The sequence below is a fragment of the Kitasatospora sp. NPDC036934 genome (assembly GCF_055608425.1).
Map to the genome: position 1 here is coordinate 1 of NZ_JBVJQR010000034.1, position 54183 is coordinate 54183.

Annotated in this window: 56 protein-coding genes and 1 pseudogene (1 of these 57 only partly in view); 21 read left to right on the top strand and 36 right to left on the bottom strand. The window is 73.6% G+C overall.

Features of this window, described 5'->3' with window-relative positions:
- Positions 1–86: 86 nt before the first annotated feature.
- From ACZ7BZ_RS33405 to ACZ7BZ_RS33415, 3 genes are all read right to left on the bottom strand, one after another.
- Positions 87–1064 (bottom strand): isopenicillin N synthase family dioxygenase, encoded by a 978-nt coding sequence (locus ACZ7BZ_RS33405; RefSeq protein WP_470361621.1) that lies wholly within the window; start codon positions 1062–1064, stop codon positions 87–89.
- A gap of 546 nt (positions 1065–1610) precedes the next feature.
- A complete protein-coding gene (locus ACZ7BZ_RS33410; RefSeq protein ID WP_465746913.1) occupies positions 1611–2258 on the bottom strand; it encodes a response regulator in 648 nt (215 codons plus the stop codon).
- On the bottom strand, positions 2210–3661 hold the full coding sequence (locus ACZ7BZ_RS33415; RefSeq protein ID WP_470361622.1) for a sensor histidine kinase: 1452 nt from the start codon (positions 3659–3661) through the stop codon (positions 2210–2212). The genes ACZ7BZ_RS33410 and ACZ7BZ_RS33415 overlap by 49 nt, the downstream gene beginning before the upstream one ends.
- Positions 3662–3932: 271 nt before the next feature.
- Here ACZ7BZ_RS33415 and ACZ7BZ_RS33420 point away from each other — a divergent pair, with 271 nt between their 5' ends.
- The gene (locus ACZ7BZ_RS33420; RefSeq protein WP_470361623.1) at positions 3933–4658 is read left to right on the top strand and encodes an ABC transporter ATP-binding protein; all 726 of its coding nucleotides are present in this window, start codon (positions 3933–3935) and stop codon (positions 4656–4658) included.
- Positions 4655–7045: an FtsX-like permease family protein gene (locus tag ACZ7BZ_RS33425; protein WP_470361624.1), complete on the top strand. Its 2391-nt coding sequence runs from the start codon at positions 4655–4657 to the stop codon at positions 7043–7045. The genes ACZ7BZ_RS33420 and ACZ7BZ_RS33425 overlap by 4 nt, the downstream gene beginning before the upstream one ends.
- Before the next feature lie 110 nt (positions 7046–7155).
- Here ACZ7BZ_RS33425 and ACZ7BZ_RS33430 read toward each other — a convergent pair whose 3' ends face one another.
- The 10 genes from ACZ7BZ_RS33430 to ACZ7BZ_RS33475 all read right to left on the bottom strand — a co-directional run bounded on the left by ACZ7BZ_RS33430 (position 7156) and on the right by ACZ7BZ_RS33475 (position 15405).
- Complete coding sequence (locus ACZ7BZ_RS33430) at positions 7156–7917, bottom strand: MerR family transcriptional regulator (RefSeq protein WP_470361677.1); 762 nt, start codon at positions 7915–7917, stop codon at positions 7156–7158.
- Positions 7918–8063: 146 nt separating this feature from the next.
- Positions 8064–9146: a DUF2332 domain-containing protein gene (locus ACZ7BZ_RS33435; protein WP_470361625.1), complete on the bottom strand. Its 1083-nt coding sequence runs from the start codon at positions 9144–9146 to the stop codon at positions 8064–8066.
- Positions 9147–9505: 359 nt separating this feature from the next.
- Positions 9506–9886 carry a hypothetical protein gene (locus ACZ7BZ_RS33440; protein WP_470361626.1) on the bottom strand — a complete coding sequence of 127 codons (381 nt, stop codon included), beginning with the start codon at positions 9884–9886 and terminating at the stop codon, positions 9506–9508.
- A gap of 87 nt (positions 9887–9973) precedes the next feature.
- Entirely contained in the window at positions 9974–11206 is a 1233-nt protein-coding gene (locus tag ACZ7BZ_RS33445; RefSeq protein WP_470361627.1) for an SUKH-4 family immunity protein, read from the bottom strand.
- 188 nt (positions 11207–11394) lie between these two features.
- On the bottom strand, positions 11395–12021 hold the full coding sequence (locus ACZ7BZ_RS33450) for a hypothetical protein (protein WP_470361628.1): 627 nt from the start codon (positions 12019–12021) through the stop codon (positions 11395–11397).
- Positions 12018–12233: a hypothetical protein gene (locus ACZ7BZ_RS33455; RefSeq protein WP_470361629.1), complete on the bottom strand. Its 216-nt coding sequence runs from the start codon at positions 12231–12233 to the stop codon at positions 12018–12020. The genes ACZ7BZ_RS33450 and ACZ7BZ_RS33455 overlap by 4 nt, the downstream gene beginning before the upstream one ends.
- A gap of 200 nt (positions 12234–12433) precedes the next feature.
- Positions 12434–13069: a DinB family protein gene (locus tag ACZ7BZ_RS33460; protein WP_470361630.1), complete on the bottom strand. Its 636-nt coding sequence runs from the start codon at positions 13067–13069 to the stop codon at positions 12434–12436.
- A 173-nt stretch (positions 13070–13242) separates the two neighbouring features.
- Positions 13243–13815, bottom strand: coding sequence for a dihydrofolate reductase family protein (locus ACZ7BZ_RS33465; protein WP_470361631.1), 573 nt, complete (start codon positions 13813–13815; stop codon positions 13243–13245).
- 127 nt (positions 13816–13942) lie between these two features.
- Positions 13943–14719 carry an SRPBCC family protein gene (locus ACZ7BZ_RS33470; protein WP_470361632.1) on the bottom strand — a complete coding sequence of 259 codons (777 nt, stop codon included), beginning with the start codon at positions 14717–14719 and terminating at the stop codon, positions 13943–13945.
- Positions 14716–15405: an ArsR/SmtB family transcription factor gene (locus tag ACZ7BZ_RS33475; protein WP_470361678.1), complete on the bottom strand. Its 690-nt coding sequence runs from the start codon at positions 15403–15405 to the stop codon at positions 14716–14718. Before ACZ7BZ_RS33475 ends, ACZ7BZ_RS33470 begins: the two co-directional genes overlap by 4 nt.
- A gap of 252 nt (positions 15406–15657) precedes the next feature.
- Here ACZ7BZ_RS33475 and ACZ7BZ_RS33480 point away from each other — a divergent pair, with 252 nt between their 5' ends.
- The 3 genes from ACZ7BZ_RS33480 to ACZ7BZ_RS33490 all read left to right on the top strand — a co-directional run bounded on the left by ACZ7BZ_RS33480 (position 15658) and on the right by ACZ7BZ_RS33490 (position 21514).
- The gene (locus ACZ7BZ_RS33480; RefSeq protein WP_470361633.1) at positions 15658–16314 is read left to right on the top strand and encodes a hypothetical protein; all 657 of its coding nucleotides are present in this window, start codon (positions 15658–15660) and stop codon (positions 16312–16314) included.
- 1 nt (position 16315) lies between these two features.
- Entirely contained in the window at positions 16316–18133 is a 1818-nt protein-coding gene (locus ACZ7BZ_RS33485; protein ID WP_470361634.1) for a DNA polymerase Y family protein, read from the top strand.
- Positions 18134–18298: 165 nt separating this feature from the next.
- Positions 18299–21514 carry an error-prone DNA polymerase gene (locus ACZ7BZ_RS33490; RefSeq protein ID WP_470361635.1) on the top strand — a complete coding sequence of 1072 codons (3216 nt, stop codon included), beginning with the start codon at positions 18299–18301 and terminating at the stop codon, positions 21512–21514.
- A 190-nt stretch (positions 21515–21704) separates the two neighbouring features.
- Here the strand turns inward: ACZ7BZ_RS33490 and ACZ7BZ_RS33495 are convergent, their stop codons facing one another.
- Positions 21705–22529, bottom strand: coding sequence for a TIGR03084 family metal-binding protein (locus tag ACZ7BZ_RS33495; RefSeq protein WP_470361636.1), 825 nt, complete (start codon positions 22527–22529; stop codon positions 21705–21707).
- A gap of 150 nt (positions 22530–22679) precedes the next feature.
- Here ACZ7BZ_RS33495 and ACZ7BZ_RS33500 point away from each other — a divergent pair, with 150 nt between their 5' ends.
- Positions 22680–23447, top strand: coding sequence for a helix-turn-helix transcriptional regulator (locus ACZ7BZ_RS33500; protein ID WP_470361637.1), 768 nt, complete (start codon positions 22680–22682; stop codon positions 23445–23447).
- Here the strand turns inward: ACZ7BZ_RS33500 and ACZ7BZ_RS33505 are convergent.
- From ACZ7BZ_RS33505 to ACZ7BZ_RS33515, 3 genes are read right to left on the bottom strand one after another with little or no spacing between them, the layout of a single operon-like run.
- On the bottom strand, positions 23440–24975 hold the full coding sequence (locus ACZ7BZ_RS33505; protein WP_470361638.1) for an AMP-binding protein: 1536 nt from the start codon (positions 24973–24975) through the stop codon (positions 23440–23442). The genes ACZ7BZ_RS33500 and ACZ7BZ_RS33505 overlap by 8 nt on opposite strands.
- A 51-nt stretch (positions 24976–25026) precedes the next feature.
- Positions 25027–25392 (bottom strand): MerR family transcriptional regulator, encoded by a 366-nt coding sequence (locus tag ACZ7BZ_RS33510; protein WP_470361639.1) that lies wholly within the window; start codon positions 25390–25392, stop codon positions 25027–25029.
- Positions 25393–25416: 24 nt separating this feature from the next.
- The gene (locus tag ACZ7BZ_RS33515) at positions 25417–26184 is read right to left on the bottom strand and encodes an SDR family NAD(P)-dependent oxidoreductase (protein ID WP_470361640.1); all 768 of its coding nucleotides are present in this window, start codon (positions 26182–26184) and stop codon (positions 25417–25419) included.
- 107 nt (positions 26185–26291) lie between these two features.
- Between ACZ7BZ_RS33515 and ACZ7BZ_RS33520 the strand changes: the two genes are divergently transcribed.
- From ACZ7BZ_RS33520 to ACZ7BZ_RS33530, 3 genes are all read left to right on the top strand, one after another.
- A complete protein-coding gene (locus ACZ7BZ_RS33520) occupies positions 26292–26840 on the top strand; it encodes a GNAT family N-acetyltransferase (protein ID WP_470361641.1) in 549 nt (182 codons plus the stop codon).
- 10 nt (positions 26841–26850) lie between these two features.
- A complete protein-coding gene (locus tag ACZ7BZ_RS33525; protein ID WP_470361642.1) occupies positions 26851–27237 on the top strand; it encodes a VOC family protein in 387 nt (128 codons plus the stop codon).
- 121 nt (positions 27238–27358) lie between these two features.
- Positions 27359–28006 (top strand): NAD(P)-dependent oxidoreductase, encoded by a 648-nt coding sequence (locus ACZ7BZ_RS33530; RefSeq protein WP_470361643.1) that lies wholly within the window; start codon positions 27359–27361, stop codon positions 28004–28006.
- A 36-nt stretch (positions 28007–28042) separates the two neighbouring features.
- Here the strand turns inward: ACZ7BZ_RS33530 and ACZ7BZ_RS33535 are convergent, their stop codons facing one another.
- Complete coding sequence (locus ACZ7BZ_RS33535) at positions 28043–28825, bottom strand: dioxygenase family protein (protein ID WP_470361644.1); 783 nt, start codon at positions 28823–28825, stop codon at positions 28043–28045.
- A 112-nt stretch (positions 28826–28937) separates the two neighbouring features.
- Between ACZ7BZ_RS33535 and ACZ7BZ_RS33540 the strand changes: the two genes are divergently transcribed.
- Together ACZ7BZ_RS33540 and ACZ7BZ_RS33545 are read left to right on the top strand one after the other, a co-directional pair.
- Positions 28938–29405 (top strand): MarR family winged helix-turn-helix transcriptional regulator, encoded by a 468-nt coding sequence (locus ACZ7BZ_RS33540; protein WP_465747044.1) that lies wholly within the window; start codon positions 28938–28940, stop codon positions 29403–29405.
- Between the two features lie 181 nt (positions 29406–29586).
- Positions 29587–30000 carry a hypothetical protein gene (locus tag ACZ7BZ_RS33545; RefSeq protein ID WP_470361645.1) on the top strand — a complete coding sequence of 138 codons (414 nt, stop codon included), beginning with the start codon at positions 29587–29589 and terminating at the stop codon, positions 29998–30000.
- Here ACZ7BZ_RS33545 and ACZ7BZ_RS33550 read toward each other — a convergent pair.
- From ACZ7BZ_RS33550 to ACZ7BZ_RS33560, 3 genes and pseudogenes are all read right to left on the bottom strand, one after another.
- A pseudogene (locus tag ACZ7BZ_RS33550) lies at positions 29990–30127 on the bottom strand (helix-turn-helix domain-containing protein); the annotation flags it as partial. The gene ACZ7BZ_RS33545 and the pseudogene ACZ7BZ_RS33550 sit on opposite strands and share 11 nt — an antisense overlap.
- 241 nt (positions 30128–30368) lie before the next feature.
- Positions 30369–31250: an AraC family transcriptional regulator gene (locus tag ACZ7BZ_RS33555; RefSeq protein WP_470361646.1), complete on the bottom strand. Its 882-nt coding sequence runs from the start codon at positions 31248–31250 to the stop codon at positions 30369–30371.
- A 284-nt stretch (positions 31251–31534) separates the two neighbouring features.
- On the bottom strand, positions 31535–32785 hold the full coding sequence (locus tag ACZ7BZ_RS33560) for a PucR family transcriptional regulator ligand-binding domain-containing protein (RefSeq protein WP_470361679.1): 1251 nt from the start codon (positions 32783–32785) through the stop codon (positions 31535–31537).
- 397 nt (positions 32786–33182) lie between these two features.
- Between ACZ7BZ_RS33560 and ACZ7BZ_RS33565 the strand changes: the two genes are divergently transcribed.
- From ACZ7BZ_RS33565 to ACZ7BZ_RS33575, 3 genes are all read left to right on the top strand, one after another.
- Positions 33183–33665 carry a molybdopterin-dependent oxidoreductase gene (locus ACZ7BZ_RS33565; RefSeq protein WP_470361647.1) on the top strand — a complete coding sequence of 161 codons (483 nt, stop codon included), beginning with the start codon at positions 33183–33185 and terminating at the stop codon, positions 33663–33665.
- 129 nt (positions 33666–33794) lie between these two features.
- The gene (locus tag ACZ7BZ_RS33570) at positions 33795–34313 is read left to right on the top strand and encodes a GNAT family N-acetyltransferase (RefSeq protein WP_380456370.1); all 519 of its coding nucleotides are present in this window, start codon (positions 33795–33797) and stop codon (positions 34311–34313) included.
- A gap of 232 nt (positions 34314–34545) precedes the next feature.
- Positions 34546–35583 carry a sphingomyelin phosphodiesterase gene (locus tag ACZ7BZ_RS33575; RefSeq protein ID WP_470361648.1) on the top strand — a complete coding sequence of 346 codons (1038 nt, stop codon included), beginning with the start codon at positions 34546–34548 and terminating at the stop codon, positions 35581–35583.
- Positions 35584–35615: 32 nt separating this feature from the next.
- Here the strand turns inward: ACZ7BZ_RS33575 and ACZ7BZ_RS33580 are convergent, their stop codons facing one another.
- From ACZ7BZ_RS33580 to ACZ7BZ_RS33605, 6 genes are all read right to left on the bottom strand, one after another.
- Positions 35616–36650 carry a LacI family DNA-binding transcriptional regulator gene (locus ACZ7BZ_RS33580; protein ID WP_470361649.1) on the bottom strand — a complete coding sequence of 345 codons (1035 nt, stop codon included), beginning with the start codon at positions 36648–36650 and terminating at the stop codon, positions 35616–35618.
- Positions 36651–36748: 98 nt separating this feature from the next.
- Positions 36749–37513 (bottom strand): GNAT family N-acetyltransferase, encoded by a 765-nt coding sequence (locus tag ACZ7BZ_RS33585; protein ID WP_470361650.1) that lies wholly within the window; start codon positions 37511–37513, stop codon positions 36749–36751.
- 138 nt (positions 37514–37651) lie between these two features.
- On the bottom strand, positions 37652–38746 hold the full coding sequence (locus ACZ7BZ_RS33590; RefSeq protein ID WP_470361651.1) for a WD40/YVTN/BNR-like repeat-containing protein: 1095 nt from the start codon (positions 38744–38746) through the stop codon (positions 37652–37654).
- A gap of 133 nt (positions 38747–38879) precedes the next feature.
- Positions 38880–40325 carry a dihydrolipoyl dehydrogenase family protein gene (locus tag ACZ7BZ_RS33595; protein ID WP_470361652.1) on the bottom strand — a complete coding sequence of 482 codons (1446 nt, stop codon included), beginning with the start codon at positions 40323–40325 and terminating at the stop codon, positions 38880–38882.
- Positions 40326–40447: 122 nt separating this feature from the next.
- Positions 40448–41182 carry an alpha/beta fold hydrolase gene (locus ACZ7BZ_RS33600; RefSeq protein ID WP_470361653.1) on the bottom strand — a complete coding sequence of 245 codons (735 nt, stop codon included), beginning with the start codon at positions 41180–41182 and terminating at the stop codon, positions 40448–40450.
- 185 nt (positions 41183–41367) lie between these two features.
- Positions 41368–41757 carry a thioredoxin family protein gene (locus ACZ7BZ_RS33605; protein WP_380457090.1) on the bottom strand — a complete coding sequence of 130 codons (390 nt, stop codon included), beginning with the start codon at positions 41755–41757 and terminating at the stop codon, positions 41368–41370.
- Positions 41758–41921: 164 nt separating this feature from the next.
- Here ACZ7BZ_RS33605 and ACZ7BZ_RS33610 point away from each other — a divergent pair, with 164 nt between their 5' ends.
- From ACZ7BZ_RS33610 to ACZ7BZ_RS33620, 3 genes are read left to right on the top strand one after another with little or no spacing between them, the layout of a single operon-like run.
- Positions 41922–42485 carry a COG4315 family predicted lipoprotein gene (locus ACZ7BZ_RS33610; RefSeq protein WP_470361654.1) on the top strand — a complete coding sequence of 188 codons (564 nt, stop codon included), beginning with the start codon at positions 41922–41924 and terminating at the stop codon, positions 42483–42485.
- Between the two features lie 39 nt (positions 42486–42524).
- Complete coding sequence (locus ACZ7BZ_RS33615) at positions 42525–43097, top strand: sigma-70 family RNA polymerase sigma factor (RefSeq protein WP_470361655.1); 573 nt, start codon at positions 42525–42527, stop codon at positions 43095–43097.
- Positions 43094–43849, top strand: a complete 756-nt coding sequence (locus ACZ7BZ_RS33620; RefSeq protein ID WP_470361656.1) for a zf-HC2 domain-containing protein — start codon at positions 43094–43096, stop codon at positions 43847–43849. Before ACZ7BZ_RS33615 ends, ACZ7BZ_RS33620 begins: the two co-directional genes overlap by 4 nt.
- A gap of 229 nt (positions 43850–44078) precedes the next feature.
- Here the strand turns inward: ACZ7BZ_RS33620 and ACZ7BZ_RS33625 are convergent, their stop codons facing one another.
- Together ACZ7BZ_RS33625 and ACZ7BZ_RS33630 are read right to left on the bottom strand one after the other, a co-directional pair.
- Complete coding sequence (locus tag ACZ7BZ_RS33625; RefSeq protein ID WP_470361657.1) at positions 44079–44591, bottom strand: DUF1990 family protein; 513 nt, start codon at positions 44589–44591, stop codon at positions 44079–44081.
- The gene (locus ACZ7BZ_RS33630; RefSeq protein ID WP_470361658.1) at positions 44588–45430 is read right to left on the bottom strand and encodes a YndJ family protein; all 843 of its coding nucleotides are present in this window, start codon (positions 45428–45430) and stop codon (positions 44588–44590) included. Before ACZ7BZ_RS33630 ends, ACZ7BZ_RS33625 begins: the two co-directional genes overlap by 4 nt.
- 156 nt (positions 45431–45586) lie before the next feature.
- Here ACZ7BZ_RS33630 and ACZ7BZ_RS33635 point away from each other — a divergent pair, with 156 nt between their 5' ends.
- Together ACZ7BZ_RS33635 and ACZ7BZ_RS33640 are read left to right on the top strand one after the other, a co-directional pair.
- A complete protein-coding gene (locus ACZ7BZ_RS33635; protein WP_470361659.1) occupies positions 45587–45856 on the top strand; it encodes a DUF1876 domain-containing protein in 270 nt (89 codons plus the stop codon).
- Positions 45853–46056, top strand: coding sequence for a hypothetical protein (locus ACZ7BZ_RS33640; RefSeq protein WP_470361660.1), 204 nt, complete (start codon positions 45853–45855; stop codon positions 46054–46056). Before ACZ7BZ_RS33635 ends, ACZ7BZ_RS33640 begins: the two co-directional genes overlap by 4 nt.
- A 42-nt stretch (positions 46057–46098) precedes the next feature.
- Here the strand turns inward: ACZ7BZ_RS33640 and ACZ7BZ_RS33645 are convergent, their stop codons facing one another.
- The 4 genes from ACZ7BZ_RS33645 to ACZ7BZ_RS33660 all read right to left on the bottom strand — a co-directional run bounded on the left by ACZ7BZ_RS33645 (position 46099) and on the right by ACZ7BZ_RS33660 (position 50819).
- On the bottom strand, positions 46099–46539 hold the full coding sequence (locus ACZ7BZ_RS33645) for a PPOX class F420-dependent oxidoreductase (protein ID WP_188305211.1): 441 nt from the start codon (positions 46537–46539) through the stop codon (positions 46099–46101).
- Positions 46540–46566: 27 nt separating this feature from the next.
- Entirely contained in the window at positions 46567–48195 is a 1629-nt protein-coding gene (qcrB, locus tag ACZ7BZ_RS33650) for a cytochrome bc1 complex cytochrome b subunit (RefSeq protein ID WP_470361661.1), read from the bottom strand.
- A gap of 228 nt (positions 48196–48423) precedes the next feature.
- The gene (locus ACZ7BZ_RS33655) at positions 48424–49962 is read right to left on the bottom strand and encodes an MFS transporter (RefSeq protein WP_470361662.1); all 1539 of its coding nucleotides are present in this window, start codon (positions 49960–49962) and stop codon (positions 48424–48426) included.
- A gap of 176 nt (positions 49963–50138) precedes the next feature.
- Positions 50139–50819, bottom strand: a complete 681-nt coding sequence (locus ACZ7BZ_RS33660) for a TetR/AcrR family transcriptional regulator (protein WP_470361663.1) — start codon at positions 50817–50819, stop codon at positions 50139–50141.
- 369 nt (positions 50820–51188) lie between these two features.
- Between ACZ7BZ_RS33660 and ACZ7BZ_RS33665 the strand changes: the two genes are divergently transcribed.
- Positions 51189–51974 (top strand): VOC family protein, encoded by a 786-nt coding sequence (locus ACZ7BZ_RS33665; protein ID WP_470361664.1) that lies wholly within the window; start codon positions 51189–51191, stop codon positions 51972–51974.
- Positions 51975–52043: 69 nt separating this feature from the next.
- Here the strand turns inward: ACZ7BZ_RS33665 and ACZ7BZ_RS33670 are convergent, their stop codons facing one another.
- Positions 52044–52520: a hemerythrin domain-containing protein gene (locus ACZ7BZ_RS33670; protein WP_470361665.1), complete on the bottom strand. Its 477-nt coding sequence runs from the start codon at positions 52518–52520 to the stop codon at positions 52044–52046.
- A gap of 122 nt (positions 52521–52642) precedes the next feature.
- A complete protein-coding gene (locus ACZ7BZ_RS33675; protein WP_470361666.1) occupies positions 52643–53239 on the bottom strand; it encodes a TIGR03086 family metal-binding protein in 597 nt (198 codons plus the stop codon).
- A 193-nt stretch (positions 53240–53432) separates the two neighbouring features.
- On the opposite strand from ACZ7BZ_RS33675, the gene ACZ7BZ_RS33680 reads away from it, so the two are divergent.
- The gene (locus ACZ7BZ_RS33680; protein WP_470361667.1) at positions 53433–54005 is read left to right on the top strand and encodes a DoxX family protein; all 573 of its coding nucleotides are present in this window, start codon (positions 53433–53435) and stop codon (positions 54003–54005) included.
- Between the two features lie 135 nt (positions 54006–54140).
- On the opposite strand, the gene ACZ7BZ_RS33685 is transcribed toward ACZ7BZ_RS33680, so the two are convergent.
- Positions 54141–54183 carry the 3' end of a PP2C family protein-serine/threonine phosphatase gene (locus ACZ7BZ_RS33685; RefSeq protein WP_470361668.1) on the bottom strand. It continues 719 nt past the right edge of the window, so 43 of the gene's 762 nt are visible here — the last part of the coding sequence; the start codon falls outside the window, past its right edge; it ends in the stop codon at positions 54141–54143.

A 54183-nucleotide genomic window follows, 5' to 3' on the forward strand; every position in this document is an offset into this window, starting at 1 on the left:
CGACAAATCCCAAACAGGACAGTCGAGACGTCAGTCAGGCGGAGGGTCAGACCCACCGGCAACATCATCACGTCACATCCTCACTGTCAGGCGAGGGCGGCGTGGTGGCGGCGGGTGACCTCGGGGTGGGCTCGGGTGTAGCCCTTCCACTCGTTGAATCCGAAGTCGGCGAAGAGGGGGTTGGCCGGGTCCTCGGTGGCACCGGGGGCGTGGTGGGCGAGGGGGAAGTCGAGCGGCGCGATGTGGGCGTCGAGCCGGGGGTTGTAGAAGAACGGGACGGAGTAGCGCTCGCGGGCTCCAGCCGGGCTGACCACCCGGTGGCTGGTGGCCTTGAGGTAACCGTCGGTGGCCACCTCCAGGAGCTCGCCGAGGTTCACCACGAAGGCGCCGTCGAGCGGCGGGACGTCCAGGAAGGTGCCGTCCGGGCGCTCGACCTGGAGTCCGCCGACGGTGTCCTGGAGCAGCAGGGTGATGAACCCGTAGTCCTTGTGGGCGCCGACGCCCTGACCGGCGCCGTCCGGGGCGGTGCCGGGGTAGCGGACCAGCTTGAGGCGCAGGTGGGGGTGGCCGGCGAAGGCGTCGTCGTAGAAGTCTGGGCGGGCGCCGATCGAGGCGAGGAGTTCGTGCAGCAGGCGCTGGGCGATGGTGCCGAGGTGGTCGATCCAGCCCAGGGCGGCGGTGCGCAGTTCGGGGAGCGCGGCCGGCCACTGGTTGGGGCCTTCCAGCCACCAGTACGGGGGCTCGCCGGTGCCGGGGGCGTGCGGGGGCAGCTCGGCGCCGATGTCCAGCTGGTCGCGCCAGTCCTGGCTGCCGCCGGTGCGCTCGTCGCCGGTACGGGTGTAGCCGCGGTAGTGGGGGGAGTTGAGGTTGCTCACGGAGAGCCGGTCGGCCTCGGGGAGGGCGAAGAAGGCGCGCATGGCTCCGGTGAGCGCGGCCGTTTCCTCCGGGGTGATGCCGTGGCCGACGAGCTGGAAGAAGCCGACGCCGGTGGCCGCGGTGCGGAGTTCGTCGTGCAGCCGGCGGCGGTCCTCCGGGCTGCCGTCGGCGAGCGAGAGGTCGATCACCGGGAGGGCGTCGGGGTGGGTCCCTGGACCTGCTGCGGCACCCGCTTCGGCACCTGCCGGGAGGCGGGCCGCAGAGTGGGTCTCGGGGCCGGTCTCGGGGCCGGTCTCAGGGCGAGGCTCCGGGGTGGCGCTGGTTCCGGATATGGGCGTGTGCTGCTGCGTCATGTGTGACATCCGCTGGTCTCGTCCCGGCTGGTCCCGGTGGTCGACCAGGGGAGGCCGGAGCCGCGCCTGGTGCGGCGGGTGCTCCGGTAGCCGGGAGGTGGTGGCGGCCGCTCGGGGCCGCCATGAGGGTGGGTGGCGCGAGGTTCAGCCGGAGCGTCGACAGGACATGCTCGTCACGCGGAGCAGGTCCACGTGGCGGCGGCGAACAAGGATGAGCACCTCACCAGCGTAGATGACCCGTTCGGTGGCGGGCGAACCCCCCTGCGGCGGAAGGTCGCCCGTCACTTGTCAGGGATCGGTCACATTGGGTGTCTCCTGGGCGGGGTGGTGTCGAGTGTGGCTGGGGATCGAGGGCTGTCAGGCGATCGTTATCGGGGACTGTCAGGCGTTGTTGAGGTAGGCCAGGACGGCCAGGACACGACGGTTGTCGTCATCGGAGGGCTGGAGGTCGAGCCGGACGAAGATCGACGCGGTGTGCTTGGCGACCGCTCGCTCGGTGATCACCAGCTGCTGGGCGATCGCGGCGTTCGAGCGGCCCTCTGCCATTAGCCCCAGTACCTGCCGCTCCCGTGGGGAGAGGGTGGAGACCGGGCCGGCCGAGGAGTTGTGGGTCAGCAGCCGGGTGATCACCTCCGGATCCATCGCGGTACCGCCCTGGGCGACCCGCCGGATGGCGTCCAGGAACTGCGCGCCGTCCAGCACGCGGTCCTTGAGCAGGTAGCCGATGCCGCCCGAGCTGCCCGCCAGCAGCTCGCGGGCGTAGAGCTGCTCCACGAACTGCGACAGCACCAGCACGGGCAGGCCCGGGTGGGCCTGCCGGGCCGCCAGTGCTGCGCGCAGCCCCTCGTCCGTGAAGCTCGGCGGCAGTCGTACGTCGACCACGGCGATGTCGGGCCGGTCGGCGGCCACCGCGGTGAGCAGCTGCTCGCCGTTCTCGACGGCCGCGGTGACCTTCATGCCGTTGGCCTCCAGTAGCCGGGTCAGCCCGTCCCGGAGGAGGAAGAGGTCTTCCGCGATGACAACGCGCACGGGATCTCCAGGTTCACAATGGTCGGTCCACCGGACGGGCTGCTGATCGCGAGCACCCCGTCGAAGGCGGCCAGTCGCCGTTCGGTTCCGCTGAGGCCGGTGCCCCGGGACGGGTCCGCGCCTCCGCGCCCGTCGTCGGTGACCGATATCCGCAGCAGCCCGTCACTGTGCCCTATCTCGATCCATACGTGCGAGGCCCCGGAGTGTTTCACCGCGTTGGCCAGCAGTTCGCTCACCGCGAAGTAGGCGGCCGACTCCACCGGAGCCGGGGCCCGGCCGGGCAGGCTGCCGGCGAAGGTGACCGGCAGCGGCAGGTCCAGCGCGGTCGCCTCCACAGCGTCGGCCAGGCCTCGGTCGGCCAGCACCGGTGGGTGGATGCCCCGGACCAGGTCCCGCAGTTCGCTCAGCGCCTTCACCGAAGAGGTCCGGGCCTCGACCAGCAGTGGCCCGAGGGCCTCCGGATCGTGCTTCACCTGTTCGGCGACGGTCAGCAGCATGCCCAGCGCCACCAGCCGGGCCTGCGCGCCGTCGTGCAGGTCCCGCTCGATCCGGCGCAGCTCGGCCGCCCCGGCATCGATGGTGTCCGCTCTGGTGCGCGACAGGTGGCTGACCTGGCGGGCGAGTTCGGTCCGCCGGGACGGTCCGAGCAGGGACCGTGCGGCCTTCTCGTGCATCCGCAGTACGGGCGGCGCGGCCCACAGGATCGCGAACGGGGCCATCCAGACACCCATGCCGTAGACGATCACCAGCGGGAACAGCAGCCCGTTCCGCCCGAAGATCTCCATGGCGACCGGCGCCAGCAGCACGGTCGCGGCCGTGAACAGTACCGTGAGTCCGCTGAGGAACGCCCAGGCGAGGTCCCGCCAGGTCGCCGGGTCGGTCAGCCAGCCGCCGGACCGCAGCCGCTCCCAGGAGCCGCCCCCGCCGGTCGGGCGGCGGTACGGCACCGGGATCGGCTGCCCGCTCCACCGGTCGACGACCCGCCGGGTCTCGGTGGCGATCCAGCGTGCGCCGAACAGCCCGAGCACCAGCAGCGAGGGCGCCAGCCAGAGCGAGACGGACCGCCCGCCGGGGGCGGCGCCGCCGTACAGGTGGGTGGCCGTCACCGCGAGCGCGCCGGGGGCGAACAGGACGGCTCCGATCGCCCGACCGCCACCGCCGGTGGCCCAGCAGAGCGCCCACAGGGCGACCGGGCCCAGCGGCACCGCCAGGATCAGCGGGCCGCCCAGGCCGAACGGCCGGGACTCGTCGGGCCCGAGCAGCGCGGCGCCGAGCAGGACCGGTCCGGCCAGCAGCGAGATCAGGCCCGTCACGGCCAACGTCACCACGTACCAGGCGCGAGCGCCGTCCGCACAGGCCCGTCCCACCCGCCGGGCCGCCCGGCCGATCTCTTCTGCCCTCATGTCGCGCCCCCTCCGTCCTGAGCCCCGCCGAGGGCTCGAAGCCTGGGTTCCGAAGACCCCGTCGGCCTCTGTCCCGATCTTTCGCTGAGTCAGTCTGCCCCGCCCGCAAGCCCGAAGCTCTAGGCCTGAACACCCAGTTCGAGGTGTATCTGGATACACCCCCAGGACGCCGCTTAGACGGCTGCCCGCACCCGGTCGCGGATTCGTAGCGTGATGTCCCGTCAGCCGGCCCGGGTCTCCCCGGCGCCGGACCGCGAACCGTGGAGGGCCCGTGAACGCGCCGATCATCAGGATCCGTGGCGTCAGCAAGACGTACGACGGAACCGACGCCGCCCGTCCGGCTCTGGCCGGACTCGACCTCGAGGTGCGGGCCGGAGAGGCGCTGGCCGTGCTCGGCCGCTCGGGCAGTGGCAAGTCCACGCTGCTGAACCTGATCGCCGGCCTCGACCGCCCGAGCGAGGGCGGAGTCGAGGTGGACGGCGTGGCCGTCCACGAGCTCGGCGAGGCCGCGCTCGCCGAGTACCGGCGGACGCGGATCGGCATGGTGTTCCAGTTCTTCAACCTGCTGGACGACCTGAACGTGGAGGACAACGTGCTGCTCCCGGCCCAACTCGCCGGGATGCGGCGGGAGCAGGCCCGGGCCCGGGCCGGGGAGCTGCTGGAGCGGCTCGGGGTGGCCCGGCACGCCAAGGCCTTCCCGGGGCGGCTCTCCGGCGGTGAGCGCCAACGCGTCGCGGTGGCGAGGGCGCTGATGAACCGCCCGCCGCTGCTGCTGGCGGACGAACCCACCGGGGCGCTGGACAGCGCCTCCGCCGCCGACGTCCGCGACCTGCTCCGCCAGCTCAACGCGGAGGGCCAGACGATCCTGCTGGTCACCCATGACACCGCGCTCGCCGAGGCCTGCGCCGACCGGACGATCGAGCTGCTCGACGGCCGCCTGATCCGGGACACGGCCGGCGCCCAGGTGGCCGGCGGCCGGAGCGGAGCGGGCGCATGAACGCGATGGGAAAGGTGGTCCGGGCCGGGGTCGGCCGCAAGCGGGTGCAGACCCTGGTGATGGTGCTCACCACGATGATGTCCGTGACGGCCTGCATCCTCGCCCTCGGGCTGCTGGTCGCAGCCCAGGCCCCGTACGAGCGCTCCTTCACCGACCAGCACGGCGCGCACCTCAACGTGCTGTACGACCAGACCAAGGCGAGCACCGCCCAACTCGCCACGGCCGCGCACGCGCCCGGGGTGACGGCCTCGTCCGGGCCCTACCCGGCGGTCACCCTCCAGCCGCGGGCCGGCCAGGACACCAGGATCCCGCCGGCCGGCAGCCTGCTGCCGCCGATGACGCTGGTCGGCCGGGCGCAGGACGGCCCGATGGACGACCTGCGGATCACCATGGGCCGCTGGGTCGCGGGCCCCGGCGAGGTGGTGTTCCTGAACGGGCACTCACCGCTGGCGGTCGGGGACAGCGCGCAGTTCCCTGATCTGCCCGGGCACCCGACGCTCAAGGTCGTCGGCCTGGCCGACTCGGTCTCCTGGAGCGCGGACGGCTGGGTCGCCCCCGAACAGGTGGCCGGGCTGACGGCACCGGGCACCACGCCCGCCGCCCAGTACCTCTACCGCTTCGCCCACGCCGGCAGCGACGCCGAAATGGAGGCCGACCACGCGGCGATCGCCGCCGCGGTGCCGAGCGGCGCGCTCATCAAGGTGACCACCAACCGGCCCGCCCAGGCGGAGGCGAACCGGACGGCCTCGACCTTCGTCCCCTTCGTCACCGCCTTCGGGGTGCTCGGCCTGGCCATGTCGGTGCTGATCATCGGCGTCGTGGTCAGCGGCGCGGTGAGCGCCGCCACCCGGCGGATCGGCATCCTCAAGTCCCTGGGCTTCACCCCGGCCCAGGTGGCACGCGCCTACGTCGGCCAGGCGCTGATCCCCGCCGGGATCGGCACCGCGCTGGGCGTGGTCGGGGGCAACCTGCTGTCCGTGCCGGTGCTCGGAATCGCCCACAAGGCGCTGCGCGGAGGGCTGCTGGGCATCCCGACCTGGGTGGACGTGGTGGTCGCGGTGGTGGCCCTGGGCGCGGTGGCCGGCACCGCGCTGGTGCCCGCGCTGCGGGCCGGACGGCTGCGCACGGTGGAGGCGCTCGCGGTCGGCCGGACGGTGCCGGGCTCCAGGCGGCATGCCGCCGGGGGCGCGTCGGGACGGGCCACAGCGGCCGGTCTGCCGACCCGGATGCAGAACCTGATCGGCCGGCTGCCGGTGCCCCGCGCCCTCAGCCTCGGGCTGGCGTCCCCGCTGAACCGGCCGGGCCGCTCGGCGACCACCGCGGCCGCGGTGGTGCTCGGCACGGTCGGGGTCACCCTCTGCGTCGGTCTGACGCTCTCCCTGGGCTCGCTCCAGAACGGCCTGACGGCCGACCGCGGGGGCAAGGTCGTGGTCCAGGCCCCGTTCGACGGCTCCAAGCCCGTCGACCACGTGGACGAGGCGGCCGTGCAGAAGGCGATCGAGTCCCGCCCCGGCACCCGGGCCTGGTACAGCAGCGTGCCGACCTCGGCCACCGTGGCCGGGAACACCGGACGCTCCCAGCTGGTCGCCTTCACCGGCGATGCCTCCTGGAGCGGCTTCCAGCTGGTCACGGGTCGCTGGTTCCACGGCCCCGGCGAGGTGGTGGTCAGCGCGGCCTTCCTGCGGGCCAACCAGGCGAAGGTCGGTGACACCGTCACCCTCACCGACCACGGGCGCAGCACCCCGGCGAAGATCACCGGCGAGGTCCTGACCGTCGAGGACCTGCTGTTCATGGACCGAGCCTCGCTGGATCCGCTCGGCGGCGCGGTCCACCCCGAAGCGCTCTCCTTCCACATCGACCTCACCCAGGGCACCGACGCCAAGGGCTACGCCGACGGGTTGGACGCGGTGGTGGAACCGATGGGGCTGAGCGCCGACCCCGGAGAGGAGCACCTCAACATCGTGGTGCTGGCGATGAACACCCTGGCGGGCATGCTCACACTGCTGCTCTCCGTGGTGGCCGGGCTCGGGGTGCTCAACACGGTGCTGCTGGACACCAGGGAACGGGTGCACGACCTCGGGGTGCTCAAGGCACTCGGGATGTCGCCCCGGCAGACCGTCGGCATGGTGCTCACCTCGGTCTGCGGCAGCGGCTTGCTGGCCGGGCTGATCGGGGTCCCGATCGGGATCGCGGTGCACCATCTGGTGATGCCCGCGATGGCCCGCGCCGCCGGGATCGGGGTGCCGGACGAGGACCTCACGGTGTTCGCCCCGTCGGTGGTGGGTCCGCTGATACTCGGCGGCCTGGTGTTGGCGCTGCTCGGCGCCCTCCTGCCGGCCGCTTGGGCCGCCCGCACCCGGACGGTCACGGCGCTGCGGACGGAGTGACAGTGGGGACGGAGTGACCGCGGGGGAGAGGGCAGCGGTTTCCGAGCTCGCCCCCTCCGCCGGGCCGCCCCGATGGGCCCGCCCCTCCGGAAGCGGACCCAGAGCTCGGCTCAGGAGCGCCGTGCCGCCGCGTACGCCTCCATGGCGGCGCGCTGGTAGGCGGCCAGGCCCGGGGCGATGGCCTCGTATGCGGCGTTCCACTGCTCGTTCTCCGTGCACGAGCGCGCGATGGCGAGGTACTCCTCCGGCGGGACCGCGCGGAGCCCGTTGAGCATCCGGTACTCCTCGTCGATCATGCGCTGGGCGGGCTCGGCATCGGCCGGGTGGCCGGCGGCCATCAGCTCCGCCAGGCGGACCATCCGTGCGGTCCGCTCGCGCTGGCCGGCCTCGATCTCGGCCGGGGTCATCGCGGCGGTCGCTTGCCGGGCCGCTTCGGCGTGCTCGGGGAAGTCACGCAGGCTGACGTCGATGTCGGCGGGCTGGATGCCTTCGAACAGGTTCTCGGGTCGGTTGATGTCGGTCATGGGCGTGCCGTCCTTCCGGGAGCGTTCCAGGTCGGCGATCGTGCGTGAGACGGTGGCGGCGAGGGCGTCGAGCCGGTCGCTTTCGGCGACCAGTTGGCGGTGGTGGCCCCGCAGGGACTCCAACTCGTCCACCTGGTCGCCGATGATCCGGGAGATCTCGGTCAGCCCCACGCCCAGCGCCCGCAGGACGAGGATCTGCTGCAGTTGCAGCAACTGCCGCTCCTCGTAGTAGCGATGCCCATTGGAGCCGATCCGGGCGGGAGGCAGCAGTCCGATCTCGTCGTAGTGCCGCAGGGTCCGGGCGGTCACGCCCGACATCCGGGCGACCTCCGCGATCGGCCAGGCCATTGCCGTCTCCTCTGCCATCTCCTCTCCCCCTCTCGTATCCCGTCCTCCGGGTCTCGTCCCACGTCCATCGACGTGCACGTTCGCTCGGACCGGGGCCGGTTCCTCCGGCCCCGCTCACGACGGTAGAAGCTGCCGCTGCGGCAGCTTCAAGCGCGGGCGGCGAATCGGTCTCCGTCCTCGGCGAACCACTCCAGGGACTGCCCGTGCGGCCCGGTGAAGGCGACCGGCCGCTCGTCCAGGGCGAGGGCGAACAGCCCGGAACCGGCCGGGGCCGGGTGGGGGAGGCGTTCCGCGACGGTCGGCAGGACGGAGACCGCCTCGTTGGAGATCCAGCGGGCGGGCAGCTCTCGCATCGTCGCCGTGAACTCCTCCCGTCCCTCCGGCGACAGGTACGCGAGCACCGCGCTGTGGAACACCACCGGCGTCGAGCCCGCCGGTGCCTGCGCCACCAAGTCCCGTACGGTCTCGTTGAGATCGCCGCGCACCAGCAGCGGCGGTTCGGCCCGGGCGATCCGGACCGCGCCGCGCAGCCGCTCCAAACGGTGGGTCTGCTCCGGCCAGACCAGTGACTCCAGCCACCGCATGTCGTCCTCGGAGCGGACGTCCAGCGGGTTGAGGTCGATTCCGGCCCGCCACACCACCTCGGGCAGCTGTTCCCGCAGGGCGTCGAGCATCGGCACCGGCCCGCTCACCGAACAGTCCAGCGTCACCGGGCTCCCCTCGGCCCCGAACTCACCGACTGCCTCCACCTCACCGACTGCCTCCACCTCACCGCCGGTACCGCCGGTACCGCCCGTACCCGCGTACCCCGACCGGTACCGGTACCGATACCGGTCCGGGTACAGGCAGAGCCCCGCCGAGGCGCCCACCTCGATCAGCGCCAGCGGCTGCGGCAGCGAAGCCAGCAGCGGCAGCAGGGTGGCGCAGCGGCCCGCCTCGTTGGTCTGGGTGCGCCGCTCCAGCATCGTCGTCGAGACCTCGGCCCACCGCGTCACCGTCCAGTCGCGGAAGGCCGGCCAGCCGTCCGTCACCGGTCCGCCGAGGTGCCGCACCGCACCGAACAGCAGGTTCGGCTGCCGCTTCGGGGTCGGCAGTCCGTCCAGCAAGTCGATCAACTCCTGGTTCCCGGCCGTCCGTTCGGCCAGTTCCCGGTACATCGGCGAGTTGCCGCGCGCCTCCCGCTCCGCAAATGCCAGGTAGTGGCTCGCCGTGGCGCCGTTGCTGTCCATGTTCCGTGCTCCTTCTCCGCCGACCTTGGCCGAGCCTTGCCCATCGATCTCGGCTCGGCCTTGGCCGTACCTTTTGCCGTCCGCTGTACGGGCGCTGAACCGCCGCCGGGGAGAGTCCCGCACCCGTGCCGGCTCGGCACCGCCGCCGTGATCGGGGCGGCCCAAGCGGGAGAGGAGTGGAACCGGCGCGGCAAGGTCTCCGAGGGCGAGATCGCCGCGCTCTCCTTGGGGCTGAGCGGCAGTTCGGCCACGGCGAGCGCCGCCGCCGTCCCGGTCACTGCGCCACCACGGTAGCGAACCGCCCCACCCACCGCCCCGCCCACCTACCAGCCCGCCTGCCACTCCGCCTACCAGCCCGCCTACCGCCCCGGACCGACGCCGTGCCCCGGCTGCCAGTCCAGCCCCGGGTCGGTGCGCGGACGGACGGTGTGCAGCAGTGAGGTGAGCGACCAGACCACCACGGTCAGCAACGCGTAGAACAGCAGCAGCGCCCAGAAGGGGGTGGTGGACAGGCTCCGGTCCTCGAACCGGCACCAGGCGTCCGGCGGTAGCCAGGACGCCCCCGTCTCCAGTAACCGCCCACCGCCGGACACCAGGCCGCGTTCGCAGCGCTCCCCGTAGTCCAGCGACCGTACGTACAGCAGGGCGTACAGCCCGCCCGCCGAGGCGAGGGAGAGGACGGCGCTGATGCCCAGGAGCATCAGCTGTCTTCGCCCGGCCGCCGTACGGATGTTCGTCACCGGGGCAGCGTACCGGCGTGGCGGTCCCGGCCGGGCGCGGACCGCGCGGGCCACCCAGCCCCGCTCCCCGGGGCGGCCCCGGCCCGATCACCCCAGCAGGCCGCCCATGTGCCCGTCCTCGGCGAGCAGCCGCCAGGAGCGGCCGGGCGAGGCGAAGGCCTCCGGGTCGACGCCCTCGACCAGCCGGTCCACCACGGTGCTCAGCAGCGACTGCGGATCGAACACCGCCCAGGTGTCCCGGCCCCGGCCGTGCTCCCAGTGCTCCCACTCGGCGCGCAGCCGCTCGTACGTCCACAGGGCGTAGAGCAGGGCTGACAGGTCGCGGTTCAGGTACGCCTCGGGCTGGCCGTCGTCGTACCAGTCGGGCAGTTCGAGCCGGCCGGTGGCGCCGTCCAGGGCGATGGTGAGGTCGGTCGGCCAGTCGCCGAGCGCGAGGTAGTCGCGCTGGTAGGGGCGTTCCTCCTCGCCGTCGAAGTACTCGGGGTAGGCCTCCGCCATGGTGACCAGCGGCTCCTGGCACGCCCCGAACATCGCCCCGCCGAGCGGCAGCCCGACCTCGGTCAGCAGCCGTCGGGTGGGCTCGTGCACCAGGGCGGCGGGCAGCCCCTCCGGCCGGAACCGGTGCACCAGGCCCGCACCGCCGTCCTCGTCGGTCAGCGCCGCCAGCTCGGCCACCAGCTCCGGGCCGACCTCGTACGCGGGCCCGCCCGGCCCGCCGGGCAGCGCGCCCCAGGCCAGCGCCCGCACCAGCAGCGCCGTCCCCCAGTGCGCCGGCACGGCGCCGTACCCGGCGTCGCGCGTGGCGTCATCCACGGCGTCAGGTACGAAGGCGTCCACGACATCGGGCGCGGCCTCAGGCGTGGCGTCCGGCGCGGCGGCGCGCCCGAACAGTGCGGGATCGATGTCCCTCATCCGCCGCTCGGCCCCGGCCAGCACCTCGGCCACCACCGCCGGCCCGCGCCGCCCGTCGAGCGCGTCCGGGCGCAGGGCCGCCTCGCCCACCGCCTCCACCTCTCGGATCAGCGCAGCCAGCGCGGCGAGGTCGGAGGCCAGCGGATCCCGCCGGGGGCCGCCGTTGCCGAGGAACACCTCACCGGTCGTCCCGTCCAGCAGCACCAGGTTGCCGAGGGCGGCGAAGGGCATGCAGTAGTCCGTCTCCCCGAGAACGAAGAGTCGCTCCGCCCCGGTGCTCGGGAAGGCCTTCAGCGAGCCGCCGTCGAGCACCCCGAAGTCCAGGAACGCCCCGGCGGCGGGCAGTCCCTCCCGCACCAGGAACTCCCGGCTCCCCTCGTGCACCACCCCGCCCGGAACCCCGGCCACTCGCACACACCCCACGCGCCCCGCCCTTCACCGTTCCCCCTGACCCCCTGACCCTAGCGGGCCGATCCGACAGTGCCACGGGGGTTTCCCCGGGCCGACGGCCGCCAGCCAGGTCACCAGCCGGGCCGACACCCGCCAGCCAGGCCAGGGCGACGGCCCCGCTGCGCCGGGCGACGCCCAGAGCGGCTCTACGGCAGCGCCGGGTCGTCCACGTTCCACCGCTCCGGCAGGTCCCCGTCGCAGAACACGCAGACGTAGTGCCCCTCCCGGACGATGCCGCAGCGCCCGCACCCCGGACAGCGGCGGAACACCACCGCGTGGGTGAAGCCGCCGGGGTGCGGCAGTCCGAGCCGGTCGAGGGCGGAGGCGACGGCCGGCCAGGAGGTGACGTCGGGGCAGTAGCCGGTGGACAGGTTGCTGACCGCCCCGACCTCCCGGCTCCCGCCGTCCGCCCGCCGGAACCCGACGTCCCGGCCCCCGCCGTCCGCCCGCCGGAACCCGACCTCCCCGGCGCTCAGCACCGACTCCCCGCCCGCGCAGACCACATGCTCACTGCGACGCGGAGCGAGCCGCAGCGCCCCGCCCAGGTCCACCACGAAGGTGAACGGCTCCACGGACTCCGCCGCCGCCCGCGCCTCCGCCCACGCGGCGAACTCGCCCGCCGTCCGGACCGGTTGACCGCCGAAGCCCTCGCACCCACCCGTCGTCGACGGCCGCAGCTCCGGTGGCCCCACGTAGCGGTACGCCCGCCCGAAGCCCTCCTCGGCCTCCGCCACGACCGCCCGCTCGGCCGGCCGAACCCGCCACCACGTCATTCGAAGGCCGTCCCGCTCAGTCCGAACTCCCGCAGCTCATCACACAGTTCGCGCACCGCTCGAAGTGAGCCCCCGAATCCCTCGCGCAGCACCCGTAGCGCAGCCGCCGGAGCGCCGAGCGGCCCGGAGAGCCGCAGCCGGGCCGGTCCGTGGGTGGCCAGCAGTGCGGCGCGAACGTCCTTCGTGCGGGCTCCGGGCCCGAGTGCTCGCACATGTTCAGTCCGCAGGACGGTGGATTTCGGCGTCCCACCACAACTCCCCTCCACCGTGGAGGAACTGCCCGGCGCTCCGAACGGCGACACCCCCGCAGTCCTCACACCGGACGGCCGTCCTGACTCCTTGCCCCATGCCCACTACACCCACCACCTCGCCATGCCCCCACCGTCCGCCATGCCTGCCGCTCCCGAACCCCTCACGCCCGCCCGTCCGCTTCCCGCTCGTCCGCTTCCCGCCCGTCCGCTTCCCGCCCGTCCGCCTCCCGGGCGGCCCGCTCCACTCGGTCGTAGTGGGCCCGCCACCAAGCCGCGTTGCCGGGGGCCGTGTTGGCGCCGTCGGATCGTTGCCCGGTGGCGCCGTCGATGAGTTCGCGGACCAGGTCGGCGTGGCCGGCGTGCCGATGGGTCTCGGCGATCACGTGGACGAGTACTCGGTGCAGGGTCTGCTCCGGGCGGTTGCCGAAGGGGAGCCGGCCGACGGTGTCCAGCGGCAGCGCCTCGATGGTGGCGTCCGAGTGGGCCCAGACCCGGCGGTAGCGGTCGAGGATCTCCTCGGTGCTCTCGTCCGCCCGGGCCCAGAGGTCGCCGTTCGGCTCGGCGGTGCCGACGATCCACAGCGGGGTCGGTTCGGGGAAGGGGCGTCCGAAGGTCTCGCCGAGGTACAGCGCCTCGGCCCCGGTGACGTGCTTGACCAGGCCCAGCAGGTTGGTTCCGGTGGGGGTGAGCGGTCGCCGGAGGTCGTACTCGGAGAGGCCGTCCAGCTTCCACAGCAGGGCGTCGCGGGCGTCCTGGACGTAGATCCGCAGGTCGTTCTTGTCGTCGTTCGCCGTCATGGGGCAAGTCTGTTGACCTGCGCCAACCTGTCCACCGGTTTTGCCCTCGGACGGATCGGCAGGGCCGTCGGGGCCGCCGGACCACTGCCGTGCCCCGGTCCGGGGCCCACCGCCTCCGGCGGTCCGCGACGGGCCCGGCCGCCAGGGGCGGAGGGAGCAGGAGGAGTGCCCGCTCAGCGGACGACGTCGAAGACCTGCTTCTGCAGGCCGTTGCCGTAGACCTCGTGCTCGACCAGCTCCAGCTTCTGGGCGTCCTTGTCCGTGGCGCTGAACAGGCGCTTGCCGGCGCCGAGCAGCAGGGGGTAGACGAGCAGGTGGTAGCGGTCGATCAGGCCGGCGTCCGAGAGGCCGTGGTTCAGGGTCGCGCTGCCGTGGAGGATGATCGGGCCGCCATCGGTCTCCTTCAGGGCGGCGACCTGGTCGATCGAGCGCAGGATGGTGGTCTCGCCCCAGTTCGGGACGAGGTCGGCCTCGGTGAGGGTGGTGGAGGCGACGTACTTCGGCAGCGTCTTGTAGCGGGCGAACTCCGCCATGTCCGGCCACACCGGGCTGAAGGCCTGGTAACTGACCCGGCCCATCAGCATGGCGGTGGCCTCCTCCTGCTCCCGGCCCTTGATCTCGTAGGCCTCGGGGAGGAACTCGACGTCCTTGAAGGTCCATCCGGAGTTCCGGTAGCCGGGTTCGCCGCCGGGGGCCTCGACGACGCCGTCGAGCGAGATGAAGGCGGTGCTGATCAGGGTGCGCATGAGTGGTTCCTCGGTTCTCGTGGGTTGGTTCTCGTGGGTCGGTTCTCGTGGGTCGGTTCTGGTCGGTCAGCTGTTCAGGCGGGCCAGCCGTTCTGTCCGTTCCGCGGCTGCCGCAGCGGGAGCAACGTCAGGCGAGGAGCCCGGCCAGCCACCGCTGCCAGGCACCCTCGGCCCCCGCCCCGGCCCCAGCTCCAGCCCCACCCCCGACCCCGTCCGCCGTCCCCGGCCCGAAGAGGTGATGGCACATCAGCACCGTCCCCGCGCCGTGGTGGAAGGTGTAGAGCCCTTCGGCGGTGCGCAGTTCGAAGCGCTCGCCGTCCGCCCAGACCACCTCGCCGTCCAGCGGCGGCAGCCCTGCCGGCTCGGCGTGGGCCCGGGCGCCGACGGTGACCGGGAGTCGTAGTGCCAGGGCGTGGGCGAGGGTGCTCCGGACCTCCGGGTCCGGTCGCCCGGCCGCCGGGGCCGCGGCGAAGACGGGGGTGCCGGTGCGTCCGGGGAAGTGGGCGAGGTACTGGCGGAGCGTGTGCAGGTGGAACGGCCAGCCGCGGCGCAGCGCGTCGTACTCGTCCTGCCAGTCGTCGCCGAGCAGGCCGCTGTGGACGACGCGGAGCACGGTGCTGCCGCCGTCGCGGCCTTCGATCAGGTACTCGAAGGCCATGAACCGGCCGTCCTCGGCGGTGGTCGTGCGGGTGGCCAGCCGCTTGCCGGGCTCGTAGGCGGTGATGACGGCCTCCGCGCGGTGGCCCCCGGTCTCCATGCTGGCGGTCCCGCCCTCGCGCGGGTCGAGTTCGTTGCGCCCCATGAACCAGGAGTCGAGCCCCGGTCCGGTGGCGATCGTCTCGCAGACCTGGTCGGGGGTGGCCGGGAGGGTGGTCTCCAGTTCGATCTCGAACGAGTGAGTCATCTCCGGTCTCCTCGCTCGGGCGTGGCGGCGGCCGGATCGACAGCCGGATCGGCGGCCGGGGCTGCGGCCGGGTCTGCCTGGGGGTGGGCCTCGGTGTCGGGGTGCGGTGCCGAGGGGATCCGGTGCAGTCCGACGACGACCCGGTGGCTGCGGCCGCCGGGGGCGGACTCGTCGTGGTAGCGGCTGACCAGGGTGGCGACGGCCTGGGCCAGTTCCTCGGCGAAGGCCGTCCGGTCGGCCGCGGAGGCGAACCGTACCTGGGCGTCGATGCCGAAGCTGGCGACCCGCCGGCCGGCCCGGGAGCCGCCGGTCAGCAGGGCTCCGACCTCCTGCACCAGTCGGGAGCCCAGGGCCAGCAGCCAGCGGGCGGAGAGCTGGTCGGGTGCACGGGAGGGGTCCGGGCTGACGGCGGCCAGGACGCTGGGGGAGATCACGTAGGAGGCGGCGGTGGCGCGGTACACCCGTTCGGTGACGTTGCCCTTGCGGCGTTCCTCGGCGAGTTCGACGAGTCCGTGCCGTTCAAGTTCCTTCAGGTGGTAGTTGACCTTCTGCCGGGGCAGTCCGAGGCGGGTGGCCAGTCTGGCGGCCGAGCCGGGTTCGGTGAGGGCGGCGAGGATCCGGGACCGGATCGGGTCCAGGGAGGCCTCGGCCGCGGCGGGTTCTTCGATCACGGCGACGTCCAGCACCGTTCCAGCGTTCATCCGACAAAAAAAGTTGTCAAGGAAAAAAGGGTTGTCGGTCGCCCGATCGGCCCAAGGGAGTTCGCGCGTTCGGCGCGGTCAACACGGAGTGTGACGGGTGGGGGCGATGGGGTGGACTTGAATCTTTGCGAACGGATGTTCGATCCTGGGGCTGTGCCCGTTTTCGAATCTGTTTTCGAATCTGCCGCTGAGCAGCCCGAACGCCCCGCGCTACGGTCGGCGGCGCTTCCGGCTGCCGTGCCCGAGGGCGGGCGGCCGGCGACCGGGCGCGGGCTGGTGCCGGTGCTGCCCGCACTGCGGGAGGTGCTGCCGGACGGCGGACTGCGGCGCGGCACGGCGGTGTCGGTCGCGGGCGGGGACGCCGGACTGCTGCTGGCGCTGGCTGCCGGGGTCCGGGACGCCGGGGGCGGCTGGGCGGCGGCGGTCGGACTGCCCGACCTCGGGCTCGCCGCCGCCGAGGGCTACGGGCTGGACCTCCGCCGACTGCTGGTCGCGGACGACCCGGGGCAGCACTGGCCCGAGGTGGTGTCGGTGCTGGCCGGCGCGGTCGAACTGATCATGCTGCGCCCGGACGGGCCGGTGCCGCCCAAGCTGGCCACCCGGCTGGCCGCCGTCCTGCGGCGCAGCGGCTGCGTGCTGCTGGTGGCCGGGCCGTGGCCGGGCGCGGTGCTGCGGCTGGGGGTGCGGTCCGGGCGCTGGTTCGGGCTGGGGGACGGCCACGGGCAGCTCGCCGGGCGGCAGGTGGAGGTGGTGGCCGAGGGCCGGGGCTCGGCGGTGCGAGGCCGGACGGCCCGGCTCTGGCTCCCGGACGAGAACGGCGCGGTGCGCCCGGTCCGGGAGCAGTCACGGTCCGTGGCCGAACCGGCGGCACCGCTCGTGGCGGCGGTGGTGTGACGTGCCGACGACGACCGACGAGGACCGGACCCCCCGGGTGCTGGTGGTCTGGTGCCCGGACTGGCCGGTGGTGGCCGTCACCGGTGACGACCCGGTGGCGGTGACCGAGGGCGGGCGGATCCTCGCCTGCTCGGCGGGCGCCCGGGCAGCCGGGGTGCGGCAGGGGCAGCGGCTCAAGCTGGCCCAGCGGCTCTGCCCGGACCTGGAGCTGCGCGACCGCGACCCGGAGGCGGAGACCCGCCGCTTCGAGCCGGTGGTCGCGGCGGTGGAGGCGTTCACGCCCCGGGTGGAGGTGATCCGTCCGGGCCTGTGCGCCATCCCGGTGAAGGGCCCGGGCCGCTACTTCGGCGGCGAGGAGGCGCTGGCGGCCCTGGTCGGTACGGCGGTGGCGGACGCCCTCGGGCGACCGCCCGTCCCGGACGCCGTCCCCGGCGCGGTCACGGTGCCCACCGAGCCCCAGGCCACCCAACCGCCGCCCACCGAGCCCACCGAGCCCACCGAGCCCCAACCGCAAGCGCACCCCGACCCCCACCCCCACCCGAACCCGAACCCCCAACCCCACCCGAACCCCACCACCCCCCACGCCCGGATCGGCGTCGCCGACGGCCTGTTCGCCGCCGTGCTCGCCGCCCGCGCCGGGGTGCTGGTCCCCACCGGGCGCACGGCGGAGTTCCTCGCCCCCTACCCGGTGGGCGCGCTGGGCGACGAGCCGCTGGCCGAACTGCTCGGGCGGCTCGGCCTGCCCACCGTCGGGGCCTTCGCCGCGCTGCCGCCCGAGGCGGTCGCGGACCGCTTCGGCCCGACCGGGACGCTCGCGCACCGGCTGGCCCGGGGCCTGCAGCCGCGCCCGCTGGTCCCGCGCGACGCGGAGCCCGACCTCGCCGTCGAGCAGCGCTTCGACCCGCCGGAGCCGCTGGCCGAGCCGCTGGTGTTCGTCGCCCGCACGCTGGCCGAGCAGCTGCACCAGCGGCTGGCCGGGGCGGGGCTGACCTGCCGCCGGGTGGCCGTCGAGGTGGCCTGCGCGGACGGCCGGACGGTCTCGCGGCTGTGGCGGCACGAGGGCCGACTGTCCGCGACGGCGCTGGCCGAACGGGTCCGCTGGCAGCTCCAGGCCTGGCAGGGCGCGGGCACCTTCACCACCGGCGGCACGGGCACCTTCACCACCGGCGGCACGGGCACCTTCAGCGACGGCGGCACGGGCACCTTCAGCGACGGCGGCACGGGCACCTTCAGCGACGGCGGCACGGGCTTCGCCCTGCTCCGGCTCGCCCCTGACGGCCTCTCCCCGGACCAGGGCCGCCAGCTCGCCCTGTGGGGCCAAGCGGTCGCGGACGACCGGGTGGAGCGCGCGGTGGCCCGGGTACAGGCGGTGCTCGGGCACGCCGGGCTGCGCCGGATCGAGCCGGCCGGCGGGCGCGGCCCGGGCGAGCAGCAGGTCCGGGTGCCGTGGGGCGAGCCGTACGAGGCGGCGGCCCCGGCGGACGCGCCCTGGCCGGGGCGGCTGGCGGAGCGCTCGGAGGATCTCTGGCCGGCCGTGGTGCTGCGCGAGCCGGCGCCGGTGCGGGTGCTGGACGAGGCCGGCCGGCCGGTCACGGTGGACGGCCGGGCGGGGGTGTCGGCCCGGCCGGCCCTGGTCGTGGTCGGGGGCCGCGAGGAACGGGTGGCGGGCTGGACCGGGCCCTGGCCGGCGGTCGAGTACTGGTGGGACCAGTCGCTCGCCCGCCGCCGGGCCCGGTTCCAGGTGGTGGTGGACGGCGGCCGGGCGCTGCTGCTCACCGTGGAGGGGGGTGGGTGGTACCTGGAGGCCGGCTACGACTGACCGGGGATCCCGACGAGCCGGGGATCCCGACGAGCCGGGCGACCCGGTGACCCGGCGATCCCGGCGTTCCCAGTGCTCCGCGTGATCCCGGTGCTCCGCGTGATCCCGGTGCTCCGGCCCCCCGGGGGGAGCAGAACCAGCACCAGAACGACGAAGGCAACCCCGATGGGCTTCACCAGCCACCCCACCCTCCCCTGGAGCGAACTGCACCGCCGGCTGACCGGCGCCGCGCCGGACCGCACGGTCGTCCCGCTGCGCCGTCCCGACGGGGAACCCCCTGCGGCGAAGGCCGGGAGCGACGGCGACGAACCCTGGGCCGAACTGCACGTCCACTCCGCCTTCAGCTTCCTGGACGGTGCCAGCGACCCGGAGGACCTGGTCGCCGAGGCGGCCCGGCTGGGCGTGGAGACCCTGGCGGTCACCGACCACGACGGCCTCTACGGCGCCGTCCGGCTCGCCGAGGCGGCCCGGGGGACGGGCGTGGCCACCGCCTTCGGAGCCGAACTGACGCTCAGTCAAGAAGACTCGGACGAACACCTCCTGGTCCTCGCCCGCGACCCGGACGGCTACCGCCGCCTCTCCGCCGCGATCGCCGCCGCCCAACTGGCCGGCGGCGCCAAGGGCCGCCCGGCGTACGACCTCGCGACGCTCGCCGGGGCGCACGGCGGCCACTGGGCGGTGCTCACCGGCTGCCGCCTCGGCCGGGTCCCGGCGGGCCTCGCGACCGGCGACGCCGAGCGTCGACTCCACACCCTCACCGAGGCGTTCGGCCGCGAGAACGTGTACGTCGAGCTGATCGACCAGTGGCTGCCCGGCGATGACCGGCGCAACGACGCCCTCGCCGCGCTCGCCGCCGGACTCGGGATCCCCGCCGTCGCTTCCACCAACGCCCACCACGCCGGCCCCGCCCAAGGCCGCCTCGCGCAGAGCCTGGCCGCCCTGCGGGAGCGCCGCACCCTGCAGGAAGCGGCCGGCTGGACGCGGGCGTCCGGCACCGCGCACCTGCGTTCGGGCCGCGAGATGGCCGCCCGGCTGGCCCGCTTCCCCGGCGTGCAGCGGGCCACCGCCGAACTGGGCCGGGCCTGCGCCTTCGACTTCGCCAAGCTGGACCCGGAACTGCCCGGCTACCCCGTCCCCGAGGGTGAGAGCGAGATCGGCCACCTGCGCGCCCTGGTCGCGGCCGGCGGCCCGGCCCGCTTCGGCTCGGGCAACGCCGCCGCCCGCCGCCAACTGGCCAAGGAACTGGACGTGATCGAGGACCTCGACCTGGCCGGTTACTTCCTGATCGTGCACGACATCGTGGACTTCTGCCGGAGCCAGGACATCTGGTGCCAGGGCCGCGGCTCGGCCGCCAACTCGGCGGTCTGCTACGCCCTCGGGATCACTGCCGTCGACCCGATCCACTACCGGTTGCTGTTCGAGCGCTTCCTCTCCACCGCCCGGGACGGCCCGCCCGACATCGACCTGGACATCGAGAACCGCCGCCGCGAGGAGGTCATCCAGTACGTCTACCGCCGCTACGGGCGTGAGCACGCCGCCCAGGTCGCCAATGTGATCACCTACCGCCCCCGGCTGGCGATCCGCGACGCCGCCCGGGTGCTCGGCTACCCGCAGGGTCAGGTGGATGCCTTCAGCCGGCAGACCGACTTCCGCTCCGCCCCCGGCGCGGACGCCGTCATCCCGGCCGATGTCCTCTCGCTAGCCGGCCAACTCCATGGCCTACCCCGCCACTTGGGCATCCACTCGGGCGGCATGGTGCTCACCAAGGAGCCGATCGGGGAGATCTGCCCGACCGAGTGGGCCCGGATGCCGGGGCGCTCCGTCCTGCAGTGGGACAAGGAGTCCACCGCCGGTGCCGGACTGGTGAAGATCGACCTGCTCGGCCTCGGCATGCTCGCCGCACTGCACGACGCCTGCGACCTGATCGCCGAACACCACGGCCTGCACTATGACTTGGCGACCATCCCGGACGACGACAAGGGCGTGTACGCGATGCTGCGCCGCGCCGACACCGTCGGCGTCTTCCAGGTCGAGTCCCGGGCCCAGATGGCCACCCTGCCCCGGCTCAAGCCGGACCACTTCTACGACCTGGTGGTCGAGGTCGCACTGATCCGCCCCGGCCCGATCCAGGGCGGCTCCGTCCATCCGTACCTGCGCCGCCGCGCCGGGGTGGAACCGCCCGGCTGCCCGCACCCGCTGATGGAGAACGCCCTCGGCAAGACCCTCGGGGTGCCGCTGTTCCAGGAGCAGATGATGCAACTCGCCATCGACTGCGCCGGATTCAGCCCCTCCGAGGCCGACCGGCTGCGCCAGGCGATGGGCGCCAAGCGCTCCCACGAGCGGGTCGCCCGGCTGCGCGAACGGCTGCTGAGCGGGATGGCCGAGCGCGGCATCCCGGCCGAGGTCGCCGAGGACGTCTACGGCAAGATCGAGGCCTTCTCCAACTACGGCTTCCCGGAGAGCCACGCGATCAGCTTCGCCTACCTGGTGTACGCCAGCGCCTGGCTCAAGCACCACTTCCCGGCGGCCTTCACCTGCGCCCTGCTGGCCAACCAGCCGATGGGCTTCTACTCGCCGCTCAGCCTGGTCGCCGACGTACGGCGGCACGGCGTCCGGGTGCGCGGGGTGGACGTCAACGCCAGCGGACCGCGCCCCACCCTGGAGCCCTACCGGGGCCCGACGCCCGCGCCCCCGCTGACCGCCGGCCGGCCGCAACCGGCCATCCGGCTCGGCCTGGAGACGGTGCGCGGCATCGGCGCCCCGCAGGCCGAGGCGATCGCGGCCGGGCAGCCGTACGCCGACCTGGAGGACTTCGCCCGCCGCACCGGCCTGCCCGCGCCCGTCCTGGAGGCGCTGGCCACGGCCGGGGCCTTCGGCTGCTTCGGCCTGACGAGGCGTCAGGCGCTGTGGGCGGCGGGCGCGTTCGCCGGGATCTCGGCCGACCTGCTTCCCGGCACCACGCCCGGTACCGAGGCCCCGGAGCTGCCCGGCCTGAGTCCGGTCGAGGAGACCATCGCCGACCTGTGGGCCACCGGCACCTCCGCCACCAGCCACCCGCTCCAGCACCTGCGCGCCCACCTGGACCGCGGCGGCGCCCTCAGCGCCGCCCAACTCCCGGACGTGCCACCGGGAACGGCGGTGGTGGTCGGCGGCCTGGTCACCCACCGGCAGCGCCCGCCGACGGCCGGCGGGGTGCTCTTCCTCAGCCTGGAGGACGAGACCGGCCTGATCAACGTGATCTGCAACCGCCCGGTCTGGGAGACCCAGCGCCGCACCGCCCTGGACCGGGCCGGCCTGCTGGTGCACGGCCACATCGAACGCGATCGCGGCGCCACCAACCTGATCGCCACCCGGCTCACCCCGCTGCGGATCGGGTTCTGAGACTGCCGCAGCCCTGGACCACTCACTGAACCACTCGGTCGGGGTAGCGCACCAGCCCGCTCAGGTCCAGGTCGAAGTCGAACGGCGGTGCCGCTCGTAGAAGCTCATGGTGCCTCTCCGGTAGGTGCCTTCGGCCACCTCGCAGTCCATGCGCGGACCCGCCCCGGGCCCGTTCGGGCTCCGGGCCCGTTCAGGCTCCGGTGCCGGGCGCCCGCCCCTTGCCGGGCGGGCCGGCGAAGACCTGGGCGATCGGCAGCCAGGCGGTGGCGACCGGGCCGGTGGCGGTCAGGGCGAGGTCGTCGCGGTGACGGCGCTGGGTCACCAGCAGGCAGAAGTCCAGGGCCGGGCCGGTCACCACGTCGGTCGCGTCCGCCGGGCCGAAGGCCCACGAACCCCCGTCGGGCGCGGTCAGTTCGAGCCGTACCGGCTGTTCCGGCGCGGGCAGGCCGTGGGCGGCGAAGGCGAAGCCGAGGGTGCGCAGGCCCAGGTGGGCGATGTGCCGCAGCCGGTCGGTGGGCTCCCGGGTCGCGCCGAGCGCGTCCGCGACGTCCTGACCGTGTGCCCAGGTCTCCATCAGCCGGGCGGTCGCCATCGAGGCGGGCTTCATCGGTGGGCCGAACCAGGGCAGCCGGACGCCGGTGGGGGCGGCGGCCAGAGCAGCCTGCGCCTCCTCCCGACCGGCCCGCCAGCGGGTGAGCAGGGCGGCGGGTTCGGCGGCCGCCCACTCCCGGGCGCCCTCCTCGACCGGGTCGGCCCCGGCGGCCAGCAGCTCGGTGAAGCGGCCGCCGAGCGAGGCGGTGAAGCCCTCCGGGTCGCGGGCGGCCAGTGCCGTCCAGTCGTCGGTCCAGGCGAGGTGGGCGATCTGGTGCGCGACCGTCCAGCCCTCGGCCGGGGTGGGCCCGGCCCACCCCTCGGCGGGCAGCCCGGCCACCAGCGCGTCCAGGGCGGCGCTCTCGGCCCGCAGGTCGGCCAACAGGCCGTGCAGGACGTCGTCCGGGGCGTTCGGGTCGGTCATCGGTTTCCCCTTCTCCGGTCGGGGCAGTTGCTACCCACCGGTAGCCTGCGGCCGCACCCTACGCCCCGACCGGCGCCGGCGCCCGCCGATCCGGGGAACACGCACGTCAGAACTCTCGCCACGGGCCCCGACGCATGTGACAATTCCGCGATGACCAGGGCCGTGGACCCCCTCACCGCCGTGCCGAACGGCGCCCCCGACGACCCCGAACTCGCCGCGCGCGCCGCCGAGCTGGTGCGGCGCGCCGTGCTCGGCGACCTCGCCCGCCGGGTGGTGGCCGAGTGCGGCGTGGACGTCGGCCTGGTCGGCGTGCCCGAGCCGCTGCCCGGGGGTGCCGCCGGGAGCGACGGCATGGTGCTGCGGCACTGGGCGGGCACCCGGGCGGACCTGCTGCACGACGTTCCCGTCCCGGCCGGCCTGGGCCTCGGCGGCCGGGCGCTGGCCGAGCGCGCGCCCACCTGGGTGCCCGACTACCGTGCGGCGACGAACATTTCGCACCAGTACGACGCGGCCGTGGCCGCCGACGACCTGTACGCGATGCTCACCGTCCCGCTGCTGGACGGCGACACCGTGCACGGCGTGGTGTACGCCTCGCTGCGCACCGTGGTGCCGTTCGGGGACGTCCGGATCTCCGCCGTCGGCAAGCTGGCCGCGGCCGCCACCCGGGCGCTGGCCGGAGCGGCGGCCTGGAACCGTGCGAAACCCCGACGGACACCACCGGCGAGCCCGTTGACCCGGCGCGAGCACGAGGTGCTGCGCTGGGCGGCGACCGGCCGGACCAACCCGGAGATCGCCGCCCACCTGGGCCTGACCTGCAACACCGTGACCGGCTACCTCAAGTCCGCGATGCACAAGCTCGGCGTCCGCAACCGCACCGAACTCGCCCTCGCCGCACGCGAGACAGGGCTCATCAGTTGACCTGCCGCTCCCGGCCGCTCCAGTACGGCTCGCGCAGCCGGAACTTCTGCAGCTTCCCGGTGGCCGTGCGCGCCAGCTCCGCCCGGAACTCCACCGAGGTGGGCGACTTGTAGCCGGCCAGCCGCTGCTTGCAGTGCGCGATCAACTCGGCCTCGGTGACGGCCTCTTGGCCCTCCCGGAGCACCACCAGCGCCTTGACCGTCTCGCCCCACTTCTCGTGCGGCACCCCGATCACCGCGACCTCGGCCACCGCCGGGTGGCTGTACAGGCAGTCCTCCACCTCGATCGAGGAGACGTTCTCCCCGCCGCTGATGATGACGTCCTTCTTCCGGTCGGAGATGGTCAGTTGGCCGTCGGTGAGGGTGCCGCCGTCGCCGGTGTGGAACCACTCGTCGCGCAGCGCCTCGGCGGTGGCCTCCGGCTGCTGCCAGTAGCCGTCCAGCACGGTGTTGGAGCGCACCAGCACCTCGCCCTGGGCGTCGACCCGCAGTCGGGTGCCGAGCGCCGGGGCGCCTGCCTGCACCAGCTTCTCGGCCCGTTCGGCGGCCGGCAGGGCGTCCCACTCGGCGCGGGAGCGGTTGACGGTGACGATCGGGGAGGTCTCGGTCAGGCCGTAGAGCTGCATGAACTCCCAGCCCAGCTGCTCCTCGACCTGCTGCACCACCGCGGTCGGCGGCGGCGCGCCGGCGACGATCATCCGCACCCGGTCCCGGCCGGGCACCGGGCCGTCCCAGTCGGCGGCCGCGTCCAGCACCATCTGCACCACGGCGGGCGCGCCGGACAGGAAGGTCACCCCGTGCCGTTCGACCCGGCGCAGGATCTCCGCGCCGTCCACCTTGCGCAGCACGATGTGCCGGGCGCCGAGCCCGGTGAGCGAGAACGGCAGGCCCCAGCCGTTGGCGTGGAACATCGGCAGGGTGTGGAGGTACACGTCCCGGTCGTTCGCGCCGTAGTGCAGGCCCATCAGCGTGGCGTTCAGCCAGACGTTGCGGTGGGTGAGCTGAACGCCCTTGGGGCGGGCGGTGGTTCCGCTGGTGTAGTTGATGGTGGCGGTGTCGTTCTCGGAGATCGCGTACCGGCGGGGAGGGTTGGCGAAGTCGTACAGCAGGGCGTCGCTGTCCGCGCCGATTACGAACCTGTGCTTGGCCACCACTCCGTGCAGCGGGTCGGCCAGTTCGGGATCGACCAGCAGCACCGAGGCGCCGCTCTGCTCGACGATGTACGCGACCTCCTCGGCCCGCAGCCGGAAGTTGACCGGCACCAGCACCCGGCCGTGGCCGCTCACCCCGAAGAAGGAGGTGAGCAGCCGGGCCGAGTTGTGCGAGACGATCGCGACCCGCTCGCCCGGTCCGACGCCGAGCCGGTCCAGTCCGGCGGCCTGGGCGCGGGCGAGTTCGGCGACCCGCCGGTAGCTGAGGTCGCCCCAGGATTCGGCCGGCTGCACCGGTTCGTCGACGATCCCGACCCGGTCGCCGTAGACCAGCTCGGCCCGGTCGAGGAAGTCCATCACGGAGAGTGGAATCTGCATGCGCCCACTGTCCTCTCCGGTGGACCGCGTGCACACCCCCGATCGGGGGTGTCACCCGTCCGAACGCATCCGCTCGGCCGCCGCCAGGGCGGCCGTCAGTCGGTCCCGGGCCTCGGACTGGGCGGCGATCCGGCGCTCCAGGGCCGCCAGCCGCTCCCGGACGATCCCCAGCACCTGTTCGGACGGCGGCCGGGAGAGCACGTCCCCGTCGAGGCAGCCGAGCAGTGGCCGGAGGTCCTCCATGGTGAGCCCGGCGGCGACCAGCGCGCGGATGTTGCGGACCCGCGGGACCGCCGAATCCCGGTACTCCCGGTAGCCGTTGGCGGCCCGCTCGGACTCGATCAGCCCGGCCTGTTCGTAGTGCCGCAGCGCCCGGGCGGTACTGCCCGTCCGCCGTGCCAGTTCACCGATCCGCACTGCGGCTCCCCCCCCGTCCGTTCCTCAGGCCACCAGCGCGCCCCCGTCCACGGACAACACTACGCCGGTCACGAACGATGCCTGCGGCGAGGCCAGTTGGGTGATCGCCCAGGCCACCTCGGCGGGCCGGCCGATCCGGCTCAGCGGGGTGATCTCCAGCTGCCACTTGCGGATCGCCGCCGACTGCTCGGGGCTGAAGCCGGAGTGTTCGCCGATCGGGGTGTCGATCGCCCCGGGCGCCACCGCGACCACCCGGATGCCGCGCGGTGCCAGTTCCACCGCCCAGCTGCGGGTGATCGTCTCCAGCGCCGCCTTGCCCGCCGCGTACACCGAGTTGGTGGGCCAGCCGCGCTGTCCGACGGCTGTGCTCACGTTGACCACCACCCCCCGGCTCGCGCCCAGCGCCGGCACCGCGGCCTGTCCGAGCAGCACCGGGGCGATCAGGTTGGTGGCCAACAGCCGCTCCACGCCGGCCCGTTCGTAACTTCCCAGGCGCTGCTCGCTGTGCACGATGCCGGCGTTGTTGACCAGCACGTCGAGCCGCCCGTACCGCTCCACGGCCGCACCGACGACCGTCTCCGGGGCGTCCGGCGCGGTGATGTCCGCGACCAGTGGCTCGATCAGCCCCGGATACGCGGCAGCCGTCTCCGCCAGCGGTCCGGGGCGCCGCCCGACCGCCACCACCCGGGCCCCTTCGGCCGCGAAGGCCCACGCGGTCGCCCGCCCGATCCCCGTCCCGGCCCCGGTGACCACCACGACCCGACCCGTTCCCGCTTCGTTCTCTCCGCTCATGGGGCAAGCCTCCGACCCTGCCGCCAGTGTCAGGGTCAAGCCGCAACCGCGGGGCACCTGCAGCTCGTCCGTAGGGATCGCAAACGGACCAGAGCGGGAGATCACCTGTGAACCACCTGACCACCCGTCCGACGGCGGACGGCCTGCTGTTGCGCCCCTTCGAGGACGCCGACGCCCCGGCCCTGATCGAGGCCTACCGGGACGAGACGCTGCGCCGCTTCACCCGGTCCCCGGTGCGGGACGCCGAACAGGCCGCCCACTGGCTGGCGGTGCAGTACGAGGGCCGGGCGGCCGGCACCCGGTACGCCTTCGCCGTCCTGGACGCCGGCGCACTGGTCGGCAACGTGGTGCTCAAGCGCGGCGCCCCGGGCCGGGAGCGGGCCGAGGTGGGCTACTGGACGGTGGCCGCGGCGCGCGGCCGGGGCGTGGCCCCGCGCGCGGTGGAGGGTCTCACCCGCTGGGCCTTCGAGGTCTTCGCCGGGGACGGCCTGCTCCGGATCGACCTGCTGCACGAGGGCGACAACCACGCCTCCTGCCGGGTCGCGGAGAAGAGCGGCTACGCCTTCGCGGAGATCGTTCCGGCCTTCCCGCCGTACCCGAAGGACGGTCACCGGCACTCCCGGAAAAGGCTGGACACGGTCGATCGGCGCGGGTGAGAGTGGGCGCATGGCTTCTCTGGTGCGACACGTGACGATCGACTGCGCGGACCCGTTCGCCCTCGCGGGCTTCTGGGCGCAGGTGCTGGACGGCACCGTCGCCGAGGACGACAACCCGGGGGACCCCGAGGCGGTGGTGAACTCCGCCGGCGCCTCGCTGCTCTTCATCCAGGTGCCCGAGGGCAAGTCGGTGAAGAACCGGGTCCACCTCGACCTCCAGCCGCAGGACCGCAGCCGCGACGAGGAGGTGGAGCGCCTGCTGGCCCTGGGCGCCACCGTGGTGTCGGACCAGCGCCGCCCGGACGGCACCGGGTGGGTCACCATGGCCGACCCGGAGGGCAACGAGCTGTGCGTGGAGCGCAGCCAGGCCGAGCGGATCGCCACCGGCGCCGCCTGAGCTCCGCGCCACCGCCCGAGTCTCCTGGCCCTGTGGCCGGGCCTTCGCCGAGGGTCCGGCCGATAATCGACCCTGTCTGACACCAACGAGGCGACGCCTCCGAGCACCAGGCAGGTACCCCATGGCCAGAATCGCCGTGATCGGCGCCAACGGCACCATCGGCAGCGCCGTCGTCGCGGAGGCTGCGGCCCGCGGGCACGAGGTCACCGCCGTGGTCCGCGAGCCGGACCGCTACCGGGGTGAGGCCGCCGCCCTGGAGGGCGGCGACGTGCTGGACCCGGCCGACGTGGCCCGGGTGGCGGCCGGCCGGGACGTCCTGGTCAGCGCCGTCGGCGGCGGCGACGGCCCGGGCCACCTGGCGCTGATCGAACCCGCCGCCCGCTCGCTGGTCGAGGGCCTGCGGGCGCTCGCCGGCGACGCGCCCCGGCTGGTCGCGGTCGGCGGCGCGGGCAGCCTGGAGACCGCGCCGGGCGTGCGGGTCTGGGACATCCCGGGCCTGCCGGAGCCGATCCTGCAGATCATGCACGCCCACGGCGCGGCCCTGGACTACTACCGGACGGTCTCCGACGTGCGCTGGACGGTGCTCAGCCCCGCCGCCGAGATCGGCCCGGGGGAGCGGACCGGCCGCTACCGGACGGGCCTGGAGCAGCTGCTCACCGACGCCGCGGGGCAGAGCCGGATCTCGGTGCCGGACTACGCGGTCGCCCTGGTGGACGAGATCGAGCAGCCCGAGCACATCGGCGAGCGCTTCACCTGCTGCGCCCTGTGACCGACGTGGACGGGAGCCACGCCCTGGCACACTCGTTCAGCCCAGCTGGATCGACCGCTTGGCCAGCCCCATCCAGAACCCGTCGATCACGCTGCGCTGGCTGCCGAGGTCGGCCTCGCCGGCCCCGAGGGTGACGAACAGCGGGGCGAAGTGCTCGGTGCGCGGGTGGGCGAGGCGTCCGGCCGGTGCCTTGTGCTCGAAGTCGAGCAGCGCGTCCAGGTCGTGGGCGTCCAGGGCGCGCCTGCCCCAGTCGTCGAACTCGGCCATCACCGAGGTGATCCGGCCGTCGCTGCTGAGCGCCCGCAGGTTGTGGGTGAAGAAGCCGCTGCCGATGATCAGCACGCCCTCGTCGCGCAGCGGGGCGAGCCGGCGGCCGATCTCCAGCAGCCGCTGGGGGTCCAGGGTCGGCATGGAGATCTGCAGCACCGGGATGTCGGCCGCCGGGAACATCTCCACCAGCGGCACGTAGGCGCCGTGGTCGAGTCCGCGGTCGGGGATGTCCTGGACGGGCGTGCCGGGGGCGCGCAGCAGCTTGCGCACGCGCTCGGCCAGCTCCGGCGCGCCGGGGGCGGCGTACTGGACCGTGTAGTAGTGCTCGGGGAAGCCCCAGAAGTCGTAGACCAGTGGGACGGTGGTGACGGCGCCGATGGCCAGCGGGGCCTCCTCCCAGTGGGCGGAGACCATCAGGACGGCCTTGGGCCGCGGCAGGTCGGCGGACCAGGCGGCCAGCTCGCCCGGCCAGATCGGGTCGTCGGCGAGCGGCGGCGCGCCGTGCGACAGGTACAGGGCGGGCATGCGCTCGGGGGCCGCGGTGCTCATGGCGTCCTCCTCAAGGGATCCAGTGAGTAGTTCAAATTTGAACCTCTATCTCGCGACGGTACACCTTCGTTCGAATTTGAACAACAGGAGTAGACTCCGCTCCATGTCCTCACTGAACGAACCCCGCTGGCTCGACCAGGACGAGATGGCCGCCTGGCGGGGCTTCGTCGTCGCGAGCAACCTGCTCAACCGGCGGCTGGAACGACAGCTCAAGGACGACTCCGGCCTCTCCCACCAGCAGTACGAGATCTTGGTCCACCTCTCCGCCGCCCCCGGCGACTCGCTGCGGATGACCGAACTCGCCGACAAGCTGGTCACCTCCAAGAGCGGCCTCACCTACCAGGTCACCCAGCTGGAGCGGATGGGCCTGGTCGGCCGCCGCTCCTGCCCCAGCGACGTGCGCGGCGTGATCGCCGAACTCACCGACCACGGGCGGGAGACCCTGCGCCAGGCCGCCCCCGGCCACGTCGCCCTGGTGCGCGAGCTTCTGATCGACGTGCTCACCCGCGAACAGCTCGCCGTCCTCGCCGAGGGCCTCGGCGCGGTCAGCGCCCGCCTGCGCCAGGACGAAACGCCTTAGCCCCTGGCTCCCCGGTGAAGCCGCCCGCTCCTGCAGCAGCTCCCGCTCGTTGCGGGTCGGCTCCGCCGCCCGCTCGAACTCCGCCCGCGCCTTTCCGCCGGTTTGCGAAGCGGGGTTCGCGGGTCGCGCCGTCCGTGATCGAATGGTTCGAACGCGAAGTCGGAGGAGGGGGAGCACGGAGATGCTCGGGGAGATCCTGGAAGTGGTGACGGACGTGCTGGCGCTCGGCCCCGTGGGCGGCAGGGAGACGGCCGAGCGGGCGGACTTCAAGGCGGGCAGGGTGGTGGCGTTCGAGGGGCGAGTCTTCGGGAGGGGGTCCTACTGCCGCCCGGGTGACCGCTATCTGCGTGCCTCGGTCGCCGCGCTCGTGGTCGGCCCGCACGAGGGCGACGACGTGCGGAACCTGCCGCTGCCGCTCGACCGGCTGGAACTGGTCACCGTTCGGGCGCGGAAGAAGGGTGACCCGGACGGGATCAAGGGCCTCTGGTCCGTCGCCGAATGTCGTGACGGCGACGAACCCGTGCTGATCTGCTGCGCCTCCACGAACACGGCGTACCTCCGGGGACTGCTCGCCGGCCGGCCGATCACCGAGTAGCCGCCCCCGGCGCGCACAGCAGTGCCGCCCGCAGGTCGATCCGGTCCCGCAGCCGGGCCAGGTTGCGGCCGGTCAGCTCCTCGATCCGGCGGATCCGGTAGTGCACCGTGTTGACGTGGACGTGCAGGGTGATTCTTCCGGGGTTGTTGATGGGAGCCAGGTCTCCGGCGGCATTGGGAGCCAGTGATTCTCCGGCGAGTTCGGGAGCCACCTGGCGGGCGGTGCGCGACATGCCGGCCTCGGCCTAATGTCCCGGTTGCTCCATTCGGCCGCCTTGGCGGTTGACACCCTGCCAACGGGTTAAAGCGTGCCGCGAGGGCCGCTCAGCCCCGTCTGCTGAGCGGCCCTCGGCGTGGTCGGCAGCTCGGTCAGTCCTCCGGCTCGACCGCGACCCAGAGCTCCGCGAGGGCACCCTTGCCCTCCGGGTCCGTCCCGACCTTCAGCAGGGTCGGGCCCGGCCGGTGCCGGTAGGGGTTGGACGGGAACCATTCGCTGTAGACGTCGCCCCACATCCGCTGCAACGCGGCCGGGAACTCGCCCACGGAGGTGAACACCGCCCACATTCCGGCGTCCTGCGTCAGCACGTCCAGCCCCACGGCGTCCGCGCTCTCCGCACGCCCCGCGTCGGCCACCACTGCGTGGTAGTAGTCGAGCGGGCTGCCCTCCTGGTGGTTGTCCTCGTCGTGCGGCAACGTGACCGAGACCACGCCGGTGGGCTCCTGGTCGGACAACGAGGCGATCCTGGCCATGGTGTCGGAATCGATAGCCTTGATCATCTCCATGATGTGCGGGTTCACCCCCTCGTTGATCTGTGGAACCGTGGCCATCCGGCCCACCACCGCGAACCGGTCCTTCGTCACGATCCGGTACTGCATGGAACTCCTTCCGTCGATGACCAGCCGGAAGGACATCCGCGGCTGCGACCGCAGCGCGAGACCGTCACGCCGCGCCTCCCCCGGTCCCACCCCGTGCATCGCACGGAACGCCCGCGCGAACGCCTCACCGGAGCCGTAGCCGTAGCGCACTGCGATGTCGAGCAGCGTCCGCTGCCCGGCCACGACCTCGGCACCGGCCATCGTGAGCCGCCGGCGCCGGATGTACTCCGACAGCGGCATCCCGGCCAGCGCGGAGAACATCCGCCGCAGGTGGTACTCCGAGGTGAGCGCGGTCCGCGCCAACTCGGCGACGTCGATCGGCTCGCGCAGGTGCTCCTCGATGTACTCCAGGGTCTCGTTGAGCGACTCCAGCACGCGGGGCCCTTCCTGACTCTTCTCCGGACATCCCTCGGGACGTCCTTCCTCACGTCGTCGACATTAGGGATCCTCCCTGGTCGCCGACCCGACTTCCTGTGCCCGCTCCGGTCGGGCCGTGCTCTGGCAAGGGCCCCTGCGTGGGCAGCCTTCTCGCTGTGATGAGGTCGACGCCCCATGGGCACAGCGACCAGTTCAAGCCCTGCTGCTCGCCCCACTCCCGAACTGTCGGTAAGGGGGGCGGATATCACTCCATCGGTGGCTCCCGAATTCCCCGGAAATCCTCAGCCGCGGATGAGGACATCGTCGCCACAAATGGAGCAACAGTGGCTCTCGAACTCGGCGGAGCCCTGGCTCTCGCACGACCCGATGAAATCATGCAGGGACTCCGCCGTCCGCTCCCAGGAGCCGTCGTGGTCCAGGGACACCGCCAGGGTGCCCAGCAGCGAGACGGTGTTCTCCGCGTCGTGGGCGGTGAGCGCGGCCACCAGCGCGGCGCTCCGCCCGGTGCGGTCGGTGCCCGCCGCGTGGGGTGCGCCCAGCGGTTGCAGCGCCTCGGCCAGCGCGTGCACCGCCCATCCGGCCGGTACCTCGTCGCCCGACCGGCCGGGTTCGATCCGCGCGGTGACGGCCACCAGCGGGCCGGCCTCGGCCAGCCCGCAGGCGGCGAGCGGCTCGGCGAGTCCGGCATCGTCGGTCAGGGCGTCCAACAGCCGCCCGGCGGCCCGCCGTCGGGCGCCCGCCGCGGCTCGGGCGCGGGCGGCGACCGGGGCGAGCAGTTCGGCCAGGCCCTGCAATGCCGGTTCGACCGCCGGGGTGTGGAGGTGGGCCTGCGGCCGCCAGCCGTCGAAGGGGGAGCCGTCCTGTGGCCCGACCGGCAGCCCGATCCCGCCCTGGCCGTCCCTAGCGCCCTGGTGGTCCGGTCCGCCCTGACAGCCCCGAGTGCCCCGACCGCCCCGAGTGACCGGGGTCGGGATGCTCGGGGCACCGGCGACGGGCCGTCCGCCGGTGGTGGCGATCGAGCCGTCGGGCAGCCCGAGCCGGCCGACCGCGTGCGCCAGCACCTCGTCGGGCCCGGCCTCGGTGCGGACCAGGTCGAGCAGTTCGCTCCGGACGGTCCCCGGAATCGCCGCGGTGTCCTGCGCCCCGGCCCGCAGATCTCCCCAGAGCCGCAGGTGGACCCGGTCGGTGACGGCCCGGAAGCTCACCCCGGCGGGCACCGCGAGCAGCGGGATGCCGTGGGTGCGGCAGGCCTCGGTCAGGCCGTCCGGGATGCTGCCGTGGATGCCTTCGCCGGCCAGCAGCGCGGCCACTCCGGCGCTGCGCAGCGCGGTGGCGATGCGCAGCGCGTCGGAGGCGTCGGCGGGTTGCCACCAGACCAGGCCGGTGAGCACGAGCTCGCCGGGCTGGAGGTAGCGGGCCGGGTCCTGGAGGTCGGTGGAGCTGACGCCGGTGACCGGGCGGTCGAGCACGTCGGGGGTGCCCCAGGCCAGCCGGATGGACAGGTCGTCGAGGTTCAGCAGGTCGCCGACGATCGTCTCTCGCTCGCTCTCGCCCGGGTGTCGCCCTGGTGCTTCGCGCCTTAGTTATCTCGCAGACGAGAGGCCTAGTAGCGCATGGGCATCGTAAATGCCAGCAAAGCAACGGTGAACCTTCTTGTCGGATCATCCAGTGGAGGGCCGCGCGACCGGTGCTCGGATCCGGTGGTCCACCCGATTGCCGCCTTGCTTCAATCGGCGCGCGGGGCGCGCCGGGCCTTCTCCTCCGGCACTCCCCGCGACTGACATCTCAGGTGCGAGCTGAAAGTCGGCCATACCATTGCAGCTGCCGCCGAAAAGGGCCATTCAGCGCCGTAACTGCGAATGTCGGAGCTCCCCCTCGGGTAGTCCTCCTCCCGGGCCGCAGTGGCGCGGCCCGGGAGGAAGGAGTGCCATGACCCCGGCGAGACCCGGCGTGACCCCGGCGAGACCCACCGTCCGGCTGCACGGCCACCTCGACGAGCCGGCCGAGCTGACCGTCGAGCAGCTGCGGGCCCTCCCCGCGCACCGGGTCGAGGTCAGCTTCGACTGCCTGACCGAGGGTGAGCAGTGTCACGGGTACGAGGGCCCGGCCCTGCTGGACGTCCTGCTCGCCGCCCGCCCCCGGATCGACTTCTCCGGCCGCAAGCAGCGGCTGCGCTTCCTGCTCGACGTGGTCGGCGCCGACGGCCACCGGGCGGTGGTCTCCTGGGCCGAGATCGACCCGGACTTCGGCGGCCGCCGGATCCTGCTCGCGACCAGCATGGACGGCGCCCCGTTGGACGCGGCCGGCCCGCAGCTGGTCGTCCCGGACGACCACTGCGGCGCCCGCTGCGTAAGTGCCGTCACCGCCGTCTGGCTCGGCCCGCTCGGTGACCGGACCCAGCCCGTCGGGTAGCCCGCCCCACCTCGGGGTCCGCCCCCCGGTCCACCCCGGCGTCCCACCCCGACCGGCGGCCCCGGCGCCCGCCCCGGGCGCCCGCCAAACCGCTCGACCGGCGCGGCTTTCCGTGCCAACATGCCCCATATGGGGACGATTCTGCACGGCACCCTGGTCACCCTCCGCCCGGCCACCGCCGACGACATCCCGGCGCTGGTGGCGATCCGCAGCACGCCCGAGGTGTTCGCCCGCTGGCGGGGTGGTGACGACCTGGTGGACGAGGTCGCGAGGGACTTGGAATCGCCCGACACCGAGACCTTCGCGATCGACGTGGGCGGCCGGGTGGTCGGCGCCGTGCAGTGGTACGCGGAGAACGACGACGAGTACCGGCACGCCGGGATGGACATCTTCCTGGACCCTTCGGTGCACGGCCTGGGCCTGGGCACCGACGCCGTGCGCACCATGGCCCGGCACCTGGTGCACGAGCGCCACTACCACCGGCTGGTGATCGATCCGGCCGTGGACAACCTCGCCGCGATCCGCTGCTACACCAAGGTCGGCTTCCGCCCGGTCGGCACCATGCGCCAGTACGAGCGCGGTTCGGACGGCACTTGGCACGACAACCTGCTGATGGACCTGCTCGCGGACGAACTGTCGGACGGCTGACCGGTCGTCACTCGACCGCAGCCGTCCGGTGCAAGGGTGTACAGACATCTTGTCGGTCGACGGCCCTGACCTGTACAGACATCTCGCCGCCACAGGAGCGATCGCAACTGATCGCCTGGCGTTCTTCCCGAAGTACCGGGCAGTAGCTAGCGTTCCCCCGCCAATCCCCGGCGGCCGGCCACCCCGGCCCGCCCGGGCCCCACCGGATTGACGGACCCCCAGGAGAACGCCCATGCTCTCGCGTCGTACGGCCACCGCCCTCACCTCGGCGGCCGCCGCCGCACTGCTGCTCGGCGGCACCGCCCCGAGCGCGTCCGCCACCACGGCGGCGAGCCCCACCAGGCTGTCCGTCTTCGCGTTCAACGTCGACCTCGGCACCGCCGTCGTCGACAGCACCCAGAACGAGCAGGCCGCCCGCCGCACCCCGGTGATCGAGCAGATCGTCCGGCAGCACAACGCCGACGTGGTCGTCCTGGACGAGCAGTTCAACAACAGCTCGACCGCCGACATCAACGCCAAGCTCGCCGACCTCTACCCCTACCGCACCCCGGTGGTCGGCCAGACCTGCTCCGGCGGCGGCTGGACGGGCGTCAGCGGCAACTGCTCCAGCTCGTGGTTCGTCATCAACGGCGGCACGATGATCCTCTCCAAGTACCCGATCACCGCCCAGTACGCCCACGTGTTCAGCAACTCCACCTACGGCACCTGGGACTACCACGCCAACAAGGGCGCGGCGCTGGTGCAGGTGAACAAGAACGGTGGCACCGCCTGGGTGGTCGGCACCCACCTCCAGGCCGACGAGGCCGACACCTCCACCGACACCACCCAGTCCACCCGGCTCGGCCAGCTCGCCGAGATCCGCGCCTGGGTCGACGGCATCGTCGGCAGCAGCGCCCCGGTGCTGATCGGCGGCGACCTCAACGTCGAGTACTTCCACGGCCAGGCCCGCGGCGACTACACCAACGCCCAGAACGCGGTCAACGGCGTGCTCGGCACCCCGGCCACCGACCCGAACCAGGCCCGCACCACCATGGACTGCCCGGTCTCCTCCTGGTGCCAGTACATGGCGGGCGTGGAGACCTTCCCGACCGACTACCGGGACGACCTGGACTACATCGGCTACCTCAACGCCCCGGGCCGCCCGGTGCCCGCCTCGATGTCCACCGTGAAGATCGACTTCGACCCGCAGACCGGCTGGGCGCCGGGCTCGCCGGACACCAACGCGCCCAGCGACCACTACCCGGTCGAGGCCGACTTCCAGCTGAACTGACGCACGGCCTTCCAGCTGAACCGACCTACGGCTCAGGGCTGTCCGGCCGCGGATCCGGCCGGGCAGCCGCAGGAGCGCCGCACCACCAGCCGGGCCGGGAAGGTCCGGGCCCCGGCGGCGCGCCGCTCCGCCCCGCCGAGCACCAGGTCCACCGCGGCCCGGGCCATCTCGTCCTGGGCGGTGGTGACGGTGGTCAGCGCCGGTCCGGCGATCACCGCCTCGGCGATGTCGTCGAAGCCCGCCACCGCGAGGTCCTCCGGCACCCGGATGCCGAGGTCGTCGGCGGCCCGCAGCAGGCCGATCGCCTGGTCGTCCGTCGCGCAGAACACCGCGGACGGCCGGTCGGGCCGGCCGAGCAGGGTGAGCGCCTCGGCGTGCGCCCGGACCCGGTCGAAGGGCGCCGGGGTGAGCCGTCCGTCGGTGGACAGCCCGGCCTCGGCCAGCGCCGCGGCCCAGCCGGTCGTCCGCCCGGTGACCGGGTCGAGCGGGCTGAGCGCCAGGGTGCCGCCGAAGCAGTGCACTTCGGTGTGGCCGTGGCCGAGCAGGTGGCGGACCACCTCGCGGGCGCCGCCCTCGTCGTCCGCCACCACGGCCACGCCGCCTGCGCTCTCCGTACGGTGGTGCAGCAGCACCACCGGGGTGCCGTCGGCCGAGTCGAAGCCGGTCAGTCCGGGGGCGGCCGGGTCCTGGGTGACCAGGATCAGGCCGTCCACCTGCATCCCGAGGAAGGCCCGGATGTAGTGCGCCTCGCGCTCGTCGGCGTAGTCGGAGTTGCCGATCAGCAGCAGCCGGCCGTGCTCGGTGGCGGCCTGCTCCACGGCGTGGGCCAGCCCGGCGAAGAAGGGCTGACGGGCGTCCGGCACGACCATCCCGAGCAGGTCGGTCCGCCGCCGGGCCATCGCCTGGGCGACCCGGTTGGGCCGGTAGCCGAGCTCCTCCACCGCGGCGAGCACCCGGGCCCGGGTCGCAGGTGCCACCGGACGCGGACCGTCGTTGATCACATAACTCACGACAGCCGTGGACGTCCCCGCCACCCGCGCCACATCGTCCCGTGTCACCCTCGCCATGATGGATGAGCCTACACAGCGGCTCCGACCAGCGCGTTTTCGGCAGTCGGGGGTGGCGTCGATCACGCCGCCACGAGTTCCGTCACCCACCTCCGTGGTCAGTACACCCAGGCGGCGTCCGGCACGATCACGGTCAGCGAGGTCGCCCGCAGCCGGAAGCCCAGCGCCTCGTAGACCCGGCGGGCCGGGTTGCCCTCGGTGACCGCCAGCTGCACCTCGGCCAGCCCGCGCCCGGCAGCGTCCGCGACCGCCCGGCGCAGCAGGTCGGCGCCGAGGCCGCGGTAGCCGCGCCGCGGGTGGCGGAACACCTCGGCGACCCAGGGCAGGCCGTCGCGGTCGGTCAGCACGGCGGCGCCGACCACCCGGTCCTCGGCGTCCACGGCGAGCAGGCTGGAGGGCAGCACCGGGCCGACGGCCTTCCCGGCCAGGAGCGGGCCGATGCGCTCGGCCAGGGCGCGGCTGTCGTCGCCGTGGAAGCGGTCCACGTGGGTGGGGTCGAAGGCGGCCCGCCAGGACTCCAACAGCTCCTCGGGCGCGCGGTCGCAGGGCACCGCCCGCAGGCCCTCGCGCAGTGGCACCCCGGCCCAGTCGGCGGGCGGTGGGTCGGCACGGAGGTCCCGCCCGAAGGTGTGGGCGTGGCGCAGGGCCGTCGCTCCCCGTGCCAGCAGGCGCTGCCCGAGTTCGGGGCTGCCGGAGACCACCCAGCCGGGCAGTTCGGCGCGGATGTACTCGGCGGCGTCCGCCGATTCGTCCAGCACCTCCAGCAGGTCGGCCCACGGCCGCCCGTCCCGCTCGCCCACCTGGTACCGCAGCACCGGTACGCCGTCGCCGTCGTGCCTCACCACCCAGTCCGTTTCGGGCATGGCCCACCCCACTTCGCGAGATCGTTCGTCGGCGGCCCATGCTCACCGTGTCGGAGTGTCCCGGCAACAGGTTTTCGGCCGGCGGGTCCCGTTCGGCGGGGTGCTGCGTCCCGAGCCGGGGTCACCGCCCGGTGGGGCTCAACTCACCACCGCCGCACGGACGCAGAGCACGTCCGGCAAGTGGGAGATCAGCAGCGACCAGGTCTCGCCCTCGTCGCGGCTGCCGTACACGTCGCCGGTCCGGTTGCCGAAGTAGATGCCGGCCGGGTCGGCGTCGTCGGTGCGCAGGGCGTCGCGCAGCACGATGCCGTAGTGGTCCTCGCCCGGCAGGCCGTTGGCCAGCTGCTGCCAGCTGGTGCCGCCGTCCGTGGTGCGGAAGACCCGGCAGCGCCGGCCGGGCGGGATCCGGTCGTCCGAGCCGCCGAGCGGGAACAGGTAGGCGGTGTCGCCCCGGCGCGGGTGGGCGGCGACGGCGAAGCCGAACTCGGCGGGCAGCCCGTCCGCCACGGAGCGCCAGTTCTCGCCCCAATCGTCGCTGCGGTAGACGCCGCCGTGGTTCTGCAGGTAGAGCCGGTCGGGGTGCACCGGGTCCGGGGCGATCTTGTGGACGCACTGGCCGAACTCGGGGTACTGCTTCTCCTCCGGGAAGAACTCGGCGCGCAGGCCGGTGTTGGAGGGCGCCCAGGTGTCCCCGCCGTCCTTGCTGCGGTAGACGCCGCCGCTGGAGACGGCGACCAGCAGCCGCTGCGGGTCGCGCGGGTCGGTGAGGATGGTGTGCAGCCCCTGGCCGCCGTAGCCGGCGCCCCACTCGGGCCGCTGGGGGTGGTTCCAGAGCGATTCGACCAGGGCGAAGGTCTCGCCGCCGTCGGTGGAGCGGAACAGTGCGGCGGGTTCGGTGCCCGCGTACACCACCCCGGGATCCTCCGGCCCGGCGGGCTGGAGCTGCCAGACCCTGGTGAGCGAGGCGCCGGTGGACTCGGGGAAGCGGATCGCCGGCTGCGGCGCTTCGAACCAGCTGGCGCCGAGGTCGTCGGAGCGCCACACCGACGGCCCCCAGTGGCTGCTGTCGGCGCCGACCAGCAGTCTGGTCCGCTCCTCGCGGCGGTCGATGGAGACGGAGTAGATCGCGTTCATCGGGAAGTGCGGCCCGCTGAACTCCCAGTCCAGCCGGTCGCGGCTGCGGCCGAGAAAGAGGCCTTTCTCGGTTCCGACGGCCAACAACACCTCGGTCATGCCTCACACCACCTGATCACGAGCACGGCCCCCGGGACGGCCCCCCGGGCGCGGCGGACGCGCCCCACCAGCCAGTGTCCCGCCGTCCACCGGTGGTCACATCTCGCCGCGCCGCGCCCCGGGCGGGGGAGGCTCAGCCCCGGCAGCCCTCCAGCAGCCGCAGCCAGACCTCGCTGATCGTCGGGTAGGCGGGGACGGCGTGCCAGAGCCGGTCGATCGGCACCTCGCCGACCACCGCGACGGTGGCCGAGTGCAGCAGTTCGGCGACGGCCGGGCCGACCAGGCAGGCGCCGACGATCACCTCCCGGTCCAGGTCGAAGACGGCCCGGGCCCGGCCGCGGTAGCCGTCGGCGTAGAGCGAGGCCCCGGCGACGTTGCCGATCTCGTGGTCGACGGCCTTGACCCGCAGCCCGAGCCGTTCGGCCTCGGCCAGGGTCAGGCCGACGGCCGCGACCTCCGGTTGCGTGAACACCACCTGCGGCGCGCCCGCCAGGTCGGCGGATGCGGAGTGCACGCCCCAGCGCGAGGTGTCCAGTGCGCGCCCCTGGGCGCGGGCGGCGATCGCCGCCCCGGTGATCCGGGCCTGGTACTTGCCCTGGTGGGTGAGCAGCGCCCGGTGATTGACGTCCCCGGCGGCGTACAGCCACTCGCCGTCCACGCCCAGCACGGTGCAGCTGTCGTCCACGTCCAGCCAGCCGCCCGGCCGCAGCCCGACCTGCTCCAGCCCGATGTCGGCGGTGCGCGGGGCCCGTCCGGTCGCGTACAGCACCTCGTCGGCGGTCAGCCGCTCGCCGCCGGAGAGCGTCAGCTCCACCGGTCGGTCGGCCCCGCCGCGCTCCAGGGCGGTCACCTCGGTGCTGAAGCGCAGGTCCACCCCGGCCTCCCGCAGCCCGTCGGCGACCAGCTCGCCCGCGAAGGGCTCCATCCGCGGCAGCAGCGCGTCGCCGCGCACCAGCAGCACCACCTCGGAGCCGAGCGCCCGCCAGGCGGTGGCCATCTCCACCCCGACCACCCCGCCGCCGACCACGGCCAGCCGCCCGGGGACGGTCGGCGAGCCGGTCGCCTCCCGGTTGGTCCACGGGTGGGCCTCCGCCAGCCCGGCCACGGCGGCCGGCAGCACCGGCCGGCTGCCGGTGCAGACGGCGACGGCGTGCCGGGCGGTGAGCACCCGCTCGGTGCCGTCCTCCGCCTCCACCGTGACCGTCCGCACGCCGGCCAGCCGGCCGTGGCCGCGGACCAGCTCGATGCCGGTGTCCCGCAGCCACTGCACCTGGCCGTCGTCCTTCCAGTGCGAGGCGAAGGAGTCCCGCCGGGCCAGCACCGCCGCCGGGTCCAGCCGCCCGCCGCCCACCGCCTCGCGGGCGCCGCCGACCGCGCGGGCGTCGTCGAGCGCGGCCACCGGCCGCAGCAGCGCCTTGCTCGGCATGCAGGCCCAGTACGAGCACTCCCCGCCGACCAGTTCGGCCTCCACGATCACCGTGCGCAGGCCCGCGGCGACGGTCCGGTCGGCCACGTTCTCGCCGGTCGGGCCCGCGCCCAGGACGATGACGTCGTACTCCTCGGCGGTGCTGCTGGTCATGTCCCGTCCTCCGTGGTCTCGCGGGTCCGTGCGCTCTGTCCACGCCGGGGCGGCTTCGCGGGCCGCCGACGTGGGCTCCATCCTGCCCGGGGCGGGCCCCGCGGGCGAACACGCGGAGCGGGTCAGATCGCCGCGAGCTCCGCCAGCAGCGCCGCCGTGTCGGCCGGCCGGGAGAACATCGGCCAGTGCCCGGTGGGCAGTTCGCGCAGCTCCCAGTTGGGCCCGTCCAGCCCGGCGAACCACGGGTGACCGGCCGCGATCAGCGCCCGGACCTGCTCCAGAGGGAAGGAGCAGGAGATCAGCGCCTGCGGCAGCTTCGCCCCGGCGCCGGTCAGCCGCAGCGCGTCCCGGTACGTCCCGGCCGGTTGCGGGGTGAGCCGGGCCCGGATCCGCCCCAGCGCGGCCGGGTCCAGGCCCTCGGTGCTGGAGCCGTGGGCGGCCATGTACTCCCAGGAGGGCATCGGGAGGCGGCCGTCGACCATGGTGGCGTCGGCCTCCGCCTGGAAGTCGGGCTGCCACAGGTCGTACACCGAGGTGCCGTCGGCCATCGGGCCGCTGTCCAGGTAAGCCACCCGCCGGATCCGCTCCGGCAGCCGGTCCGCGACTCCGCCCACCGGGGCGCAGGCGCCGCTGTGGGCGACCAGCACCACGTCCCAGAGGTCCTCGCGCACCAGCAGCCCGGCCAGGTCCGCGATGTGCTCCGCCAGCCCGAACTCGCCCTGCTCGCCCGCCCGTTCGGCAAGGCCCGGCAGGCTCACCGGATGAACCCCGTGCCCGGCAGCGCGCAGCGGTGCGGCTACCTCGTCCCAGGCCCAGGCGCCGAGCCAGAACCCGGGGACCAGTACGAACGTGCTCATGGTGCACCGCTCCTTCCACGGTGGGATCCGTCACCGGTGACTCTAGGGTCCGTCTTCGGGCTCCCGCCTCCGGATTCCCGCCCTCCGGACGGCCGGACGGCGGGCCGGGACCGCATGGCCGGGGCCCGGGGAGCAGCGGCTCCCCGGGCCCCGGAACAGAACGGAACAGAACAGAGCGGGATGGCTCAGGCCTGGCCCCCGGCCGCCTGCTCCTCCGCCACCTTGCGCTTGACCTCGGTCATGTCCAGCTTGCGGGCCTGCCCGATCAGGTCCTCGAACACCGGCTCCGGCAGCGCGCCGGCCTGCGAGAAGACGAGCACGCCCTCGCGGACGATCGCCAGCGTCGGGATCGACTGGATGCCGAACGCGGCGGCCAGCTCCTGCTGGGCCTCGGTGTCGACCTTGGCGAACACGAGGTCCGGGTGGCGCTCCGCGGCCTTCTCGTACACCGGGGCGAACTGGCGGCACGGCCCGCACCACCCGGCCCAGAAGTCGATGAAGACGAAGTCCTTGCCCTCCGGGCCCGGGACGATGTCGTCGAAGTTCTCCTTGGTCAGCTCGACCATGTTGCTCATCTCGCGGATCCTTCCCTTCCGAAGGTGGTGGCGGTACAGATCGTCTGCCCGCGACAACGGTGATGCCCGCCGGGGTATTCCGGGGTCGGCCCGGATTGAGCACCCGGCCGCCACCGTCCGTACAGAGGGGTGTCCAGTTCGTTCACCGACCCGGGAGGCTCCCCATGCGCAGCAGCACCCCCCGTACCCGCCGGGCCGCCGTGCTCGCCGCCTCCGGCCTCGCCGCGGCGGCCCTGATCGCCGGCTGCGGGTCCTCCGGGTCCGGCACATCGAGCACGCCCGGCCCGCCGAGCGGTTCCGGCTCCCCGGCCGCCGCCACCCTGCAGACCGCCCACGACCCCAAGCTCGGCGCCATCGTCACCGACAGCGCGGGCTTCACGCTCTACCGCTTCGACCAGGACCAGAACAACCCCTCGGACTCCTACTGCAACGGTAGCTGCGCCTCCCTGTGGCCGCCCGAGCACGCCGGCGGCGACGTGACGGTCAAGGGCATCGACAGCAAGCTGGTCGGCAGCTTCACCCGCGACGACGGCACCAAGCAGGTCACCGTCAACGGCTGGCCGGTCTACCGATACTCGCCGGACAGCAAGCCCGGTGACACCAAGGGCGAGGGCGTGGCCGGCAAGTGGTTCGCGGTGACCCCGACCGGCGGCAAGGCGATGCCGGCCGCCACTCCGGCGCCCGCCACCCCCACCCCGCAGCCCAGCACCCCGGCACCGGGGTACTGATGCCGTCGATCGCCGACCACCCTGGACCGGGAGGCCCGGTTGCGCAACGATGAAGTGGTGACCGAGGAGCACCCTGGCGGCGGCCGGGCCGGGTACGGCCCGGGGGCCGCGGACGAGGAGCTGATGCGGGCCCTGTACCGCGAGCACGCCGGTCCGCTCTTCGGCTTCGTGCTCCACCTGGTCGCGGGGGACCGGCAGCGGGCCGAGGACGTCGTCCAGGAGACGCTGGTCCGGGCCTGGCGGAACATCCACCGGCTCGACCCACAGGCCGGCTCGCTGCGGCCCTGGCTGGTCACCGTCGCCCGCCGGATCGTCATCGACGGCCACCGCAGCGCCGGCGCCCGCCCGCGCGAGGTGGACGCGGCGGTCCTGGAACAGCTGCCCGCCGATGACGAGATCGACCAGGCGCTGCGGATGATGACCGTCGCCGACGCGCTCGCCGACCTCTCGCCCGCCCACCGGGAGATCATCGTCGAGACCTACCTCAAGGGCCGCACCGCCAAGGAGGCGGCCGTCGAGCTCGGCATCCCGGCCGGGACGGTCCGGTCGAGGGTGTTCTACGCACTGCGCTCGCTCAGGCTCGCGCTGGAGGAACGGGGAGTGACATCGTGACCGACCGGCCCGACTCCACCCCCGGCTTGCCCGAAGGGCCGCCCGGTGGCTCCGAGCACCTGGACGTCGGAGCGTACGTCCTCGGCCTGCTGGAGCCCGCCGAGCGCACCGCCTTCGAACGGCACCTGGCGCACTGCCCGCAGTGTGCCGGGCAGGTGGACCAACTCGGCTTCGTCGAGCCGCTGTTGGCCGAGTACGTGACATCGGCGAAGACCGCCGGACTGGACCCGGCCGAACCCGCGCCGGCTCCGGACGGGCGCGTCCTGGACCGGCTGGTCGCCGAGGTGACGGCCGGCCGGCGGCGCGGCCGGGTGCGGCGGCTGGTGCTCGCCCTGGCCGCCACCGCGGCGGTCGTGGCGGGCCCGGCCATCACGGCCGCGGTGCTCACCGCCGACTCCACGCCCGCGGTGGTCGCCGTCGCCGAACAATTCGGCGCCACCGACCCGGCCACCGGCGCCAAGGCCACCGTCGGGGTCGACGGCAAGACCTGGGGCAGCCAGGTCAGCCTGCAACTATCCGGCGTGCAGGGCCCGTTGACCTGCCGCCTGGTCGCCGTCTCGCACGGCGGCGACCAGCAGACCGTCACCACCTGGAGCGTCCCGGCGGACGGCTACGGCCGGCCGGGCGACGGCGCCGGCACGCTGCGCACCACCGGCGGCGCGGCCCTCCAGCCGGGCGACATCGACCACTTCGAGGTGCGGGTGCAGAACACCGGTGCCCTGCTGGTGTCCGTCCCCGCGCACCACACCTGAGTGCGACCGGCCCGACTCGGGACAGCGGGTGCGGCCCGTCGTACGTGACCAGCCGCTCGACCCGGGCCGTGCCCAGGTGGGCGGGCCAGCGCGGATCGGGCAGCCGTCGCCGGCCATGTGCTCCCGCCGTCAGGTCCGGCTCCAGCCGACCCTCGGCTTCGGCTCGAAGCCGTGCGGCGCACGCACGGGCAGGGGACCGGCACCCGCGCGCAGGAACGGTACGGCCCGGCTATCCGGCGTCCGCCGCGATCGAGGCCAGCACCCGCCCGCAGCGGCGGGCGAAGGCGCGCTGGAGGAGCGGGAACAGTGGACCGGCGAGCCGGGCCCACCAGGCGACCGGCCGGCTGAACGCGGTGACGCTGAACCAGACCGACCCGTCCTGCGCCAGTTCGACCAGGAAGGTCTCCTCGCCCCGGCCGAGGTGCCCGTGCCTGGTGCCGTAGGTGAAGCCGTACCGGTCCGGGCCGTTGACGGCGGCCAGCACCCGGTTGGGCGCGCCCGCCCGCAGCGGGCCGACGCCGATCGCGCAGCGGACGGCGACGCCCGGGGCGGCCTCCTCGGCCTCCGCGTCGATCCGCACGCCGGCCAGGCGGTGCATCCGCCAGCCGAGCAGGGCGGCCCCGGCGACGTCCAGGGCGGCGCGGCCGTGGCCGATGCGGGCCCGGTGCCGCAGGTGGCGGTAGCCGGTGGGCAGTTCACCGGTGCGGCTGGCGCCCTGCTCGGGGTAGCTGTAGTCGTTCATCGGGGGTCCTTCGCGGTGGTGGTCCGGCGCCAGGCGAGGAGTGCGCAGAGGGCGAAGCCGAGCGCGTTGCCGAGGCCGTGGGTGGCGGCCATCCAGCCCAGGGTGGGGTGGGGGAGTCCGGCGGCCCGGCCGAGCGCCCACCACAGGGCGAGCAGCATGGTGAGCGCCAGCACGGCGGAGGAGAGGGCGAGCAGCCGGGCGGCCGTCCGGTCCGCGGTGCGGGGGCGCAGTTCGCGCCAGCTGACCAGGCCGACCAGCCACATCCCGGTGCTGAGGACGACGGCTCCGGCGAACTGCCACCAGTTGCCGAGGAAGTACCCGGCGAGTACCAGCAGGGTGCCGGCGGGGACGCTGAGGGCCGCGCAGCGGGCCGCTCGGGAACCGGGCTCCGAGGCCCGGCAGACCAGTCCGGCGATCAGCGCGGCGGTGAATCCGGCGTAGTGGAAGTGCGGGACGGTCAGCGCCAGGATGTGTGGCTCGAAGCCGAACAGCGGATAGCCGGAGCGTTCGGCGACCAGCGCGACCCCTGCCACCGAGGGGGCGGCGAGTGCGGTGAGCACGGCGATCTCGGCGGGGACGAGGGAGCGGGTCCGGGCCAGTCGCCGGGGTGCGTGCAGGGCGACGGCCAGGGTGCCGAGGGCGTAGACGACCGCGGTGCCGGCGGCGAGGGCGCCGCGCGGAAGCCAGAGGGAGAGAGCCCCGGGGACGGCCGCGAGCGGCCACAGCCGGCGGATCCGGGCCAGCCCGGGTTCGTCGACGAGCGCGAGGCCGAGCGGCAGGACGGCGCCCATGCCGAGCAGGACCAGGAGGTCGACCAGTTCCGTCGTGCCCTCGCCCATGGCGGACACCCTCCTCTTGAACCCGTTCAAATCCCGTGCGTCGATGACTCTACGCGGCATTGTTGAACGCGTTCAACCCGCCCCCGGTCCGGCTGGCCTGGTGTTCACGCTGGGTGCGGCGCACCCTGGAGGAGTAACCGATGGAGGTGATCCGCCATGCAGACTCTGGTCGGTTGGCACATCGAGATGGAGTTCCGCGAGGACGGCCCGAGGACGACCGCGGCCGCCCTGCTCCGGCTCGGCGACGGGAGTGAACTGCGCGCCCACGGCCACAGCAGCCGCCACCCCTCGGACCCGGAACAACTGCGGGTCGGCGAGGAGATCGCGGGCGCCCGCGCACTCAACGACCTCGCCTCGCAGCTGCTCTCCAAGGCCCACGGGGAGATCCAGGACGTCAGCCCGGTCCCGACCCACCCGCTCTCGTGACCGCCCCGCACCCGGGCGGCGACCCGGCCGGACGGGACCCGAGCCGCGCGCGCATCCCGTTGATCTGCCCGCGCTGCGGGCGCGAGCAGCAGGTCGTGCCCGGCGGCCCCGAACGGGCGGTCAAGGTCGTGCACGTGGGGACCGGCCGGGAGGCCTGCGAGCCCGGGGACCTGGCCCGGGCGCCGGACGGCGGGGACTGACGGACCGGTCCCCGCCGCACGGTCCCGGCCTCACGGCGGGCGTCAGTTGACGCAGTACGTGCCCGGCGGCCGCCACTCCGGCCCGACCAGCCGCTGTTCCAGCTCGTTCGGCGTGATCCGGATCCCGACCGTCCCGGCCAGTCCGACCCGGAACCGGCTGCGGGCCAGCACGATCAGCGCGGTGAGGCCGTACTTGTTGATCAGTGAGGTGCGGTAGCGCGCGGTCGCGTCGGGGTCGCAGAGCCGGGCACGGGCCGGGAGGCGCCGGCCGGTCGGCCGCCCGTGGGCGTCGCAGGGGCCGATCAGCACCCGGGGGTGGCGGCGGATCCGTTCGGCCTCCCCGGAGTGGGCCGGGGTCCAGACGCCGAGCGCCGGGCCGTCTGGCACCACCCAGAGCTGGGAGTCCAGTCGGCTGCCGTCGTCGGCGAAGGTGGTCAGCAGGAGGTACCTGCTGTCGGCGAGCTGCTCGGTTCGGTCGGGCATGATCTCCTCCCTCTGTCGGGGGGCGGGTCAGTGGTGACCGTGGCCCTCGCCCTGGGTGATCTCACGATGCTCGCGGTACTCCCCGGCGGTGGGCTTGGCGATTCTGGCGTGCTCGCCGTGGAACCCGTGGGACAGCCGTACGCGGGTGCGGGTGAGCGCGCCCGTCGGCCGGGCCACTCCATTCTCGTCCACCGCGGGCGGCAGTTCGAGGGGGCGGGGCTGCTCGTGGGCGGTGAGCCGGTGCAGTTCGGCGGGCGCGAGCCCGGCGTGCACCTCGGTGAACTCGCCGTGCGGCAGCCGCTTGACGACACCGGTCTCCCGCCCGTGCAGCACCTTGTCGCGGTCCCGTCGCTGGAGGCCCAGGCACCAGCGCTTGGTGACCACGAAGACGGCCACCGGGACGACGAAGAAGCCGATCCGCACCGCGTGGGTGATGGTGTTGAGCGACAGGTGCAGATGGGTGGCGATGAGGTCGTTGCCGCCGCCCGCGAGCATCACCAGGTAGACGCTGATCCAGGCCGCGCCGAGAGCGGTGCGCACGGGCGCGTTGCGCGGCCGGTCGAGCAGGTGGCGCTCCCGTCCGTCGTTCGTCACCCAGCCCTCGATGAACGGGTAGACCGCGATCGCGCCGAGGATCACCGGGAAGAGCGTGAACGGGATCAGCACCCCGAGGTTGAGGGTGTGCCCCCATATCCCGATCTCCCAGCCGGGCATCACCCGGATCAGGCCCTCGGCGAAGCCCATGTACCAGTCCGGCTGGGCGTCGGTCGACACCTGGTCCGGACGGTACGGGCCGTAGGCCCAGATCGGGTTGATCGTGGCGACCGCCGACATCAGCGCGATGATCCCGAAGACCAGGAAGAAGAACCCGCCGGCCTTGGCCGTGTAGACCGGCATCAGCGGCATCCCGACCACGTTCTTCTCGGTGCGGCCGGGCCCGGCCCACTGGGTGTGCTTGTGGTGGAAGACCAGGATCAGGTGCGCCACCAGCAGGCCGAGCATGATGCCCGGGACGAGCAGCACGTGGATGGTGAAGAACCGCGGCACGATGTCGTGCCCCGGGAACTCCCCGCCGAACAGGAACATCTGGATGTAGGTGCCGACCAGCGGCAGGGCCAGCACCACGCCCTCGATGAAGCGGATGCCGGTGCCCGACAGCAGGTCGTCCGGCAGCGAGTAGCCGAAGAAGCCGTCCAGCATGCCGAGGAACAGCAGCAGGAAGCCGAAGACCCAGTTGATCTCACGCGGCTTGCGGAACGCGCCGGTGAAGAACACCCGCATCATGTGCACGAACATGGCCGCGACGAAGACGACCGCCGCCCAGTGGTGGATCTGCCGGATCAGCAGCCCGCCCCGCACCTCGAAGCTGATGTCCACGGTGGAGGCGTAGGCCTCGGACATCGGGACGCCCTTGAGCGGGACGTACGAGCCGCTGTAGACCACCTCGCCCATGCTGGGCTTGAAGAACAGGGTCAGCCAGACACCGGTCAGGATGATGATCAGGAAGGTGTAGAGGCAGATCTCGCCCAGCATGAAGGACCAGTGGTCCGGAAAGATCTTCCGCAGGTTGGCCCGGGTCAGGGTGTGGATCCCCAGCCTGCCGTCCGCCCAGTCGGCGGCCCGCCGCCCCCGTCCTGGGTTCTGATTCCGCGTCATGTCCACGCACCTCGGGTCCGAAGGAAGCGGGGAGGGTTCCCCGTTTCATGCTGGGGTCACCATACCGGGGAGTGATCCCCGCTTCTATCGGAGGGGGCGGAAGCCGCTGTTGCGCGCGACCCGCCACAACGCGAGCGGCCCGTCCGGTGTCGTGGAAGACACCGGACGGGCCGCGTTCGCACCCGAGTCGCCCGTGGAAGGGCGGCACCCCGCAGGGGCCCGAGAGGGTCAGTGCACCAGCACCGGCACCTCGTCGACCTTCGCCGCACCCGCGTCCGAGCCGGCGCCCGCCGCACCCGGTCGACCGGCGTTGATGAAGGTGAAGGCGACCGTGGCGGCCGCCACCAGGATCCCGAAGGACACCCAGATCGCGGTCGAGAAGCCGTGCACCATGCCCTGGAACTGCACGGCCTTGGCGGCCTCCGGGGTGGCGGCGGTGGCGATGGCGGCGGCGTGCGAGGTCAGCCAGCTGGTGGTGGCGCTGGCCGCGATGGTGTTCAGCAGCGCGGTGCCGATGGCGCCGCCGACCTGCTGCGAGGTGTTGACCATGGCCGAGGCCACGCCCGCGTCCCGCGGCTGGACGCCGTGGGTGGCCAGGCTCATGGCCGGCATGAACGCGGTGCCCATGCCGAGGCCCATCAGGACCAGACCGGGCAGGATCAGCGCCGGGTAGGAGGTGTCCAGGCCGATGTGGGTCAGCAGGAACATGCCCACCGAGGCGGTCAGGAAGCCGGGCGCCATCAGGTAGCGCGCCGGGACCCGGGTCATCAGCCGGGCGCCGATCTGGGTGGAGCCGGTGATCATGCCCGCCACCATCGGCAGGAAGGCCACACCGGTCAGCACCGGGCTGTAACCGCGCACGACCTGCAGGTAGTAGGTCAGGAAGAGGAACAGCCCGAACATGCCGATCACGGCCATGCCCAGCGACAGGTAGACCCCGCCGCGGTTGCGGTTCAGCACCACGCGCAGCGGCAGCAGCGGGGCCTTGACCTTGAGCTCCACCAGGACGAAGGCGGCCAGCAGGACGACGGCCGCGGCGAACAGCGACAGGGTGCTGCCGGCCGTCCAGCCGCTGGACTCGGCGCGGGTGAAGCCGTACACCAGCGAGACCAGACCGGTGGTCACCAGCAGCACGCCGGGGATGTCCAGCTTGTTGCGGTTGCGGCCCCCGGCGGGCTCGCGGATCACCAGGACGGCGCCGGCGATGGCAGCGATGGCGAACGGGATGTTGACGAAGAAGGTCCAGCGCCAGTTCAGGTACTCGGTCAGCGCGCCGCCGAGGATCAGGCCGATGGCGCCACCGCCACCGGCGATCGCCCCGTAGATGCCGAAGGCCTTGGCCCGTTCCTTGGCCTCGGTGAAGGTCACCGCGAGCAGCGACAGCGCGGCCGGTGCGAGCAGCGCGCCGAACACGCCCTGCAGCGCGCGGGCGCCGAGCAGCATCGCGGTGTTGACCGCGAAGCCGCCGAGCGCGGAGGCGAGGGCGAAGCCCGTCAGACCGACCATGAAGGTCCGCCTGCGGCCCCACAGGTCCGCGATCCGGCCGCCGAACAGCAGCAGGCCGCCGAAGGCCAGCGCGTAGGCGGTGATCACCCACTGGCGGTTGCCGTCGGATATGCCCAGGTCCGTCTGGGCGGACGGCAGGGCGATGTTCACGATGGTGGCGTCGAGGACGACCATCAGCTGGGCGAGGCCGATGAAGATCAGCGCCTTCCAGCGCCGGGGATCGGGCAGCGTCGCCTGCGGGGCGGCGTCGGATTGAGACATGGGGGTACCCATTTCACGGTGCGAGGTGTGCGAGAACGGTCAACTGCCGTACGGGAACGACAGGTTGCCGTACGGGTGCGAGGGCGCCCGGAGGCGTCCGGCGACGGCGCCGGTCAGCCGCGCGGGGGCGGGGTGCTGGTGGGTCGGATCAGTGGTGTCGGGTCCGGATGGATCGGTCAGTCCCGGGAGCGGAAGTCCTCGAAGGTCGCGGCCCGGCCGGGCAGCGCCGAACGGGCCGGCGCGCGCAGGCCGTCCAGGAACAGTTGCAGGTGGCGGTGGACGAACTCGTCGAGCAGTCGGCAGGAGGTACCCGGCAGCGGCCGGGACAGCTGGCTGATCGCGACGAACAGGTCCCCGTGATCGACGTCGGACCGCAGTTCGCCGGTGGCCCGGGCGCGCTCCATCAGTCCGCTCACGGCGGACCGCAGGCGCTCCCGCGTCTCGGTCAACTCCGGGTCGTCCGGGTCGACGGTGCTGGTGAAGACGGCGCAGAGCCCGCCGACCTTCTCCGCCACGGTCGCGTGCACGAACCGCTGCAGAGCCTCGAACGGACCGCCGCCCTCGCCCGCGTCCGCCTCGGCCGTCGCCTTCTCGGCGAGGGCCAGGATGCGGGTCTTGACGAGCAGTGCCACCTCCTGGATCAGCGCCGTGCGGTCCGGGAAGTTCCGGTACAGCGTGGCATTGCCGACCCCCGCCCGCTTCGCGATCTCGTCCAGCGGCACCTCGGCACCGTGCTCGACGAACGCGTCCCGGGCCGCCAGCACGATCCGCTCCCGGTTCCGGCTGGCGTCCGCACGCAACTTCGGCGTACGCACACTCCCCGTGGAACGGGCCGGCTCTGCGGCGACGGTGGTCATGGCGACTGCTCCTCCAGGATACCGGGGAAATTCTCCCCGCTTTCTCCAACGTACTCGGAAACGGGGAATCTGTCCCCGTAATTTCCGTCCCCGATGTGACCTGAGTCACATCGGGGAGTGTGTCGGTGGGGTTGGCCGTCGTCGGAGGCCAGACGCCCCGTAACCACTCGCCGGTGTTCTCATTGCCCCGGTGGGCGGGTCGGCGTCGCTCTGGAGACCCCGAGCCGCTGAAGAACTGGGTGCGCTGAGCCCGGCCGTGCCTTCCCGGGGCGGATCCCTCCGTCGGCCTAGGCTGTGGGCGTCCCGGGCGGCCGGTGGGTCGTGGGAGTCGGGAGGGGCCCGGCGGCCGGGTGGGCGAGGAGGTTCGCGATGAGCGGCGAGGAGACGGCCGCCCGGCGCTGTGTGGCGGCCGTTCCGTGCTGGGTGAGCCTGATGGCCGGGGATCTGGAGGGCGCCAAGGGGTTCTACGGTCCGCTGCTGGGTTGGGAGTTCGAGTCGGCGCCGGAGCGCTTCGGGCCGTACGTGCACGCGGTGGTCGGCGGGGAGGCGGTGGCCGGGCTGGGGGTGGCCGGTCTCGGGGCGGTGCCGGTGGCCTGGACCAGCTACTTCGGGACGGAGAGCGCCGACGCCGTCGCCGACGCGGTGCGGGAGCGCGGTGCGACCCTGGCGGTCGGCCCGCTGGCCTTCGACGCCGGGCGGGTGGCCTTCGCGGCGGACCCGGCCGGGGCGGTGTTCGGCATCTGGGAGGGCCCGCTGGGCCGCGCCCGGAAGCTGGATCTGCCGGGCGCCCCGGTCTGGATCGAGCTGCGCACCCCGGACCCGTTCGCGGCGGCGCTGTTCTACGGCGAGGTGTTCCGCTGGGACGACCGGGACCCGGGGCACTTCGAGGTCCGCTGGGAGCACGACCGGGTGGTGCTGCGCGCCGAGGGCCACAGCGTCGCGGCGCTGGCCAAGGAGCAGTCGAGCGGCCCGGCGGGCATGCCGCCGCACTGGGAGGTGTCCTTCGCCGTCCCGGACACCGACCGGGCGCTGGCCCTGGCCGTGGAGCTGGGCGGCTCGGCGGTCGGGCCGGCCTTCGACACCCCGTACGGCCGGGTGGCCCGGCTGCGGGACCGCGAGGGCGCCCGGTTCGCGGTGATCAGCCCGAAGGGCTGATCGGGGCCGAGCCGGCGGGTCGGTCCGCCCGGGGGGCACTCCCTGCGGCGGGTCGTTCCGTGCGGCGGGTCAGGTCGGCCCGGCGGACCGTTCCGCGTGGCCGATTTCGGCCCGTTCCGCCCGTAGCCGGTCGCCCATGGCCGCGCGGTCCGCCGCCGGCAGGGCCTTGCGGGCGGCGGGGAAGAGCACCTCCTCCTCGTCGGTCAGGTGCCGTCGGAGGGTGCCGGCGAGGCCGCTGAGCAGGGTGCCGAAGGCGGGGTCGGCCGGGCCGAGTCCTTGTAGGTCGGCGAGGTGCTGCCCGATCGCCAGGTGGTCGTGGATGCTGCGGAACACCAGCGCCCCGCCCTCGGGCACGTCGTGCTGGACGAGCGGGAAGAGGTGCTCCTCCTCGGCAGCGCAGTGGGTGAACAGCAGGTCGGTCAGCTTGGTCACCAGCTCGCCGCGCTCGGCCGAGCCGGCCGGGGCCGCCTGGGTCCGGTCGAGCAGCTCGGTGATGGCCTTGTGGTCGGCGGTGAACTCCCCGAGGATGTCCGGCCTGCGGTTCATGGCGCGCCCGCCTCTCGTCCGGGATCAGGACTGGCCCCCGTACTGTCCAGTATCCGGCGCTGCCGGGCGGAACCCCCGGTCCGGGCCCCTGTCCGGGCCTGTCCGGGCCGGTCCCGTTCGGTTCAGCCCCCGTCGCGGCGCCCGGTGAGGGCCAGCAGCCGGGTCTGCGGGCTCGCGTCCTCGGGGACCGGCAGCGGTGGGTCGAAGAGGCCGCTGCCGGAGAGGTCGCCGTAGTCGCCGAACTGGCCGAGGGCGAAGTCCACCAGTGCGGCCGGGAGTCGGGTGCGGGCCCCGATGCCCTGGGCGAGGTCCCAGGTGTGGACGACCAGGTCGGTGGTGAGCTGGTCCAGGTAGTACTGCCCGGAGACGTCCCCGAAGGACAGGTGGACGGTGAGCTCGGTGGCGCCGGGCACCTCCCAGGCCTGTCGGGCGGCTTCCGCGGCGGAGGTCCAGGCGGCGACCGGGTCCTCGCCGAGCACGTCGCCGTCGAAGCGGCCACCGACCTCGGTGAGGGTGGCGCCCATCAGTAGCTCGGGGATCCAGAGCTGCTCGCCGGTGAGGTGGTTGACAAGGTCGCGGACCGACCAGTCGGCGCACGGGGTGGGGGCGTCCCACCGGTCGGGCGGGACCAGCCGGACCCGCTCGTCGAAGGCGGCGAGTGCCTCGGGATAGGGCGTACCGGGCCGGGCGGCCCGCTGGTGTTGCCTGCGTTGAGCCATGTCTCCACCCTGCCCCGGTCCCGGTGGGGCGCGCGAGTCGTTCACCAGGCGCAGGTTGTTCAAATTCGAACTTCACGATACGGTCAGGTGAGCGGCCGGTTCAAATTTCAACAACAGGCACGGGACGCCACAGCCTGCCCGGCCGCACCACCATCCACAGCCCTACGACCGACCCCGATCGATGGAGACGCGCATGCCGAGCAGCAGCCCGAGCACGACCGCCGCCACCAGCCCCACCGCCCGCCCCGCCCGGGACGGCTCCGGGTCCGCGACCACCTCTCCGCACGCCTATGACGCCGGACTCCTGCTCCTGCGCCTGGTGCTCGGCCTGACCATGGCCGCGCACGGCAGTCAGAAGCTGTTCGGCTGGTTCGGGGGTGGCGGGATCGACGGCACAGGTCAGTTCTTCACCATGAGCGGCTACCCGGCCGGCAACACCATGGCCGTGGTCGCCGGCCTGACCGAGACCCTGGGCGGACTGGGCCTCGCCGCCGGCCTGTTGACCCCGCTGGCGGGCGCCGCGATCGTCGGCACGATGGTCAACGCGATCGCCGTCACCTGGGGAGGCGGCTTCTTCGCCCCGAAGGGCAACGAGTACGTGCTGCTGCTGACCGCGGGCGCCGCCGCCCTCGCGCTCACCGGCCCGGGCCGCTATGCGGCGGACCGCTTCCTGCCGGTGCTCAAGGCGCACCGGCTGGCGTACGGCGCGGCCGCCGTGCTGGTGGGACTGGCGATGGCCGGGGTGATCCTGCTGCTGCGCAAGTAGCCGACGCCGCCGCGCGAGCGGCTCGACGCACTTGTTCGGAGGCCGTGGTGACGACTCGTCAGCACGGCCTCCGGGCGTTTCCGTGCGAACCGCGCCCGGCTGCCTGCCCGGCTGTGCGCTCGGCTGCGTGCCCGGCTATGCGCCGATCCGCACCAGTGCCAGGGTGATGTTGTCCGGC

Excerpts from the sequence above, each read along its gene's own strand:
- ACZ7BZ_RS33415 (WP_470361622.1), bottom strand. The coding sequence starts at position 3,661 with ATGAGGGCAGAAGAGATCGGCCGGGCGGCCCGGCGGGTGGGACGGGCC.
- ACZ7BZ_RS33425 (WP_470361624.1), top strand. The coding sequence starts at position 4,655 with ATGAACGCGATGGGAAAGGTGGTCCGGGCCGGGGTCGGCCGCAAGCGG.
- ACZ7BZ_RS33430 (WP_470361677.1), bottom strand. The coding sequence starts at position 7,917 with ATGGCCTGGCCGATCGCGGAGGTCGCCCGGATGTCGGGCGTGACCGCC.
- ACZ7BZ_RS33435 (WP_470361625.1), bottom strand. The coding sequence starts at position 9,146 with ATGGACAGCAACGGCGCCACGGCGAGCCACTACCTGGCATTTGCGGAG.
- ACZ7BZ_RS33450 (WP_470361628.1), bottom strand. The coding sequence starts at position 12,021 with ATGACGTGGTGGCGGGTTCGGCCGGCCGAGCGGGCGGTCGTGGCGGAG.
- ACZ7BZ_RS33460 (WP_470361630.1), bottom strand. The coding sequence starts at position 13,069 with ATGACGGCGAACGACGACAAGAACGACCTGCGGATCTACGTCCAGGAC.
- ACZ7BZ_RS33465 (WP_470361631.1), bottom strand. The coding sequence starts at position 13,815 with ATGCGCACCCTGATCAGCACCGCCTTCATCTCGCTCGACGGCGTCGTC.
- ACZ7BZ_RS33470 (WP_470361632.1), bottom strand. The coding sequence starts at position 14,719 with ATGACTCACTCGTTCGAGATCGAACTGGAGACCACCCTCCCGGCCACC.
- ACZ7BZ_RS33490 (WP_470361635.1), top strand. The coding sequence starts at position 18,299 with ATGGGCTTCACCAGCCACCCCACCCTCCCCTGGAGCGAACTGCACCGC.
- ACZ7BZ_RS33495 (WP_470361636.1), bottom strand. The coding sequence starts at position 22,529 with ATGACCGACCCGAACGCCCCGGACGACGTCCTGCACGGCCTGTTGGCC.
- ACZ7BZ_RS33500 (WP_470361637.1), top strand. The coding sequence starts at position 22,680 with ATGACCAGGGCCGTGGACCCCCTCACCGCCGTGCCGAACGGCGCCCCC.
- ACZ7BZ_RS33505 (WP_470361638.1), bottom strand. The coding sequence starts at position 24,975 with ATGCAGATTCCACTCTCCGTGATGGACTTCCTCGACCGGGCCGAGCTG.
- ACZ7BZ_RS33515 (WP_470361640.1), bottom strand. The coding sequence starts at position 26,184 with ATGAGCGGAGAGAACGAAGCGGGAACGGGTCGGGTCGTGGTGGTCACC.
- ACZ7BZ_RS33525 (WP_470361642.1), top strand. The coding sequence starts at position 26,851 with ATGGCTTCTCTGGTGCGACACGTGACGATCGACTGCGCGGACCCGTTC.
- ACZ7BZ_RS33530 (WP_470361643.1), top strand. The coding sequence starts at position 27,359 with ATGGCCAGAATCGCCGTGATCGGCGCCAACGGCACCATCGGCAGCGCC.
- ACZ7BZ_RS33535 (WP_470361644.1), bottom strand. The coding sequence starts at position 28,825 with ATGAGCACCGCGGCCCCCGAGCGCATGCCCGCCCTGTACCTGTCGCAC.
- ACZ7BZ_RS33545 (WP_470361645.1), top strand. The coding sequence starts at position 29,587 with ATGCTCGGGGAGATCCTGGAAGTGGTGACGGACGTGCTGGCGCTCGGC.
- ACZ7BZ_RS33565 (WP_470361647.1), top strand. The coding sequence starts at position 33,183 with ATGACCCCGGCGAGACCCGGCGTGACCCCGGCGAGACCCACCGTCCGG.
- ACZ7BZ_RS33570 (WP_380456370.1), top strand. The coding sequence starts at position 33,795 with ATGGGGACGATTCTGCACGGCACCCTGGTCACCCTCCGCCCGGCCACC.
- ACZ7BZ_RS33575 (WP_470361648.1), top strand. The coding sequence starts at position 34,546 with ATGCTCTCGCGTCGTACGGCCACCGCCCTCACCTCGGCGGCCGCCGCC.
- ACZ7BZ_RS33580 (WP_470361649.1), bottom strand. The coding sequence starts at position 36,650 with ATGGCGAGGGTGACACGGGACGATGTGGCGCGGGTGGCGGGGACGTCC.
- ACZ7BZ_RS33585 (WP_470361650.1), bottom strand. The coding sequence starts at position 37,513 with ATGCCCGAAACGGACTGGGTGGTGAGGCACGACGGCGACGGCGTACCG.
- ACZ7BZ_RS33590 (WP_470361651.1), bottom strand. The coding sequence starts at position 38,746 with ATGACCGAGGTGTTGTTGGCCGTCGGAACCGAGAAAGGCCTCTTTCTC.
- ACZ7BZ_RS33595 (WP_470361652.1), bottom strand. The coding sequence starts at position 40,325 with ATGACCAGCAGCACCGCCGAGGAGTACGACGTCATCGTCCTGGGCGCG.
- ACZ7BZ_RS33600 (WP_470361653.1), bottom strand. The coding sequence starts at position 41,182 with ATGAGCACGTTCGTACTGGTCCCCGGGTTCTGGCTCGGCGCCTGGGCC.
- ACZ7BZ_RS33605 (WP_380457090.1), bottom strand. The coding sequence starts at position 41,757 with ATGAGCAACATGGTCGAGCTGACCAAGGAGAACTTCGACGACATCGTC.
- ACZ7BZ_RS33610 (WP_470361654.1), top strand. The coding sequence starts at position 41,922 with ATGCGCAGCAGCACCCCCCGTACCCGCCGGGCCGCCGTGCTCGCCGCC.
- ACZ7BZ_RS33625 (WP_470361657.1), bottom strand. The coding sequence starts at position 44,591 with ATGAACGACTACAGCTACCCCGAGCAGGGCGCCAGCCGCACCGGTGAA.
- ACZ7BZ_RS33630 (WP_470361658.1), bottom strand. The coding sequence starts at position 45,430 with ATGGGCGAGGGCACGACGGAACTGGTCGACCTCCTGGTCCTGCTCGGC.
- ACZ7BZ_RS33635 (WP_470361659.1), top strand. The coding sequence starts at position 45,587 with ATGCAGACTCTGGTCGGTTGGCACATCGAGATGGAGTTCCGCGAGGAC.
- ACZ7BZ_RS33645 (WP_188305211.1), bottom strand. The coding sequence starts at position 46,539 with ATGCCCGACCGAACCGAGCAGCTCGCCGACAGCAGGTACCTCCTGCTG.
- qcrB (WP_470361661.1), bottom strand. The coding sequence starts at position 48,195 with ATGACGCGGAATCAGAACCCAGGACGGGGGCGGCGGGCCGCCGACTGG.
- ACZ7BZ_RS33655 (WP_470361662.1), bottom strand. The coding sequence starts at position 49,962 with ATGTCTCAATCCGACGCCGCCCCGCAGGCGACGCTGCCCGATCCCCGG.
- ACZ7BZ_RS33660 (WP_470361663.1), bottom strand. The coding sequence starts at position 50,819 with ATGACCACCGTCGCCGCAGAGCCGGCCCGTTCCACGGGGAGTGTGCGT.
- ACZ7BZ_RS33665 (WP_470361664.1), top strand. The coding sequence starts at position 51,189 with ATGAGCGGCGAGGAGACGGCCGCCCGGCGCTGTGTGGCGGCCGTTCCG.
- ACZ7BZ_RS33670 (WP_470361665.1), bottom strand. The coding sequence starts at position 52,520 with ATGAACCGCAGGCCGGACATCCTCGGGGAGTTCACCGCCGACCACAAG.
- ACZ7BZ_RS33675 (WP_470361666.1), bottom strand. The coding sequence starts at position 53,239 with ATGGCTCAACGCAGGCAACACCAGCGGGCCGCCCGGCCCGGTACGCCC.
- ACZ7BZ_RS33680 (WP_470361667.1), top strand. The coding sequence starts at position 53,433 with ATGCCGAGCAGCAGCCCGAGCACGACCGCCGCCACCAGCCCCACCGCC.